Genomic DNA, 57,671 nt, shown 5'->3' with positions numbered 1-57,671 from the left:
GCAAATATGGAATTAAGGGGGATGCGCCATGGAGGTGCTGGTTGTTGGCAACACCGCATATGTTGACGATGACTTTTGTGCCAAGGCGTTCCCCGGGGACCATGTTAAGGTCGTCGCTGCCGCGGAAGCGCGCCGCGATGAATCGTCGCCTCATGCCTCGTGGAATGAGCTCCTCCAGCACTTGGAGCAGGCCTACGAGTTCGACCGCGTGGTCTACCTATCCAATTACCTTACCCCGCATACCGATATCGTGGGCGATATCGAGCTGCTGCGCTCGGTCTTTCGTGCGTGCGCGGGTCGCCGGGTCCAGCTGCTGTATGTAGCGGGGCCCGTGGGTGCCGCGGGTGCCGCCGATACCATGGGGCGAACGGGCAAGGGCATTATCGCGCGCGCAGCCAACGACCTGTGCCGCTACTACGCTGCTCGCGAGGGCGTTCAAACCAAGATCCTGCGCGTGCCGTTCCTGTATACCGCGTCTGCCGCGCTGGATGATCCGTTTTTGGTGCCGCTGTTCGACGCGTGCTCAACCGGATCGGTCGCTTTGCAGGGCGCGGAGGGCGCGCCGTTTCCGCTGCTGTGTGCCGAGGAGCTCGCGGTGCTGGTGCATCGCATCTTTGACAGCTGGGACGCCTCCTTTGAGACGCTCGATGTTGCCGATACCTTCCATCACACGTCAGGTGAGGTGGGCGAGGCCCTCAAGGCGCTGTTCCCAGGGCTCTCAGTTGCCTATGGCGATTCTGCCGGCTATGCCCTGCCCGTCAGCGATATCGTTCGCGTTCGCTATGGCTGGTTTCAGCGCTACGACCCGTTTCGTGATCTTTCGACCATTCATGCTCGCTGGGATGCTGGTCGCGCAGGGAAGATCAACCCCTTGCGCGCTGCCATCGACCGCATCCAGATGCACACGCTGCCTATTAAATGCCTGGAGACGGGCGTTGCCTGGGTCCTGTTCGAGGTGCTGGAGTATTTGTTCTCGCAATCTGCCCAGCTCAACGTGCTCGATTATCGCCTGCTCTACGTCGTGCTCATCGGCACGCTGTATGGCCTGGACTTTGGTCTGGCTGCGGCGCTGCTGGCATCGGTTGGGTTGGCTGTGAGCTACTTTACCCAGTATGGCTATACCTTCCAGGGCCTCTTTTACGAGCCGTCCAACTGGCTGCCGTTTATCGCGTACTTTGTGGTGGGTGCCGTATGCGGCTACGTGCAGCTGCGCAACAACGAGGCCATTAAGGTGGAGCGCGACCAAAACGAGCTCGTGCGTAATCGCAATACGTTCCTCACGCAGCTCTATCACGATGCTATCGAGGACAAGCGCACCTACAAGCGCCAGATTGTGGGGCGTCACGATAGCTTTGGCAAGATCTTTGCCGTGACGCAAGAGCTCGACGTGCTCAACCCGCGCGACATCTACCGCAAGTGCTGTGAGCTCATGGGTGAGATTCTCGAAAACAATTCGGTGACGATCTACCACGTTTCGGGCGGGGCGTTTGCACGTCTGGTGGCGGCGAGTCCCGTGATTGCCGAAGACGCCACGCGCTCGCTCACGCTTGAGCAACTTGCACCCCTTTTGGGCGGCGGGGGTCGTTCGAACCTGTGGGTCAATCGCGAGCTGACGCCGGGGCTTCCCATGTTTGGATATACGATTGAGCGCGACGGGGCGCCCGCCGTGTTGATCTTTGTGCGTCGTGCGGCCGAGAACCAAATGACGCTCTATTACCAAAACCTGTTCCGCATCTTGTGCGGCCTGGTCGAAAGCGCGCTGGGCCGTGCCTTTGACTATGAGGCGGTGGCGCAGGATAAACGCTGCGTCGATGGCACGTGCGTGCTCAAACAGGCGGCCTTTGGACAAGAGCTCGCGGCCGAGCAGGCGCTGTCGGATGGCAAGATGGGCAGCTTTTTGCTCCTGCGCGTGGTGCCGGGCATGGAGCCTGTCGGCGAGCTGGTGGGCGCAATTGGGTCGGCAATCCGCGAGAGCGATGCAGCGGGCCTGGTCGACGGTGACGTGCTTTACCTGCTTATGCGCCAGGCAAAGGCGTGCGACCTCCCCATTATCCGCGAGCGCCTGAGCGCGAAGCGGATTGCGGTGGAGCCCGTCGACGGCGAGGACATCGTGGCGCTTCTGCAGCACATCGCTGACACCGGTGACGGTGAGGGGGATGTCGCTTGATCTCGCTTGTCGTTGCTGCCGTCTTGCTGCTGATTCATGCGCTGGTTTGTCTGGTGTTGTGGACGCTTATGAAGTTGGGCCTGCTGCCGGTGCGCGGGCATATGCTGGCCGTGATGGTGCTCGTGCCGTTGTGGGGACCGCTGCTGGTGGTGCTGCTTATCACGCGTAGCGCCGTGTTTGGCGCGGACCTTAAGGACGCCACGCTAGAGTCGCTGCGCATTAACGACGAGCTGCATCGCAGCATCTTGGTGCACGACCGTGAAGCCGATGCGGGCGTGATCCCGCTCGAGGAGGCGCTCATCGTCAACGACCCGGCAGACCGGCGCCGCCTCATGCTCTCCATGCTTACCGAGGAGCCCGATGCGTACCTGGCGCAGCTGCAGGCGGCTAAGCTGAACGACGACGTTGAAGTGGCGCACTATGCCGCGACGGCGGTGGCGCAGATCTCCAAGGAGTCCGACCTTAAACTGCAGCAGCTGGAGCGTGCCTTTAAGACCGACCCGACTGCGCAAAACCTCAACGAATACTGCGATTTTCTTGGTGAGTATTTAGACTCGGGTTTGGCTGAGGGGCGCGTGGCTCAGATTCAGCGCCAACAGTACGCACGTCTGCTTGCGCGCCGCTGCGAGCGCGAGGACACCTTTGAGCTGCGTATTCGGTATGCGACGGCGCTGGCCGATGTCGGACAGATCGACGAGGCGCAGGCCGTGACCGACCAGCTCGTGCTCGACGCGCCCGAGGAGCAGGAGGTTTGGATGCTTTGCCTGCGCCTGGCCGTGATGCGCCGCGACGGTGACGAGGTCCACCGCGTGATCGATGCGATCGACAAACAGCATGTGTACTTGAGCGCCGCCAACCGCGAGGAGCTGGCTTTTTGGCGCGGCGGGGAGGAGGCCCGATGAGCGTGGTGCAGCGTATCCGCGACCGTGCGGGCCATTTTCGCTGGATGGGACTGCTCGTGGTGTGGGCGGTCTTTATTGCCATGGCCGCCGTGCTGCTGGTGGAGCGTACCGGCGTGCAGTACAGTGCGGGCCAGCATAAGCTGGGGATGCTTGCCGCCAACGATGCGGTGCCGGCCTCCTCGGCAATATTTGGTCAAAAGCCCACGTGCCTGATCATTACCGATTCCGACCAAGCGGACGTCGAGGACGTAAAGGAGCAGTTCGACCAGATTCTGCTCGACATGAAGATTGCGCACCGCGACGTGGACCTTGCCCTGGACGGCGCGGATGCCATTCCCTCGCTGACGTCCTTCGATCGCGTGATTTTGCTCATGCCGTCGCTCGATGGGCTCGGTACGCACCTGAGCGACATTATGAGTTGGGTGAGTGCCGGCGGTTCGCTTATGCTCGCCATGACGCCGGATAACTCGAGCTACCTGCAGGTGATTGCCCCCAAGCTTGGCATTGATTCGGCCGGATACGACTATGTAAAAGCCGAAAGCATTGTGCCGAGCGAGGACTTTATGCTGGGCGGGGGAGATCGCTACGAGCTCTCGGACCCCTTTGATTCGTCGCTTTCGGTTTCGCTGCGCGAGACGGCGCGTGTGTGGGCTAAGACCGGCGATGCGGGCTTGCCGCTCATTTGGTCCAATGACTGCGGTAGCGGACGCACCGTGGTGTGCAATATCGGTGTCTACGACAAGGTCATGCGCGGGTTTTACGCCGCGGCGATCAGCTTGCTCGGCGATGTCACGGCCTACCCGGTCATCAACAGCGCCGTCTTCTATCTGGACGACTTTCCCAGCCCCGTGCCCTCGGGCGACGGCACCTACATCAAGCGCGACTACGGGCTTTCCATCGCCGACTTTTATGCCAAGGTCTGGTGGCCCGATCTGCAAAAGCTCGCGCAAAAATACGGCATTCGCTATACCGGTGTGATGATCGAAAACTACGAGGACGCGGTCAATCGGACCGAGCCCGCGCGCCAGGCCGATACCACGCAGTTTCGCTACTTTGGCGGCATGCTGCTGCAGATGGGCGGAGAGCTGGGCTTTCACGGCTACAACCATCAGCCGCTGGCGCTCTGGGACACCGACTATGGCACGCTGTACGACTACAAGACGTGGAAGAACAAGGAGACGCTTGTTGCATCGCTCAACGAGCTTATCGCCTTTCAGGACGAGGTGCTACCCAACGCGCACGGTTCGGTCTACGTGCCGCCGTCAAATATCCTTTCGGCCCGCGCTCGCAAGATTATTGGCGAGGACGTGCCGCGCATTAAGACCATCGCCAGTACGTATTTTGAGGATGGCACCGACCTGCCGTACGTGCAGGAGTTTAGCGTGGCGAGCGATGGCATCGTGGAGCAGCCGCGTATTGTCTCGGGCGGCATGGTCGACGATTCCTATATGCGCCTGGCTGCCGTGTCCGAGCTCAACATGCACTATGTGAGTACGCACTTTATGCACCCGGACGACTTGCTCGATCCCGATCGCGGCGCCAGGCAAGGCTGGGAGATCTATAGGGGCGGCCTGACCGACTACCTGGACTGGCTTACCAAGTCTGCGCCCGACCTGCGTCGCCAGACCGGCTCGGAATGCTCGGGCGCCATCCAGCGCTTTTCGTCCGTGACGGTGAGCGTGGATACAGATGCGGATGCCTGGACGCTTAACCTGGGCAATTTTCACGACGAGGCGTGGCTCATGTTCCGCGCCAATAACGGCGAGCCGGGTGCAGTCACGGGTGGCGAGATTAAGCATCTGACGGGCGACCTGTACCTGGTCAAAGCTACGGACAAGACGGTGACCATTGCGCGCAAGGAGGGTAGCGACAAATGAGAATCTGCTTGGTACTCGAAGGTTGCTACCCCTATGTGCACGGTGGCGTGTCCACCTGGATGCATGGCTATATACAGGCCATGCCCGAGCACGAGTTTGTGCTGTGGGTGATTGGCGCGCAAGCGGCCGACCGCGGCAAGTTTGTCTACGAGCTGCCCAAAAACGTTGTCGAGGTACACGAGGTGTTTCTGGACGACGCCCTGCGCCTTTCGGGCGAGCAGGAAGAGGCGGACTTTAACGACCGCGAGCGCGAGGCGCTGCGCCGCCTGGTGTCGCTTTCTAATCCGGATTGGGACATGCTGTTCGATATCTTCCAGCGTCGTCGCGTGCATCCGCTCTCGTTTTTGCAGAGCCGAACGTTTATGGATATCTTTCGCGACGTGTGCCTGGCCGAGTACCCCTACACGCCTTTTGCCGACGCATTCCATACCATGCGCTCCATGCTGCTGCCCGTGCTCTACCTGCTGGGCAGCGAGGTGCCGGTGGCCGATGTGTACCACGCCATCTCGACCGGCTACGGCGGCCTGCTCGCCTGCTTGGGTTCAAGCGTTCACCATGCGCCGGTGCTGCTCACCGAGCACGGCATCTACACGCGCGAGCGCGAGGAGGAGATCATTCGCGCCGACTGGGTGGTGCCGTCGTTTAAGGACCGCTGGATTCGCTTTTTCTACCTGCTTTCGGAGGAGATCTACCGTCGCGCTTTTCGCGTGACGAGCCTGTTTCACAATGCCCGCAAGACGCAGATCGATATGGGCTGCGATGCGGATAAATGCCTGGTCATTCCCAATGGCATTCAGTTCGACCGCTTTAAGGACATTCCCTTAAAGCCCGATGACGGCTGGGTTGACATTGGCGCGGTGGTGCGCCTGGCGCCCATCAAGGACGTCAAGACCATGATCTATGCCTTCTTTGAGCTGCACGAGCGCGTCCCTAAGGTGCGCCTGCATATCATGGGCGGCGTGGACGACGAGGAGTACGGCGCCGAGTGCCACGCGCTGGTTGATACCCTGGGCGTGCGCGACCTGATCTTTACCGGCCGCGTCAACGTGGTCGAGTACATGGAAAAGCTGGACTTTACCATTTTGACGAGCATCTCCGAGGGCCAGCCGCTCAGCGTGCTGGAGTCGCTTGCCGCGCGTCGTCCCTGCGTGACGACCGAGGTGGGCTGCTGCCGTGAGCTGCTCGAAGGCGCCCCGGGCGACGACTTTGGCGTGGCGGGATTTGTGACGCCGCCTATGTATCGCAAGGGCTTGGCCGATGCCATGGAGCGCATGTGCGCAAGCCGTGCCCGTCGCATTGAGATGGGGGAGCGCGGCCAGCGTCGCGTTGCCACGTACTTTTTGCACGAGCAGATGCTCGCCAACTATCGCGCGCTGTACGACGAGACGGCGCGTGCGTATGATTTGCCCAGAGAGGGGGAGTAGCCGGTGGCCGGAATCGGTTTTGAGCTTAAACGCCTGTTTAGGCGCAAGGGTCTGTTTGCCACGATGCGCGCCTATGGCTACGCCGGCATTGTGTGCACGGGCCCCATGCTGCTGGGCGTGCTGCTCCAGGTGGGCATCTTGGTGCTGTGCGGTCTGTGGGATGTGGGCCGCGCCAACCAGGATCTGCTGGTGTGCATGGTGACCTATACGCTGCTGGCGTCGCTCACGCTTACAAGCTTTTTCTCCATGCCCGTCACGCGCTTTTTGGCGGACATGCTCTTTGCCGAGCGCGAAGAAGAGGTCTTGCCCTCGTTTTGGGGTTCCAACGCCATCATGCTGGTTACGGGCACGGCGCTCTACGGCGTCTTTTTGCTGTTTTCGGGCGCCACGCTGCTTCAGGGGTTGCTGTGCCTGTGGCTGTTCAACATTATGATCGTCAACTGGAACGGCATGAACTACCTCACGGCCATCAAGGACTACCGTGGCATTCTGTGCAGCTTTGTGGCTGCCATTGGCGTGGCGTGCCTGTGCGCCCTGGCTGCGCTGGCGCTGGGGCTGCCGCCGGTCGAGGGCCTACTGGCGTCAATCGCCCTGGGCTACGGCGTCATGCTCGCCTGGGACGTGGTGCTGCTGTACCGGTATTTTCCACAGAGCGACCGCAGCCCCTGGCTCTTTTTGCGCTGGCTCGATCAGTTTATGCCGCTGGCGCTCACGGGCCTGTTTACCAACCTGGGGCTCTTTGCGCACCTGGTAATTATTTCGGCCGGTCCCATTGGCGTGCAAGTCAAGGGCTTGTTTTATGGCGCGCCCTACCACGATGTACCGGCGCTCATCGCGTTTTTGACGATCCTGGTGACGACCGTCAACTTTGTGGTCTCGGTCGAGGTCAACTTCTATCCGCGCTACCGCGACTACTACAGCCTGTTCAACGACGGCGGCGTAGTGGGTGATATTGTGGTGGCCGAGGAGGAGATGCTCTCCACGCTCAACAGCGAACTGCGCTTTTGCGCGCTCAAGCAGCTGTTTGTGACGGCGGCGGTCATTTCGCTCGAGACCACGGTACTCTCGGCCCTGCCGCTGGGCTTTAACAGTCTTATGCACGGGTATTTTCGCACGCTATGTGTGGGCTATGGCCTGTATGCCGTGGGCAATACGGTGATGCTCATCTTGCTGTACTTTACCGACTACAAAGGGGCCGTGCTGGCCTCGGGCCTGTTTGCCGGTGTGGCGGGGCTGGCGACTGCCGTGTCGCTGCTCTTGCCGCAGCAGTTTTACGGCTTTGGCTTTTTGTTGGGTGCGGCGGTGTTTTTTATCGTGGCGCTGCTGCGACTCGACACCTATACTGCCAACTTGCCGTATCGTATCCTGAGCCAGCAGCCCATGGTGGCGACCGACAAAGAAGGCTGGTTTACCGAGTTGGGCCGCATGCTCGAGCATGTTGAGGGGCGCTATGAGGAACAGCGCATGGAGCGGGAGCCGCATGGCGCGTTTGAACGCACGGTGGTCCGTGTGTATCGCAACCATTGGGGAGGTTCTGATGACCGATAGGATGATGTCTCGCCGTCGCCTGTTTGAGGCGGCTGCCGGTGCGCTGCTGCTTTCGGGCTGCTCGTCTCAGGACGAATCCTCGACCAAAAAGGTCAAAAAGCAGGGCAAGATTAACAAGGCCGAGGCCTCGAATGAGGTCAAGCACCTGCGCGACAAGGACGAGCTCTACGAGGTCTACGACGACTCGGGCATTGTGACCATGTACCTGACGGTCTCGCGCGGCAACAGCTCCGAGAACACCGACCACAGCTGGGCCGAGATCAATACGTACTCGGTGTACGACTATGCCGACATGGGCGCGGCGCGCTATCAGGTTATGGGCCTTTTGCAGGCGGGCGACGAAGACGGCCCAGTTGCCGGCGAGGTTGGCTATGGCGAGGAAGCGCCCAATGCTACCGTGCAAGTGCGCGGTCAGACGTCGAGCCGTTATGCTCAGAAAAATTACAAGGTGGAGCTCAAAAAGGGCAAGGGTACCTGGCGCCAGCAGCGCGCGATTGCGCTTAACAAGCACATGGGCGAGGGCTTGCGCTTCCGTAACAAGATGGCCTACGATCTGATCCGTGGCATTCCCCAGATGATGGGCCTGCGCACGCAGTTTGTGCACCTGTGGGTGTGCGACCAGACCGAAAAGTCCAACGACACCTTTGAGGACTACGGCCTGTTTACACAGGTCGAGCAGCTCAACAAGACGGCGCTTAAGGCACATGGCCTAGATAAGAATGGACACCTGTACAAGTTGAACTTCTTTGAGTTCCGTCGCTATGAGGACATCATTAAGCTTGCCGACGATCCCGATTACAACCAGGCGGCTTTTGAGAGCATGCTCGAGATTAAGGGCGACTCGGACCACACCAAGCTCATCGAGATGCTCGATGCGCTCAACGATGACACTCAAAAGATCGAGGACGTGCTTGCGACCTACTTTGATACCGAGAATCTGGTCTATTGGCTGGCGTTTCAGATCCTGACGGGCAACTGCGATACGCAGAGCCGTAACTGCTATCTGTACAGCCCGCTCAACTCAAATACCTGGTACTTTTTGGCTTGGGATAACGACAGCATGCTGCGTAAGCTTGAGCTGAGCCTGAAGGGGTTCTCGGACTTTGTGAACTGGGAGCGCGGCGTGAGCAACTACTGGGGCAACGTGCTGTTTAACCGCGCGTTGCGCAGTAAGTCGTTCCGCAGCGAACTCGACCGTGCCGTCAAGGACTTGCGCTCGTATTTGACCGAGGAACGTCTGGCCAGGATGATCAAGCACTACCGTGAGGTTACCGAATCCCTGGTCTTTGCCTCGCCCGATATCGACAATCTGCCTGTCACCAAGGACCAATACGAGCAGATCGCCGCGGCGATTCCCTCCGAGATCGAGGAGAACTACAAGAGCTATTGCGAAAGCTATAAAAAGCCCATGCCGTTCTACATTGGCGTGCCGCAGATTGAAAACGGCAAGTTGCGTGTGAACTGGGATGCCGCGTACGACTTTGAGGCGCGCGATATTCGCTATACCGTGGAGCTTGCGCGCGACTACGCCATCAATGACGTGCTTTTTAAGGCCGAAGACGTGCTGCTGCCTGAGGTGACGTGCGAAGCGCCCGATACCGGTCAGTATTTTGTACGCGTGCGTGCCACCAACTCCGACGGCTATACGCAAGATGCGTTTGACTGCTATGTGACCGACGATGGCAAGCAGTACGGCATGAAGTGCTTTTACGTGCAAGACGGCGGTAAGGTCGTGGAGGACACGTATGAGGAGGGCTAGCGCGTTGCTTGAGCGCCTGGCGGCCCCGCCTGCGCGTGCCACGCAGGAGCGTTATCGCCACGAGCTCAAATATCTCATTAACGAGGGCGAGCACTCCGCGCTTGCCTGTCGCATGGCGCCGGTTTTTAAACTGGACAAGCATGCGCGCTCGGGTGGTTACACCATTCGCAGCCTGTACTTTGACGACTACTGCAACTCGGCCTACGAGGAAAAAGACGCCGGTATTCTCATGCGCAAAAAGTATCGCGTGCGCATCTATAACGGCAGCGACAGGGTGATTAAGCTCGAGCGCAAAAAGAAGTACGGCAGTTGGATCTACAAGGAGGACGCGCCGCTCACGCGCGGCGAGTTTGAGCAGATCCTGGCTGGCGACTACGGCTTTTTGCTGAGGAGCCCGCACCAACTCTGCCGCGAGTTCTACATCGAGTGTATCTGCAACATGATGCGCCCGCGGACCATCGTGGACTACGAGCGCGAGCCGTGGGTGATGGATGAGGGCACCGTGCGCATTACGTTTGACATGAACGTGCGTGCCGCGGTGGGTAGCTTTGACATCTTTGACGCGACCTTGCCCGCGCTGCCCGTGCTGGAGCCCGGCAAGCTGGTGATGGAGGTCAAGTTTACCGAGTTTTGTCCGCAGCTGGTGCGCGATATGGTGCCGCCGGGCGCGGCCGAGCTTACGGCGGTTTCCAAGTACTGCCTGTGTTACGAAAAGACCGCCTACCTGCGCGGTTTTAACTACTGGGAATCGGATTTTGAGAACCGAGGGGATATTTAGACCATGAGCACCAGGGACTTTTTTAAGAACTCCGTCTTGGAGGCGTTTGGTCAGGTCGACCCTGCCAAGATCGGCCTGTCACTGCTCGTGGCGCTCGCCATGGGCATCCTGATCTATTACGTGTACAAGCGCTTTTTTACCGGCGTGGTGTATTCGCGTAGCTTTGCCGTGACGCTCGTGGGCATGTGCGTGCTCACCTGCATGGTCACGCTCGCGATCTCGACAAACGTGGTCATCTCGCTCGGTATGGTCGGTGCTCTGTCCATCGTCCGCTACCGTACGGCGGTCAAGGACCCGCTCGACCTGCTGTATCTGTTTTGGTCCATTACCACGGGCATTACGGCGGGAGCCGGCATGTATGCACTCGTGGGGCTCACGGCAGCAGTGATCGTGCTGATGATCGCCGGCTTTGCGAGCCGCCAGGACAAGTCGCGCGTGTACATGATGGTCATTCACTACACGGACCAGACCACTGGCGACGATATCGTGCGCGCGTTTGGGCGCACCAAGTTCACCGTTAAGTCCAAGACTATGCGCGGCGACAAGGTGGAGATGGCCGTCGAGGTGTTCTCTGACGGTGTGGATATGCCCTATGCCGACGCCATCCGTGCCCTCGATGGCGTGGAGGACCTAACGCTCATCCAATACAACGGCGAATACCACGGCTAGAACCCTAGCGAGTAGATTGGGGAAACATCCGCATCGTGGGCTTTTGTTTTGAAGGGACGGTGTCACGTGGACGCACAACAGCTAGAAGAGGCCTGGGCTGCAAGGGCTGGCGCGCGCGAGGCGCGACTGGTTGCAGCCTCGCATGTGCCGGCGGCGCTGTCTCTGTTGGGGATTGTGCGTCCCGGCGATCGCCTGGTGGCCTTTGCGGATGACTTTGCCGAAGCGTTTGCTTGCGGCTTTGAGGGCTGCGATGTCGTGCTGGTGGGCTCGCCGTCCGCCGAGGCGTTTGCTGCTGCGTCCGAGGGCTTTGATGCTTCGCTTGATGCCGAGGGGCCGCACCTGTGGTGGTTCGCCAACTCCATTGGCGCGTTCGGTCTGCGTGTGCCCGATTTGCGCGCTTTAGGCCGCGCCGCGCGTGAGGCCCATGCACTGCTGGTTGTTGACAACACCGTGGCTGACGTCTTTGGCTGCAATCCGCTGAGCTTGGGCGCCGTGCTGTCGCTCGAGGCACTCGACCGCGTGTGTGCCGGTAAGGCCCCGCGTAAGCTCGTTGCCGCTTCGGTGGCGCGATCGCAGCTTAAGCGCCATCGTGTGGATGCCGCGGCTGAGTGCGCGCATGCGTTGTTTGCGGGCTGCGGTGCGTCGGCGCTCGATCTTTCTGCTGAGGAGGCCGACGTGCTGGAGCGCGGGCTTTCCTCGCTTAACGCTCGCATGCAGGCTCACTTCGATCGAGCCCGTGCGCTGGCCGAGTATCTGGCCGCGAACGAGATGGTGCGCAACGTGCGCTATCCCGGGCTGAGCTCGCATCCTGACCATGCGGTTGCAACGGGAATCCTCGAGCATGGCTTTGGCCCGGCAGTTGAGTTTGACCTTATCGAGCGTAGCGCGGGAGAGTTGTTCGACGCTTTGCCGGGGGAGTTTCGCACATCGTTCGCCGGCGGTGCAACGACGCGTCTTTCGGCCCCACGTGGCAAGCAGGGGGACACCATCCGCCTCTTCGCCGGCACCGACGATCCCCTGACGGTAGCCGCCGCCCTCGATAACGCCCTCCGACAGTAGCTAATTTGGGACGGGGCTTTTTTAGCTACCCAATGTCAATTTTTGGCTATGAGTTAAGAATGCTCTGGATGGGTAGCTAAAAAAGCCCCGTCCCAAATTAGCTACTCTTTGATGGTGTCGATCAGGTCGTTGGCCCTTGCGGCTATGACTTCGTTGATCTCTGCCTGCAGCTCCTCGTAGGCCGCTATGGCTCGCTCGCCGGCGGGGGTGAGCGAGCTCCCGCGGGCGCCGTCGCGCTCGATGAGCTTGCACCCCAGCTGCCCCTCGGCCTCGTTCACAATGCGCCATGCCTTGGAATAGGCCATGCCCATGCTCTTGGCGGCACGGTTGATCGAGTGTTCGCGGGCGATACCCTGCAGCAGCAAGACGCAGCCGTGGCCGAACACGCCCGGCAGATCTTTGTCGCACGACTGAATGACCAGTTTTGCCGTCGTCTTGTACTCCATGCGCTCCACGTCTCTCCGCTAAAGTGTCTGCTGGGCAAACGCAAAGCCTGTGTTAAGCCCTCGTGTGCTCTTCTTAAATCATGCATTGTAGCAGTTAAAGTGCGTTAAGATACTTGCCCAGTATTGGGCGCCCAAGGTTGGGCTGGGTCCTACGAGGCCTGCAGCCGACCGGTCGCATGGAAAAAGGAGAAACATGGCTACGTTCTTTCCCGGTGAGTCCCACACGTTTTCGGAGTATCTGCTGGTCCCTGGTTATTCGTCCTCGCAGTGCATCCCCAACAACGTCTCTCTTAAGACGCCGCTAACCCGCTTTAAGCGCGGCGAGAAGCCGGCAATCACCCTGAACATCCCCATGGTTTCCGCCATCATGCAGTCCGTCTCGGGCGTCGACATGGGTGTCGCGCTCGCTACCGAGGGTGGCCTGTCCTTCATTTACGGTTCCCAGACCCCCGAGTCCGAGGCCGCCATGGTCAAGGCCGTCAAGGATCACAAGGCCGGCTTCGTTCAGTCCGATTCTACGCTGACCCCCGACATGACCATGGAGCAGGTCATCGAGCTCAAGGAAAAGACCGGTCACTCCACCATGCCGGTCACCGACGACGGCACTCCCAAGGGCAAACTCTTGGGTATCGTTACCAGCCGTGACTATCGCCCCAGCCGCGATGACCACCAAAAGAAGGTCTCCGAGTTCATGACCCCGCGTGAGCAGCTCATCGTGGGCGACAAGAACATCAGCCTCAAGGTTGCCAACGACGTCATCTGGGACAACAAGCTCAACGCCCTGCCCATCGTCGACGACAACGATCACCTCATGGGCATCGTCTTCCGCAAGGACTACGACAGCCACAAGACCAACCCCAACGAGCTGCTCGACGGCGATAAGCGCTACATGGTCGGCGCCGGCATCAACACCCGCGACTATGCCGAGCGCGTGCCGCTGCTCATCGAGGCCGGCGCCGATGTCCTGTGCATCGACTCTTCCGAGGGCTTCAGCGAGTGGCAGAAGCGCACCATCGAGTGGATCCGCGCCAACTACGGCGAGGATGTTAAGGTCGGTGCCGGCAACGTCGTTGACGCCGAGGGCTTCCGCTTTTTGGCCGACTGCGGTGCCGACTTTATCAAGGTCGGTATCGGCGGCGGTTCCATCTGCATTACCCGCGAGACCAAGGGTATCGGCCGTGGCCAGGCCACCGCGCTGATCGACGTCTGCCGCGCTCGCGACGAGTACTACGAGGAGACCGGCGTCTACGTGCCCGTGTGCTCCGACGGCGGTATCGTCTACGACTACCACATGACGCTCGCCCTTGCCATGGGTGCCGACTTTATGATGCTGGGCCGCTACTTTGCCCGCTTTGACGAGAGCCCGACCGAGCGCGTCAACGTCAACGGTCAGTACATGAAGGAGTACTGGGGCGAGGGTTCTGCGCGTGCCCGCAACTGGCAGCGCTACGACCTGGGCGGCGCCGCAAAGCTCAGCTTTGTCGAGGGCGTAGACTCCTACGTTCCCTACGCCGGCTCCCTTAAGGACGGCGTGGGCGGCACGCTCTACAAGATCAAGTCCACGATGTGCAACTGCGGTGCCCTCTCGATCCCCGAGCTCCAGGAAAAGGCACGCCTGACCCTGGTGAGCTCGACCTCGATCGTCGAAGGCGGCGCCCACGACGTAGTCGTCAAGGATTCGCAGCAGTCTGTGTCTTATCGATAGGATAAGAGCCGCATATAAAGGTTGAGTTCCAACCACGTTATTAAGATAAAGCGAGATGCCTGCAAGTCGCAGGCATCTCGCTTGTCGTATTTGCTATCATCAGTCAAGTTAACCTTAGGGTCGGTCGGCTTGGCTTTGTTCGCTACAAGTTCCGCACGCAAAGAAGAGCACTTAATGTGCTCTTCGTCTTGCGCAGGACTGTCCGCAGTAGCGAATAAAGCCAAGCCGACCGACCCCAGCTAAGATTAAAGGAGCTGATATGTGCGATTGCACAGATCATAAGGACGAGATCCCTGCCTACGACGCGCAGGCCATTGAGTCCAAGTGGATGAAGGCCTGGGAGGATTCCAACCTCTTTGCCGTCGACACCGACGCCAGCAAGCCCAAGAAGTACGTGCTCGAGATGTTCCCGTATCCTTCGGGCGACCTGCATATGGGCCACGCGCGCAACTATACCATCGGCGATGCCATGGCCCGTCAGGCCCGTATGCGCGGCTTTGACGTGCTGCATCCCATTGGCTTTGACGCCTTTGGCCTGCCCGCCGAGAACGCCGCCATCAAGCACAACACGCAGGCTGCCGCCTGGACGTATAAGAACATGGACCAGGCGCTCGCCACGATGAAGCGCATGGGCTTCTCCTACGATCTGGATCGCATGGTCAAGACCTGCAGCCCCGACTACTACCGCTGGGGTCAGTGGATCTTTGAGAAGATGTGGGAAAAGGGCCTGGTCTACCGCAAGAAGAACCCGGTCAACTGGTGCCCCAACTGCAAGACCGTTCTGGCCAACGAGCAGGTTACCGAGGGCAAGTGCTGGCGCTGCGGCACCGAGCCCGAGAAGCGCGACCTTGAGCAGTGGTACTACAAGATTACCGAGTACTCCCAGGAGCTGCTCGACGATCTGGAGAAGCTCCCCGGCTGGCCCGAGCGCGTTAAGCAGATGCAGGCCAACTGGATCGGCCGCTCCGAGGGCGCCGAGGTCGACTTTACCCTGTGTGATGCCAACGGCGATCCCATCGAGGGCGACGAGGGCAAGATCACCGTCTTCACCACGCGTGCCGACACGCTCTTTGGCGTCTCCTTCTTTGTCCTGGCTCCCGAGTACGCTCGTCTGCACGAGCTCGTCGAGGGCACGGAGTACGAGGAGGCCGTGACCAAGATCGTCGAGGACTCCAAGCATATCTCTGCCGTCGAGCGTGCCCAGGGCACCCTCGAGAAGCACGGTGCCTTTACGGGCCGCTACGTGGTTAACCCCGTCAACGGCGAGAAGGTTCCTGTGTGGGTTGCCGACTATGTCGTTGCCGATTACGGCACCGGCGCCGTCATGGCCGTTCCCTGCGGCGACCAGCGCGACTTTGAGTTTGCCCGCAAGTACGACCTCCCGATCGTCCCGATCATCCTGGACGATGACGACCGCGCTGCCGTCGAGGCCAGTGGCGAGACCATCGATACCTTCCATGCCGAGACCGTCGACTGGGATTGCGCCCACGCTGCCGAGGGCACGCTCGTCCAGTCCGGCAAGTACACCGGCATGCGCGGCGGTAAGCACTCCGAGGGCGAGGCTGCCATCGTGGCCGACCTCGAGGCCATGGGCTGCGGTCGTCGCAAGGTCGAGTTCCGCCTGCGCGACTGGCTCATCAGCCGTCAGCGCTATTGGGGCAACCCCATCCCGGCCATCCATTGCGAGCACTGCGGCATTGTGCCCGTGCCCGAGGACCAGCTGCCGGTGACGCTGCCCGAGAACCTGGACCTGGGCGCCGGCGAGACCCTCGCCGAGTGCAAGGACTTCTACGAGACCACCTGCCCGGTCTGCGGCCGCCCGGCCAAGCGCGAGACCGATACCATGGACACCTTCACCTGCTCCAGCTGGTATTACCTGCGTTATACCGACCCGCACAACACCGAGCTGCCCTTCTCCCGCGAGGCGGCAGACCGTTGGATGCCCGTCGATAACTACATCGGCGGCATCGAGCACGCCATTTTGCACCTGCTCTACAGCCGCTTCTTTACCAAGGCGCTGCGCGACCTGGGTCTGCTCAGCGTGGACGAGCCCTTTACCAACCTGCTGTGCCAGGGCATGGTCAAGGACGAGAACGGCGACACCATGTCCAAGTCCAAGGGCAACGTCGTGCCTCCGAGCTCGGTTATCGAGCCCTACGGCGCCGACACCATGCGTCTGGCGATCCTGTTTATCGCCCCGCCCGAGAAGGACTTTGACTGGGATCCCAAGGCCGTCGAGGGTGCCAACCGCTTTATCAAGCGCGCCTGGCGTATCGTGTGGCAGCTTGTCCAGTCGGGTGATGCCAACGTTGCCTTCGACAAGTCCGTGCTCGACGAGACCGCGATGAAGCTCTATCGCGAGCGTCACCGCACCATCGCCAAGTGCACTGAGGACTTCGATCGCGGCCAGTTTAACACCGCGATCTCGGCCGTCATGGAGCTCGTCAACGCGGCGAGCGCCTACCTCAACGCCACCGAGGGCACATCGCGCGACAAGGCACTGTGCTACGGCGTGGCCAAGGACATCGTGAGCGTCCTTGCCCCCATCTGCCCGTTCTGGGCCGACGAGCTGTGGCACGAGGCACTCGGCTGCGAGGGCAACGCCTACACCGCCGCCTGGCCCGAGTTTGACCTGGCCGAGTCCATCGAGGACACGGTGCAGATCGTCGTCCAGGTGCTCGGTAAGGTCCGCGGCCGCATCGATGTGGCCCGCGATGCCTCCAACGAGGAGATGCAGGCTGCCGCCGAGGCCGCTGTTGCCAAGTGGCTCGAGGGCAAGACGGTCGTCAAGGCCATCTGCGTGCCCGGCAAGCTGGTCAACCTGGTGGTTAAGTAAACCTCGCGCATATAGTTGATGCACAATAGACGAGGGACGATCCGGCTGGGTCGTCCCTCTTTTTGGATATGGATACTTGCGACTACATCCAATTATCTATTTCTTGTGGAGAACCTGTGCTCACGCTGACCTGCGGGTTTGTGCTATGGTTGCACGTTTTCGCAGGTATTGGTATAGTTTGCTTGCAAATGAAGTTGTAATTGAAAGAAGTGGGGTTTCGGCCCCGCTTCTTTTTTGTATGGATGGAGGTGCCGCAATGGTCAAGACCAAGACCGAGCAGGCGATCATCGACGCGCTCGAGGTCGTCGCTCCCCAGCACGATGTCGATATTGTCGACGTTGAGCTCGTGGGTGCCACCAAGGCCCCCTGCGTGCGTGTGCGTATCGAGGGTGCCGAGGGTCAGAGCCTGTCGCTCAACGACGTCACGGCCAACACCAAGTGGGTCGGCGACGTGATTGAGGAGCTCGACCCCATCTCTTCGAGCTATACGCTCGAGGTGTCGAGCGCGGGTATGGCGCGCCCGCTGCGCCGTCCGCGTGACTTTGCCCGCTTTGTGGGCGAGGACTGCGAGCTTTCCTCCACCGCCACCGAGGGCCGTCGCAAGTACTCCGGCAAGATTGCTGCCGCGACCGAGACCAACGTAACCCTCGAGCTCGAGGACGGCGAGTCTGTCACCCTCGATTATTCCGATGTTAAAAAGTGTAAGTTGAAGCCCGTCTATGACTTCAAGCCCGCGAAGGAAGGAAACTAACATGGCAGCATCCGACATGATGTCCGCCCTGATGGAGCTTTGCCAGGAGAAGCACATCGACCAGCTCTACCTGATCGACCGTCTGGAGCAGTCGCTCGCCAAGAGCTATGCCGAGATCCTGCATCTTGAGTGGGGCGCCAAGGTGACCATCGACCGCACCACCGGCAAGATCTATGTCTACCGCCTGGAGCCGATCGACGATTCCATGGACGAGGAGGGCAACTTCACCGAGTTCGAGGAGATCGACGTCACCCCCAAGAACACCAGCCGCATCGCCGCCCAGCACGCCAAGGCCGAGATCAACGCCATCGTGCGCAACTCCGCCCGCGAGCAGATCTACGAGGAGTTCTCCGGCCGTATCGGCGACCTCATCAGCGGTACCGTACTGCAGTCCACACCCGACTTTACGATCGTCAAGATCCGCGAAGGCGTCGAGGCCGAGCTTCCGCACTTTGATCAGCGCCGCTACGAGAACGAGCGCAACGAGCGCCCCATGGGCGAGCGCTATCTGCACAACCAGCACATCAAGGCCGTGATCATTGACGTTCGCGACCCCAACTCCACGCTTCCGCCGGTTCGCGGCGAGCACAGCCGTCCGCCGATCGTTATCTCGCGTACCCACCCCGAGCTCATGCGTCGTCTGTTTGAGCAGGAGGTGCCCGAGATCTATGAGGGCACCGTCCAGATCAAGTCGATCGCCCGCGAGCCCGGCCAGCGCTCCAAGGTCGCCGTCCACTCGCTCGACGACCGCCTGGATCCCGTGGGCGCCTGCGTCGGCCCCAAGGGCAGCCGTGTGCGCGCCGTCGTGGGTGAGCTGCGCGGTGAGCGCGTCGACGTCATCCTGTGGGATGCCGATCCGGCCGTCTACGTCGCCAACGCCCTGTCGCCCGCCAAGGTCACTCGCGTCCTTATCGACGAGGAGAAGGCCTATGCCGGCGTCATCGTGCCCGACGACCAGCTTTCGCTCGCCATTGGCAAGGAGGGCCAGAACGCCCGCCTGGCCGCACGCCTGACCGGCTGGCACATCGACATTAAGTCCGAGACCCTTGCCGCCGACATCCTCAAGAACGTTCCCGTTCACGAGGAGCCTGCCGCCGACCTGATCGGTGACGAGGAGGATGACGACGCCCGTCGTTGCGAGTACGTGTCCGAGGACGGCATCCAGTGCCGCAACCAGGCCCGTCCCGGTTCCCGTTTCTGCGGTGTCCACGACACCGACGCCTTCGATGATGCGGAGGACCTGATCTAGCGCGCGGTTGCGCTGGACAGGTTCCGGCGCACATCCCACGCTCGTTCAGTCTCTAGGCACCCAAGGTGCCAGAAAGGGTAGGTGAAGTCATATGGCAAAAGTCCGTGTGTCCACCCTGGCCAAAGAGTTCGGCATGACCTCCAAGGAACTGATGGGTCACCTCGCCGAAATGAAGATTCCCGCTAAGTCTGCTTCCTCCGCCCTGGAGGACGCTTATGTTGCCATGGTCCGCAAGCAGCTTGCCTCGGTGATCGAGGCCCGCGCCCAGGAAGTCGAGGCCGCCAAGCAGGCCGAGGAGGAGGCTGCCGCCGCCGAGGAGGCAGCGCGTGCCGCCGAGGCCGAGCGCGAGCGCATCGCCGCCGAGAAGGCACGCGAGGAGGAGCGCCGCCAGTTTGCCGCCGCCCAGGCCGCCGAGGAGGCAGCCCGTGCCGAGGCTGAGGCCAAGAAGAAGGCCGAGCAGGAGCGCCTTGCCTGCGAAAAGGAGGAGGCTGCTCGCGAGGCCCAGCGCCGCGCCGTTCCCGCTTCCGACTCCGGTTCGCGCTTCCGTTCGCTGCTCGATCAGATCGCCGCACAGGAGACCGTGCTCAAGGAGAAGAAGGACGCCGAGGACAAGGCCAAGGCCGAGCGCGGCAACCGTCGCGGCGGCAACAGCGATCGTCGTGGCGGCCGTCGCAACGACCGCAACGCCTCCGAGAGCCGCCCACACAGCCATCGCACCAATGCCAGCAACAATGTCGCTGCCGGCATGGATTTCCCCAACCCCGATAAGCAGGGCAAGGGCAAGAAGCGCAAGGGTGGTCACAACAGCGAAGAGGACCACTACAGCCGCATGGCGCGCGAGGCCGAGGAGTACAGCCGCGAGAAGGTTCTCGAGGAGGCCCGTGCCGCCGTCGAGGAGGCCTCTCGCGAGTCCACCGGTCGCCGCAAGAAGCGCAAGGAGAAGCGCGAGCGCGAGGCCGCTAGGGCTCAGGAGGAGCGCAAGATTGAGGAGGCGCTGGCCCAGGGCGTGAACCCCGAGGAGCTCGACGCCATCAAGGTCTCCCAGGGCGTTACCGTCCAGGAGCTTGCCGAGGCGCTCGACGTTCCGGCCAACGACATCATCAAGCGCCTGTTCCTGCTGGGCACCCCGCTCACCATGACGCAGTCCATGTCCGACGACCTTGTCGAGCTCGTTGCCGACGACTTGGGCCGTCAGATCAGGATCATCACCCCCGAGGAGGAGAACACCTTCTCGTTCTACGACGATCCCGCCGACCTTAAGCCCCGCGCCCCGGTCGTCACCGTCATGGGTCACGTCGACCACGGCAAGACGAGCCTGCTCGACGCCATCCGCCACACCGGCGTCGCTGCCGGCGAGGCTGGCGGCATTACCCAGGCCATCGGCGCTTCGCAGGTCATGATCAACGACCGCAAGATCACCTTCATCGATACCCCGGGCCACGCTACCTTTACGGCCATGCGTGCCCGTGGCGCCAAGGTGACCGACATCGTCATCCTGATCGTCGCCGCCGACGACGGCGTCATGCCCCAGACGGTCGAGTCGATCAACCACGCCAAGGCCGCCGGCGTTCCCATCGTCGTCGCCGTCAACAAGATCGATAAGCCCGGCGCCAACCCCGACCGTGTGCGCCAGGAACTCACCGAGTACGGCGTCATCCCCGAGGAGTGGGGCGGACAGAACATGTTCGTCAACATCTCGGCCAAACAGAAGATCGGTATCGACGACCTTCTGGAGACCGTGCTGCTCCAGGCCGACGTGCTCGAGCTCAAGGCCAACCCCGATACCTTCGCCTCGGGCAACGTCCTCGAGGCCAAGCTCGACAAGGGCCGCGGCTCGGTCGCTACCGTGCTCGTGACCCGCGGTACCCTGCACGTGGGCGATACGCTGGTCGCCGGCCTCACCTATGGCCGCGTTCGCGCCATGCTCGACCCCAAGGGCCGCGCCGTCACCGAGGCCGGTCCCTCCGACGCCGTCGAGATCCTGGGCCTGCAGTCCGTCCCCAACGCCGGCGACGAGTTCCGCGTGTTCGAGGACGAGCGCGAGGCGCGCGCCCTGGCCGATGAGCGCTCGCTCAAGGCCCGTATCGAGGAGCAGAGCCGCGTGAAGCACGTCACGCTCGAGAACCTCTTCGAGACCATCGCCGACGCCGAGGTCAAGGAGCTCAACCTGATCATCAAGGCCGACGTCCAGGGCTCCATCGAGGCCCTTCAGGACTCGCTCGACAAGATGGATCAGTCCGAGGTCCGCATCAACACGATCCACTCCGCGGTCGGTGCCATCAACGAGACCGACGTCGTCCTGGCCGACGCCTCCAACGCCATCATCATTGGCTTTGGCGTGCGTCCCGACGGTAAGGCCCGCTCCGCTGCCGAGCGCGAGGGCGTCGAGATTCGTTGCTACGACGTTATCTACAAGTGCCTCGAGGAGCTCGACGCTGCCCGTATCGGCATGCTCAAGCCCACCGAGGTCGAGGTCTCCACGGGTACCGCGACCGTCCTGGACACCTTTAAGGTGCCCAAAGTCGGTATCGCCGCCGGTGTCCGCGTCGAGGAGGGCGAGATCGCCGCGACCGATTCCGTGCGCCTGGTGCGCGACGGCATCGTTGTCTTTAACGGTAAGATCGCCTCGATGCGCCACTACAAGGACGAGGCCAAGAGCCTCAAGAGCGGTTCCGAGGGCGGCATTGGCCTGGAGAACTTCCAGGACATCAAGCCCGGCGACCAGATCGAGGGTTACCGTATCGACCAGGTTGCCCGTACCGAGTAGGGGGTAGCGCTATGAAGCAAACGCAGGCAACCCGCCGTCTGGGCGAGCAGCTTCGCGAGAAGCTCGGTTATATCCTTCTCTTTGAGGTTTCCGATCCGCGTCTCGACCTGGTCACCCTGACCGCGGTCGAGGTCGCGGTGGACCGTTCGTTCGCGCGCGTGTACGTGTCGTGCGATGCGAGCCGCTACGATGAGGTCATGGAGGCGCTCGCCAGCGCCAAGGGCCGCATTCGCAGCCTGTTGGCTCGCTCGCTCGACTGGCGCGTCACGCCCGAGCTCGATTTTCGCATCGATCGCTCGACCGATGAGGCCGAGCGCATTACGCGTGCGCTGGAGAATGTCCCGGCCACGCTGGCGATCGAAAAGGACGAGGACGGCTATCCCATAGCGGATGCCGCCCAGGAGGCAGCTTTAGATGACTAATTCCGCCGACCTCGTCTCGTGCGAGTCTGCAGATATTAAACGACGCATCCTCGAGCTTATCGAGGGTGCGTCCTCCATTGCGATCTCGGGTCATACCTCTCCCGACGGCGATGCCCTGGGCTCCGTGTTGGGCTTGGGTCTCTCGCTCATGAAGGCGTTCCCCGACAAGGACATCGCGCTGCTGCTCGCAGACGACGATCCCGTTCCGCGTATTTACCGCTTTATGGAAGGCGCCGATCGTCTGGTGCCGGCTTCGAGCTTTACGGGCGATCCCGACCTGTTTATCTCGGTGGATGTGCCGGTTGTCGAGCGTCTGAACAACTCGGCCGACGTGCTCCGCCGCTCCAAACATGTGGTGTGCTTTGACCACCATCCGGCGCGCGAGGAGTTTGCCGAGGTAAGCCTGAGGCGTGTCGATGCTGCGGCGTGCGCCATGATCATCGACCACTTTTTGGATGATTGCGGCATTGTCGTTCGCGATCGCATCGCCACCTGTCTGCTCTGTGGCCTGGTTACCGATACCGGTCGTTTTCAGTATCAGAATGCCGATGCCGCTGCGTTCCATGCGGCTTCGCGCCTGGTGGCGCACGGTGCCGACCCGGCGCGTGTCGCGCTCGAGGTCTATCAGAGCATGCGCGTCGAGTTCTTGCACCTCAAGTCCATCGTCATGGGCCGCATCAAGACGGTCGCGCACGGGCGCGTGGCGTATAGCTACGCGTACGAAAGCGACCTTAAGGAATGTGGCGTCACTTCGGATGAGTGCGACGGCTTGGTCGATGTGGTGCGCTCGGTGATGGGTGTCGAGGTCTGCCTGTTCCTTAAGGGCATCGAGGGCGATACCAAGGTGCGCGGAAACCTGCGCTCCAAGGGCGACATGGATGTCTCCGAGATTGCGGCCAACTTTGGCGGAGGCGGACATCACGCTGCCGCCGGCTTTACCAATAACGGAACGATTTTCGAGACGCTCACCGCGGCACTTCCCATGCTGGCCGAGCTGGTGGGGGAGGATCCCGCTTCGGTGACCGTCGAGCTTTAACTTTTTGGATGGTACATGGCTCGTCGTACGCCTTCTCAATTGAATATGCTGCTCGCCGTCGATAAACCGGTGGGCTGCACGTCCCACGACGTGGTTTCGCAATGCCGGCGCGCCCTCCATGAGCGGCGCGTCGGTCATGCCGGCACGCTCGACCCCATGGCGTCGGGTGTCATGGTGGTGGGCGTGGGCCAAGCTACGCGTCTGCTGGGCATGCTTACCCTCGATACCAAAAGTTACGTCGCCGATATCTCGTTTGGCGCCGAGACCAATACCGACGATGCGGAAGGCGAGGCCATCCGTACGGTTGCCATTGCACCCGAGCTGCGCGATCCGGCCTATGCCCGTGAGCGCTTGAGCGCCATGCTGGGCCCTCAGATGCAGGTTCCGCCGGCGTTTTCGGCTATTTCGGTCAACGGCGTGCGCGCCTATAAGTCTGCACGTGAGGGCAATGCCGTTGAGTTGCCTGCGCGCCCGGTCGAGGTATATTCTGCCGACCTGATCGCCGTGAGTGGCGAGGGCGATTCCTGCATTTGGACCGTTGCCTTCTCGGTGAGCAAGGGCACCTATATCCGTGCGCTCGCTCGCGACCTGGGTCGCGCCTGCGATAGTGCCGCGCATATTTTCGCGCTGCGCCGTACCGCTTCTGGCATTGTCTCCATCGGTGCCTGCCATGCGGTCGAGGACCTTTCTGCCGAGTCCGCTGCCGGCTTTGCCTTGGACCCCATTGCGGCCCTCGGCGCCACGCGTGTCGACTTGCCGGGCAATCTTGCCGACGATCTGCTGTGCGGACGTCGTATTCCTATTGATCGCGCGCTTGCCGGCTTCGATGTGTCGAAGGCACCGTTTGCGCTGGTGCTCGATGGCGGGCTCAAGGCTTTGGCGCGTATCGAGGATGGTCGCTTTGTGATGGAGCACGTCTTTCCGCAGGCGATCGGCGGTGTTCGATGATGCTGGACCCTCGCGAGCTCGCGCGCACATTTTTTGTGGGCGCGGCGGCGGAGGCCCGCATCGTTTTGGCTGATGCTTTTGATGACTGCGAGTCTATGGGTGCCGCCTCGATTGCCATCGGCGTGTTCGATGGCGTGCATAGGGGACATCGTGAGCTGATCGACGCGGTCATTCGCGATGCGCGCGTCCACGGCTGCAAAGCGGTTGTCGTAACGTTTGACCCTGATCCAGATGTTGTGGTGAGCCCTGCGCCCGCTCAAAAATTGATGACGACGGCCGACCGTCTGCATGCCCTGGCTCAGACTGGGGTCGATGCCGTGGTGGCTGTTCCCTTTACGCCTGCGGTAGCGTCGCTCGACCACGTGGGCTTTCTTGAGCTGTTGGCGCATGTTGTCGACATTCGCTCCATTCGCGTTGGCAGCGATTTTAGGCTGGGCCGCGGCGGTGCCTCGGGCGTTGCCGAGATGCAGGCATGGGGCGCTGAGCGCGGTGTTGACGTGTATGGGCACAATTTGCTGTGCGAGGCCGGCGAGGCTATCTGTGCCACCCGCATTCGACGTGAGCTGAGCTTGGGCCACGTTGAGCTGGCAGCCGATCTACTCGGCCGTCCCTATATGGTGCGCGGCGGCGTGATTCGCGGTCGCCACGAGGGCTCCGATATGGGATTTCCGACGGCAAACCTGCTGGTGCCAAACGGAATTCAGCTGCCTGCCGATGGCGTCTACGAGGGCCTTGTGCTGGTCGACGATACCGTGTGGCCTGCTGCCGTCAACGTGGGCCTGCCGCCGACGTATGCCGACGATGCCGCCTCGGCGCATCTCGAGGCCAACTTGATCGGGTATGCGGGCGACCTGTATGGACGTTCGGTTTCGTTGGCGTTTACGCGTTGGCTGCGTCCTTCGCGCGTGTTCGATTCGCTGGACGAGCTTATCGCGACCGTCGAGGGTAATATTGACGATATCCGTTATAACTTGGGTGAGCAGGGGGTGGGCATCCGTGATTAGCGATGAGGAGAAAGACCAGGTGCGCGCTGCGTCCGACCTGGTTGCCATTGTGCAGGAAACGGTTGAGCTCAAGCCCCGCGGCCATGAGTTTTGGGGTTGCTGCCCCTTCCATGGCGAAAAGACCCCATCGTTTCACATTATCCCCGCTACGCAGGTGTGGCACTGCTTTGGCTGTGGCGAGGGCGGCGACGTCTTCACCTACATCATGAAGCGCGAGAACCTGAGCTTTCCCGAGTCGATTCGCTACCTGGCCGATCGTGCCGGCATTGAGCTGCACGATACCGGCGCGCAGCGCGATCGCGGCACCAAGCGCGCCCGCATCTATGACCTGTGCGCCGAGACGGCCCAGTTCTATCACACCATGCTCATGCGCGGTAAGGACAGCCGTCCGCGTGAGTACTTTGCCAGCCGCGGTATGGGTGGCGACGTCTGCCGTCGCTACTGCCTGGGCTTTGCGCCGGGTCGCAATATGTTGGTGGCCCATCTGTCGCAGAAGGGCTTTACCCCGCAGGAGATGATCGACGCCAACGTGGCCGTGAGCCGCGGGCGCGGACAGCTCGCCGATCGTTTTTACGACCGCGTGATGTTTCCCATCTTTGACGAACAGGGTCATAACATCGCCTTTGGCGGTCGTATTATGGGCGACGGCCAACCCAAGTACCTCAACACCGCCGAGACGAGTGTGTTTCATAAAAAGAGAAACCTCTACGGCTTTAACTGGGCCAAGGAGTTTATCGTCGCGCAGGATACCGCCATCGTGGTGGAGGGATATACCGACTGCATCGCCTGCTGGGAGGCGGGGATCAAAAACGTCGTCGCCACGCTGGGCACGGCGCTGACGGAACATCACGTAAAGACGCTCACCCGTTTTGCCAAGCGCATCGTGTATATGTTCGATGGTGACGCCGCCGGTCAAAAGGCCGCGCGCCGCGCGATTCAGTTTATCGAGCAGGACTCGATGGACCTGCGCTGCGTGGTGCTTCCCGACGGCAACGACCCTATGGAGTTCATCTCCGCGCATGGTGGCGAGGCACTGCAGGCGCGTATCGCCGCCGCCGAGCCCCTCATGGACTTTGTGTACCGCTCACTGCAGGAGTCGAGCGACATTACCACGCCGGGCGGTCGCGCCAAGGCGCTCGAGGATGCGCTGACGCTCATCTATCCGCTGCGCGATAGCTACATGATCGATACGTACTTTATCCAGATAGCCGACCTTCTGGGCCTGGATTTGGAGACGGTACGCTCGAGCTCGGGCCGTGTGTTTCGCGATGTCGCCAAGCGCGAGGACGCCGAGCGTCGTCGCGAGCAGAACTACGAGCGCCAGCGGGCACAGGCCGAGCGCGCAGGCAGCGCGGGCGGTCGGGTGTCCGGTCCGCAGGGGGCATCTCGCGGCGCCTGGGCGTCGGGGACGACGCCGCCGGTATCCGCACCGGTCGAGGAGGAACCGTACGACTATGTGCCGCTCGAGGCCTACGGGGCCGCGCCGGTCGAGGTCGTCGACGATATGCCGCCGATCGATGTGCCTGCTGGCATGGACGCGGCGCCCGCGGGGTCTGCTTCGACCGCTTCCGTTCCGGCGACGCCGATTGTGCTGACCGATCTGGAGCGGAAGTCTCTGGCGGGGGAGCGCGAGCTGTTGACGATGCTCACCAGCTACCCCGACCTATTCCGCACGTACGCCGATCGCATCTGCTCGATTGAGTGGGTAGACCCCCGTCACGAGTCCATCGCGTGGGCCGTGCTCGCGACGCCGCCGGGCACCGACCCCGCGGCGTGCATGGACGCCGCGCGCGCGGTGTGTCCCGAGGCGGCTTCGCTCGTCAGCGCCGGGCGCATCTCGGCGACGAGCAAGCACCCCACCGAGACGAACATCGTCTTTATGCTCGATACGCTTGAGCTTTACACCATCAAGCGCCGTATGCGGGCTGCCCAGGCCAAGCTGCGCCAGGACCGGTCGCTCGACGATGACGCGCGCCGTGTATTGACCATGCAGGCCGCGCAGGATTCTTTGCGCCAGCGCGAGCTCCAGAAGTCGATTGGCGGCGTGGCCGATCCGTTCCGGTTGATTGGTTTGGAGGCCGCGGGTCCCGATCAGGCCTAGATGTTGTGGTCAATCGGCATGTTATCTGCTATATCCAGTCTGAATTTTGGGTATAGACGTGTAAGTGTGTGCTAAAGTAATGTGTCCTGTGGACTACGAAGGGAGAATCTGTGCCAAATAAGACTGAGAGCACGGGTACTGGGCTGGAATCCTACGTTGCTAAGCTCATGGGCAACGGCTCAAACAGGACTTCGGTAACCGAGGACGAGATCCAGGTCGTCCTGAAGGATATCGATGTTTCTGACGAGCAGCTCAACGCGGTCTATTCCGCGCTGCGCAACAGCGGCATCCAGATTATCTCCGCGAGCGGAAACGACGACGCCCCCATGGACGTCGACGATGACGATAACGATACCGATACCGACGATTTCGATGACGACGAGGAGCACGATTCCGGCTCGCTCGACGATCATGAGCTTAAGATGGCCCGTCAGGCCGATGCCGAGATGGGTTCTTGCAAGAGCAAAAAGAAGCGCACCGTCCGCACGTCCCGTTCGCGTTCTCGCGTGCGTGGCATCGATGCCTCCACGGTGATGCTGACCGGTGACCCGGTTCGTATGTACCTTAAGGAGATCGGCAAGGTCGACCTGCTGACCGCCTCCGAAGAGGTCGATCTGGCCATGAAGATCGAGGCCGGTCTCGAGGCCACCGAGAAGCTCGAGGCCGCCGAGGCGGGCGAGATCGAGCTCACTCGCGCCGAGATGCGTCGTCTGACTCGTATCGAGAACGTGGGCCTCGAGGCCAAGCAGGCGCTCATCAGCGCCAACCTCCGTCTGGTCGTCTCCATCGCCAAGCGCTACGTCGGTCGCGGCATGCTGTTCCTGGATCTGATCCAGGAGGGCAACCTCGGTCTGATCCGCGCCGTCGAGAAGTTCGACTACCAGAAGGGCTTCAAGTTTTCCACGTACGCCACGTGGTGGATCCGTCAGGCCATCACGCGCGCTATCGCCGACCAGGCCCGTACCATCCGTATTCCCGTACACATGGTCGAGACCATCAACAAGCTTGTCCGCGTGCAGCGCCAGCTCCTCCAGGATCTGGGTCGCGACCCGACCCCCGAGGAGATCGGTGCCGAGATGGACATGAGTGCCGACCGCGTCCGCGAGATTCAGAAGATCTCGCAGGAGCCCGTGTCGCTCGAGACTCCTATCGGCGAGGAAGAGGATTCCCAGCTGGGCGACTTTATCGAGGACTCCCAGGCCATCGTTCCGCCCGATGCCGCCAGCTTCTCCATGCTGCAGGAGCAGCTCACCCAGGTGCTCGACTCGCTTGCCGATCGTGAGCGCAAGGTTATTGAGCTGCGCTTTGGACTTGTCGACGGACATCCCCGCACGCTCGAGGAAGTCGGCCGCGAGTTTGGCGTCACGCGCGAGCGCATCCGCCAGATCGAGTCCAAGACCCTGGCCAAGCTCCGCCACCCCAGCCGCTCCAGCAAGCTCAAAGACTATATCGAAAGCTAGTCATGCAAGAAGCGCCCTCAAGCACATCCGCTTGAGGGCGCTTTCATGTAACAAGGGCCGGCAGTTGGGGCACGGGTAGTCTTTTTGGGACGGGGCTTTTTTAGCTACCCAATCTGGGGCCTTTAAAGCTTGAGCCGCTCATTGAGATTGGGTAGCTAAAAAAGCCCCGTCCCAAAAAGACTACCCTGGGCGTCAGGTTGATTAGTCGTTGGGGACGTTCTTGAATGACTAGTCGTTTAAGAACGTCCCCAATGACTGGGTCGGAAAATTTCTTAAAAAAGTTCTTGCCCTGAGCTGATTCGTCCGTATAATAAACTTCGTTGCTTGAGAGCATGCACCTATTCCTCGGTAGCTCAATGGTAGAGCACGCGGCTGTTAACCGCGCTGTTGTAGGTTCGAGTCCTACCCGGGGAGCCAGAATTTCTCAGCCCAATCTGCTGGGCTTTAAATTCCTCGGTAGCTCAATGGTAGAGCACGCGGCTGTTAACCGCGCTGTTGTAGGTTCGAGTCCTACCCGGGGAGCCAGATTGTAAAACCCGTCGCTTTTGCGGCGGGTTTTTTTCATGCCGCGATTGCTTAACGCAAACGTTGCCATATCAACATTTCGTGTCGAGGATGTAATCCCGCGACCCACCACCTCAACATGGCGCGGTCGTTGTAGAATATTGCAATGATTGCTCCCACGACATGGTGCCGCGAGCACCAGATAAGGAGATTCTTGTGTCTGAGACCATTAACGGCAGCCTGAGCGTCTCGAACGACGTTATTGCCGATATTGCCGGTTATGCCGCGATGACGTGCTATGGCGTCGTCGGTATGGCCGAGCAGCTCCAGGGCGCCGAGAGCGTGCGCCTGCTTGCCGGTCAGCGCCTCCGCAAGGGCGTGCTTGTCTCCGCCGACGAGAACGGCCTTACGGTCGACCTTCACGTCGTGCTCGAGAACGGCGTCAACATGAAGTCCGTCTGCCACAATCTTTCGAGCTCCGTTGCCTTCACCCTGCAGGAGATCGCCCAGATCGATCCCGCCAGCCTTAAGATCGGCATTCACATCGACGCGCTCAAGAGCCGTCTGAACTAGCATCCGAAAACGGAGATTCAAATACTCATGATTGTAAAGACCATTCGCACCTGTTTTCCGATCGCTGCGGCTGCCGTTTCCGACAAGGCCGAGGAGATCAATAAACTCAACGTCTTTCCCGTGCCCGACGGCGACACCGGCACCAACATGTCGCTCACGCTCGCCTCGGTGACCAAGGAGCTTTCCGCCCTTCCCGCCGATGCCGATATGGAGGCCGTCGCCGGCGCCATCACCCACGGCTCCCTCATGGGCGCCCGCGGCAACTCCGGCGTTATCACCTCGCAGATCCTGCGCGGCGTGGCCGAGGGTCTCGTCTCTGCCGATGAGCCCATCACGTCTGCCGACATCGCGCATGCTTTCCGTCGCGCCGTCAAGGTCGCCTTCCAGGCCGTCCGCAAGCCCATCGAGGGCACGATTCTTACGGTCCTGCGCGACGTCTCGACCAAGGCCGACGAGTGCGAGAAGAAGAAGTTCTCGGCCGAGGACGCGCTCGACGCCATCGTCGTCGAGGCCTACCAGTCTGTGGCTCGCACGCCCGACCTGCTGCCCGTTCTGAAGGAGAACGGCGTGGTCGACTCCGGCGCCTTTGGCTTTGCCATCTTCCTGGAAAACTTCGTTGCCGCTGCTCTGGGCCGCAGCACCGTTGTCGAGGATTTCTCCACCACGTTTGATTCCGCTGGCTCTGCCCGCGATGCGGCCCTCGGTCGCGTCGAGATCGAGGCCAACGACGACTGGGAGGGCTCGGAGTTCTGCTACTGCAACGAGTTCCTCTTTAAGGCCGACGCCCCGTTTGACGAGGACGAGTGCCTTAAGTTCCTGGGTTCCATGGGCGACTGCGAGCTGCTCGTGGGCGCCTACCCCGACTACAAGATCCACGTGCACTCCAACACCCCCAACCTGGTGCTCGAGCACATGCTGCAGCTTGGCCAGATCTACGAGGTCTTTATCCACAACATGGAGATGGAGGCCCACGACCGTACCGCCAAGATCCACGAGGACCAGCAAAAGGCCGCCGAGCCCGCCAAGGCGCTGGGTTTTGTCGCCGTTGCCGCCGGTTCCGGTGAGGCCGACATCCTCAAGTCCCTCGGCGTCGACGTTGTCGTTTCGGGTGGCCAGACCATGAACCCCTCGACCGCCGACCTGCTGGGCGCGGTGGACCAGGTCAACGCGACTTCGGTCATCATCCTGCCCAATAACGGCAATATCCGTATGGCTGCCGAGGCTGCTGCTTCTGCCTGCACCGACAAAAAGGTCGCCGTGGTTCCCACCAAGACCGTTCCGCAGGCGTTCTCCGCTCTGTTCGCGGTGCTGCCCGATTCCGAGCTCGAGGACGCCGTCGCCGCCATGGTCGATGCCATCAGCGAGGTTCGCGATGGCGAGGTCACCCGTGCCGTGCGCGATTCCAGCGCCTCTGACGGCTCGCCGATTCACTCCGGTGACGTCATGGGTATCATTGCCGGCTCCATCGACGTGGTCGGCTCCGATGTGAAGCAGGTCACGCTCGACTGCATCAACCGCATGCAGGAGGAAGAGGAGGGCGACGCGCTGACGATTCTGGCCGGCGAGGAGCTGTCCGATGAGGCCTTCCAGGAGATCGTCGACGCCATCGAGGAGGCTCAGCCCGACCTGGAGATTGACGCCCATCGTGGCGAGCAGCCGCTCTATCCCGTGATCTTCTCGATCGAGTAGGCATCTGCCCATGTCCGAGCTGTGCTCCGTGCCGCGCGTCTCGGAGCGCTTTGCCCAGAGCAATGCGCTCGACGAGGATATCGCGCGACTCAAATATGTTTCGGGTAAACGTGAGGAGGCCCTTCGCCGTCTGGGAATTAGGACGGTGGGGGACCTCCTTCTCCATATCCCTCATCGGTATCTGGACTTTACACGCTCCTGGTCCATCGAGATGGCGCCTATCGGTACGGTGTGCACGATCGTCGCCACGGTCGATCGTATCGTTCAAAAGCAGCCCCGCCCGCGTATGCAGGTTACCGAGGTCTCGCTTGTGGACGAGACGGGCGTGCTGCAAGTCGCTTTTTTCCGCCAGCCCTGGATTGCCCAGCAGCTCAAGCAGGGCGACCGCCTGGCCGTGATGGGTAAGGTCGAATTTGCCTACGGCTTTAAGCAGATGGCCTCGCCGCATTTCGAAAAGCTCGAGGACGGGCGTGCCGCGGGCACCATCCTTCCGGTTCACTATGTGAGCGACGGTGTGAGCCAGGCTTGGATGCGCCGTATCGTGAGCGGCGCGCTCGAGATTGTCGGCAATCCCTTCGACCCGATTCCCGCGCCCCTGCGCGCCAAGCGACGCCTTATGAGCAGCGCCCGTGCGCTGCGTTCGATTCACTTTCCCTCAAGTATGGCCGAGCGCGATATCGCGCGCGCACGGCTTGCCTATGAGGAATGCCTCTATCTTCAGCTGGCGCTTCGTCTGCGCAACGACGGCGGTATGGTCGAGGTGGTTCCCTACACCCATACCGCGGGTGGTCATTTGACGGCGCTTAGGCGGGCCCTGCCGTTTTCGCTGAGCGACGAGCAGGAGGCCGCGTTCCAAGACATCCTGCATGACATGTGCGATGGCGACCACGTGATGAACCGCTTGCTGCTGGGCGATGTCGGTACCGGCAAGACCGCCGTCGCCGCCTGCGCGCTGGCAGTCGCGGCCGATTCGGGTACCCAGTCCTGTGTCATGGCACCCACGGGCGTGCTGGCGCGTCAATATGCCGATAAGACCGGTCCTTTGCTCTCGCAGGCCGGTATGTCCTGGGCGCTCCTGACGGGTGCTACCCCGGCCGCCGAGCGCGAGCGCATCCATGCACAGCTGCAGTCTGGTGAGCTCGATGTGCTCTTTGGTACCCATGCGGTCCTTTCGGATAACGTAACGTTTAAACATCTTTCACTCGTCGTTATCGACGAGCAGCACCGGTTTGGCGTGGGGCAGCGCAATGCCCTGCGTGCCAAAGGCCCAGGTGCGGACTTACTCGTTATGACGGCCACGCCTATTCCGCGCACACTGGCGCTCTCGGTCTATGGCGACCTGGACACGTCCATCATTCGTCATCGCCCCGTTCCCGGGGCCGGCGTCTCGACGCGCGTGCTCACCGAGTCGAGCCGCGACCTGGCCTACGGTGCCATTCGCGAGGCGCATGCCCAAGGACAGCAGGCTTACGTTATCTGCCCGCTTGTGGAGCCGAGTGACTCCGCGGACGATTTGGAAGACGTTCCCGGTATTGCTCGCGACGATGAAGGTCGCGTGACGGTGCCCGTGCCGTTGCACGACACCGCGACCGAGCTCGACCGCCTGCGTCTGGCATTGCCGGGGCTTTCCGTCGAGCGTCTTCACGGCCGCATGCCGGCGGGGGAGAAGGACCGCGTGATCGACGCCTTTAAGCGCGGCGAGATCGACGTGCTCGTCTCGACTACGGTGGTCGAGGTGGGCGTCGACGTGCCCAACGCCACCGTCATGGTTATCGAGAACGGCGAGCGCTTTGGCTTGGCGGCCCTGCATCAGCTTAGAGGCCGCGTGGGCCGCGGCAGCGTGTCGGGCACGTGCCTGGTCATGACGCATTCCAAGGGCAATGGCGGTGTGTCTGCTGCGCAAGACCGCCTGCGGGCGCTCGAAAAGACCGCTGACGGTTTTGCACTTGCGCAGATGGACCTGCGTTTGCGCCACGAGGGCGAAATCTTGGGTTATCGCCAACATGGCGGTGTGACCCTGCGTTTTGTGGACCTGGACGCCGACGAGGATCTTATCGAATGGGCCCATTTGGACGCGGTCGAGCTCTTGCGGTATGCTTGCAACCTTGACTCCGTGGCGACGCGTCCCTTGCGCGATGCGGTCGCCACGCGCTATCGACATATCTTCAAGGAGGTCAGCGGAGGATGAGAATCATCGGCGGTGAATGGCGCGGCCGCAAGATCGAAGAGCCGCGTGGGCGCGATGTCACCCGTCCCACGACCGACCGCGTGCGCGAGGCATGTGCGTCCATGGTCATGTCGGCATTCGATTTCGATCTGGACGAGGTCCGCGTGCTGGATGCCTTTGGCGGCTCCGGTGCCCTGGGAATCGAGATGCTCTCGCGCGGCGCTCGCTCGCTCATCACGTTCGAGATCGATCGCAATGCCGCCCGACTGATCAATAAGAATATCGAGTCGCTGTGTCGCGACCGCTCGCGTTGGCGCGTCGTTACCGGCGATGTGTTGGCGAGCGCCTCGCGCGGCCGTGTTCCGGGCGGCCCCTTTGATCTGGTCCTGCTCGATCCACCCTATGCCTTTGGTGCCGAGCCGGTCGAGAAGCTGCTGCGCAATCTTGCCCAGCAGGGCTTGCTGGCACCAGGGGCCTTTGCCCTGTTTGAGCATGCCGCAAGCGACGCGGGCGCTCATCCGGCTGGTTTTGAGACCGTGCGAGAGAAACGCTACGGCATTACCTCGGTTGACTTGCTGCGCTGGGTGGCCGCGGACGAGTGCGACCATGCTCATGACAGCGATATTGACGAGGACGTGCCTTTGGAGGATACCCATGAATGACACTATCAACCGCGTGATCGTTCCGGGTACTTTTGACCCCATCACGTTTGGTCACATCGATGTGATCCGCCGCGCCCGCCGCATTTTTCCCAGCGTGATTGTCGCCGTGGCGGAGTCGCAGGGCAAAAACGGCGTGGGCACCACCTTTATGCTCGATGAGCGCGTGGCGTTGGCCCGCGAGGCCCTGGGCGATATTGACGGTGTCGAGGTACTGCCCTTTACCGGCCTGTTGGTCGATTTTGCCCGTGAGCAGGGTGCGGGTGCTGTGGTCAAGGGCCTGCGCGCCATGACCGACTTTGAGTACGAGCTGCAGCAGGCGGACCTCAACTATCGCCTGGACAACGAGCTTGAGTCCATTTTTGTCATGAGTGCGCCGCAGTACGGCTATATCTCGAGCTCGGTGGTCCGTCAGATCGCATCGCTCGGAAGCGATGTGTCGACGTTTGTGCCGCCCAATGTGGTCGAAGCGCTTAAACATCGCTTTTCGTGACGTTTCATATTGCCTGATGGCATGTGGTAAACTAACACGATGACATGTTACCTATGAAAGGAGACCGGATGCCGGGCGAGAATTTTCCTGGCGACAGGATCGTGAGCCTTGTCGAGGAGCTCGAGGGGCTCATCGAAGAGGCTAAGACGCCGTTCGGCAAGAATGCCCAGATGAAGGTTATCGATGCCGACGTCTTCTTTAACATCCTTGACGAGATCCGTATGAGCTATCCCGAGGAGTGGCAGAAGTCCCGTCGCATCCTCAAGGAACGCGACGAGCTTATGGCTTCCGCCGCCGCTCAGGCCGATTCCATCATTGCCGATGCTCAGCAGCAGGCACTCACCATTGCCGGTGAGCAGGAGATCGTCCGCTTGGCGCAGCAGCAGGCCGACGATATCCGTGATCGTGCCCAGCAGTACGAGCGCGAGACGCGCTATGCGGCCGAGGATTATGCCGAGCAGGTCTTTACGCACCTCGAGGAGAACCTCAAGAGCCTGACCGGCACCGTTACCCGTTGCCGTCAGCAGCTCAACGAGGGTGCCGCCCAGCAGAACGGTCAGTGGTAATGGCTGAGTTCCCGAGCGTTACCGTCGATCTTTCCGAGCAGCTCGAGTTTCCCGGAGACTCGTATCCGCTGACCGGCAAGGTCGATGTCGCCACCTACACGGTGGGCGAGAAGGAGTACCAGCTGCAGGACGGCATTGCTTACGACGTGGTTTTTACCAATGCGGGCACCGGTGTTCTGCTCTCCGGCATGGTTCGAGCGCACGTCACCGGCGAATGCGACCGCTGCCTTGAGCTCGCCTCGTTTGATATCGCCGGCGAGATCGAGGAGTTCTACCTCTTTGAGGAGCCCGAGGATCCCGAGGCCTACGAGGACGGTTACGAGCTTTTGGGCGAGGACCGCATTGTCGATCTGGGGGAGCCCATTAACGACGCCGTTGTCATGGACACGCCGTTTGTGGTGCTCTGCAAGCCCGATTGCCGCGGCCTGTGCCCCACCTGCGGCATCAATCTCAACGTCGAGCAATGCGATTGCGCCGCCCAGGCCGAGGCCGAATGGGCCGCTGCCACGGAAAATCCATTTGCAGCATTGAAGAATCTCAATCTTGATGAGTAAAAATGTGGTAGTATCGCTACTTGCGCGTAATCGCCACACTGGATAGTTCATAAGGAAGGTCACTATGCCCGTACCTAAACAAAAGCAGGGTCGTATCCGTACCCATACCCGTCGTTCCGCCAACATGAAGATCTCGGCTGCGGCTCAGTCCACGTGCCCCCGTTGCGGCGCTGTCAAGCTCCCGCACCACGTGTGCCCCAGCTGCGGTTTCTACAAGGACCGCGAGGTTATCGTTACCGAGTAACTGTATACTCTGGATACGATGCCGTTCCAACTGGAACCACAATGGCCGGCTCAATGAGTCGGCCATTTTTGTATAAGGAGCACTTGAAATGAGTAACGTTCGCGTTTGTGTAGACGTTGTGGGCGGAGACGAGAAGCCCCAAGTTGTCCTCGACGGTATTGAGGCCGCACTTGCCGCCGATCCCGATATCGAGGTCATTGCTGTTGGCCCCGCCGATATCGTCAACCCCTTTGCCGCGGCGCACGCGCGCGTGGAGGCTCTGGAGGCCCCCGATGTCATCGCCATGGACGACGATCCCATCCGCGCCGTGATGACCAAGCGTAAGTCTTCAATCGTGCTTGCCTGCCGTGCTATTAAGAAGGGCAACGCGGACGCGTTTTTCTCCGCGGGGTCGACCGGCGCCATGACGGCTGCCGCCACCGCCTACGTGACGCCGTTTAGATATTTGGTAGAGGGTAAGAAGCAGCCGGTGCGTCCATGTCTCACCAATGCGCTGCCCAACCGCGCCGGTGGCCTTACGGTACTGTGTGACATGGGGGCCAACCCCGATGTCGAGGTCGACGACATGGTTCGCTTTGCCCAGATGGGTGCAGCCTATGCCCGCGTGGTCCTGGGCATCGAACATCCGCGTGTGGGCCTGCTTGGCAACGGCACCGAGGACGAGAAGGGTTCTAACTTTACCAAGGCGTGCTTCCCGGCTATGAAAGCCGCGGTCCCCGGTTTTGTGGGCAACTGCGAAGGCACCGATCTTACGTCGGGCAATTTTGACGTTGTGGTCGCCGACGGCATGTCGGGCAATATTGCGCTCAAGGCAACCGAGGGCGCTGCCAAGTTTTTGCTGCAAGAGCTCAAGGGCGCCTTTATGTCTTCGCTCGGTACCAAGATCGCCGCGCTGCTCATCAAAAAGCAGATGCGCCAGATGAAAGCCAAGCTCTCGGGCGATGCCAAGGGCGGCGCGATCCTGCTGGGCCTTCGCGGCGTCGTTTTGATTGGCCATGGCGCCACGTCGGCCGAAGCCGTTAAAAACGGTACGCTCGCCGCGGCTCAGGCCGTTCGAGCCGGGCTTATCGAAAGCATTGCCAATTCCATGGAAGGTATCGTTTAGCAAGAGCTCCGTTACGTGGCTCAAGCTATGCATCGTGGGGTAGAATCGGAGCCGTGCTGCAATGCGGCTTCCGCCCGCGCGACACATTGTATTCCACGACTTATGAGAGGATGCGCTATGGATCGCTCCGAAATCTTTGACAAGATCGCCGAGATCGCTGCCGACGTGCTGGGCGTTGACGTTTCCGAGATCAGTGATGAGACGACTTTTGACGACCTCGATGCCAATTCGCTCGAGCGCCTGCAGCTGGTGACGGCCATCGAGGACGAGTTTGACCTCGAGATCGATGACGAGACCCTGTTGTCGCTCACCTCCGTTGCCGACGCTGTCGACGCTATCGAAAACGCCAGGGAGGCCTAGGTCTTGGCTTTATCTCAACGACTCACGCGCGCTCAGGAAATCCTGGGCCATGAGTTTAATAACAAGGTGCTGCTACGCGCGGCGCTCACCCACCCCTCGGCAGTAGAGGGGCAGCCGGTCTCTGCCAGCTATGAGCGGCTTGAGTTTTTGGGTGACTCCATTCTGGGCGCCGTGGTTGCCCGTTCGCTCTTTGAGTCTTATCCCGAGTTCGATGAAGGCAAGCTCACGCGTCTGAAGGTATCGCTTGTTTCGGGTGCCACGCTGTCCGAGGTTTCGCACGAGCTGGGCATCGACGACATCATCATCTTTGGCGCCTCCGAGACCGGTACCGGCGCGCGCGGCCTTAACTCGGCGCTCGAGAACGTCTATGAGTCGCTCGTGGGTGCGTTGTACCTCGATGCCGGCTGGGATGCGGCGGCGGAGTTCATCCATCGCACGCTTAAGCCCCATTTGGCCTCCGAGCGTGCCGAGCACCCCGCGAACCCCAAGTCGTTCTTGCAGGAGTGCGTGCAGGCAGACGGTCACGAGCCCCCGGCATACAAGCTGGTAGGCTCCGAGGGCCCGGCACATGCGCCCACCTTTACCGCCGTGGTGCTTGTCGACGGTATCCGTCAGGGCCGCGGCACCGGCGCCTCTAAGAAAGAGGCCGAGGGAGCCGCTGCACTCGAGGCGCTCGACCGCATGGGTTACACCACCAACGGTGTGATTCTCAACAAGAAGCCCGTTTAAGCGAGGAACCGTGTATCTCAAGTCCCTTACGCTCAAAGGGTTCAAGTCGTTTGCCGACCGCGCCCATATGACGTTTGAGCCGGGCCTGACCGTCATCGTCGGTCCTAACGGCTCGGGAAAATCGAATATCTCCGATTCGATTCTGTGGGTACTGGGCGAGCAGAGCGCCAAGCAGCTGCGCGGCCAGGCCATGGAGGACGTCATCTTCTCGGGCTCGTCGGCGCGCAAGCCGGTGGGCGTTGCCGAGGTCACGCTGGTGCTCGATAACTCGGACCATGTGCTGCCTGTCGACTTTGATGAGGTTGCCATCACCCGCCGCATGTATCGTTCGGGCGAGAGCGAATACCTCATCAACTCGAGTCCGTGCCGCCTGATGGATATCCAGGACATTTTGCACGATTCGGGCTTGGGTAAGGATACGCATTCCATTATCAGCCAGGGCAAGCTCGATGCCATTTTGCAGAGCCGTCCCGAGGAGCGCCGCGTCCTTATCGAGGAGGCTGCCGGCATTTCCAAGCACAAGCGCCGTAAGGAGCGTGCGCTCAAAAAGATTAAGTCGATGGACGAGCACCTTACTCGTGCCCGCGACATCAATAAGGAGATTGCCCGTCAGCTGCGACCGTTGGAGCGTCAGGTCGATCGCGCGCGCAAGTACAAAGAGCTGTCCTCGCGCGCGAACGAGCTTACGCAGATGCTGGCCGTTGACGAGCTTCGTTCGCTGCAGTCGCAGTGGAACGATCTGGAGAGCCGTTCCAAAGAGGGTGCCGCCGAGCTGGAGCTTGCGCAGTACCGCTTGGGCGAAAAGGAGCGCGAGCTCGAGAAGCTCCAGGTGATGCTCGAGGAAAAGGGCCTGTTTGTGGGTGACTTGGGCGAGCAGCGCCGTCATATGCAAGATGTGGTCGGCCGTATTAACTCCGATATGCGCCTGCTCGAGGAAAAGGGCCACAATATGGTGTCGCGCCTGTCCGATATGCGCGGCCAGATTTCGAGCTCCGAGCATCAGCGTCGTCGCGTGGTCGAGGAGCTCGAGGATGCACGTGCCCAGCTAGAGGAAGTGACCGGTGCGCACATGCAGGCCCAGGACGACGTTGACGCCGCCGGCCCTGCCGCCGCCGAGCTCCACGAGCGCCGTGTTGCGCTCGACAATCAGATTTCGCAGCTTACGCGCGAGCAACGCGATGTGCAGCGCGTGGCCGACAAGGCTGCGCTCGAGCTTGCCAAGGTGAAAGACTCGCTGAGCAATGCCGAGGTCGAGGACAACATGTACGCCTCGCGCCTGGAGCAGATTGACGAGCAGCTCGAGGAGGTCACGGCCTCGCTCGAGAGCCGTCGCGACCGCGCCGAGGAGCTCGACGGCGCGCTCGATCAGGCTCGCCAAGCCCAGGCCGATGCGCGCCAGGCCACCGAGGTCGCCCGTGCGGCGTTGAAGGACTTGCGCGCCCGTGAGAGCGAGTCGCGCAACAAGCTGTCCGAGGTGCGTTCTGAGCTTGCGAGCCAAAAGAAGCTCGATGCCCGTATGGCCGATAGCTCGCCGTTGGTGAGCCGTCTGGTAGGGGCATTGGGCGATGACGTAACGGGCCGTCTGGGCGACGTGCTCGAGGCGCCGCGTGAGCTTGAGGGCCTGGTCGAGCAGCTGCTTGCCGGCGATATCGATGCCCTGTTGTTTGATGACGCCGCCACGCTTGAGCGTGCCGGTCGTGCGGCTTTGGACCAAAAGAAGGCCTCGGGCGAGGCACTGCTGGTGGCGCGTGGTGTGAGCGGCTCTGCTGCTGCCGAGGGCGCTGCCGGTTCGCGTCTGGTTGATCGCCTGTCCGTGCGTGCCGGTTATGGCCCGATTGTCGAGGCACTGCTCGGCGGCTATTACGTGGTCGATGACTTGCCTTGTGCGCTGGCGGCACCAGTCGTTGACGGTGTGACTTATGTGACGCCCGATGGCGCTCGCGTGAGCTTTGGTGGCCTGGTGCGCGTGGGGCTCGATGCCGGCGAGGCCTCGGGTGCCCTGGAGCGGAAGCGCCGCATTCGCGAGCTCGAAGGCCTGGAGCCCGATTTGGCTGCCGTTTTTGAGCATGTGTCGAACCAGGTTACCGAGGCCAATGCGGCCGTCGAGGAGGCGCGTGCCGCCGAGGGTGATGCCGCCGGCGAGATCGCCCGTCTTGAGGGTGAGCGCCGCTCGCTGCTCTCCGAGATTGGCCGCCTGGAGCAAAGCGCCAACAACGCCGAGGTCGAGCGTGCGCGCATCTCCAAGCGCCGCGAGCAGGCGGCCGAGGCCGTTCGCGCCGCGCGCCCGCGCGTTGACGAGCTCACCCGTTCGCGCGACGAGGCCCGCGCGCAGGCAAGCGACCTGGGTCTCCAGATTGCCGAAGCCAACGACGAGCTCGATCGCGTGCGCCGTGACGATTCCGAGGCAGCCGGTAAGCTCGCCGATGCCAAGGTGCGCCTGGCCCAGACGAGCGAGCGCCTGCGTTCGCTGAAGGGCCGCGTGCCCGATCTGGAGCATCGCCTGGAGGGCATTGACCGCCGTATCCGCGGAACACGTCAGGCTTCGCGCTCGCTCGAGCTGCTGCGCCTGCGTGTCGATCCCATGCACGAGCGCTATTCGGCCCTGCTGGAGCGTGCATCTGATTGGGCTGCGCGCCTGCGTGACCAGGCCTCACTCGAGGAGGCAGACTCGGCTTCGCTCAAGAAAACCATCGAGGATGCCAAGGCCGAGGTCTCCCGCGCCAAGGAGCGGGTCGATGCCGCCACGGCGACACAAAACGAGTTCAAGGTCGCGCGCGGCAAGCTCGAGGTGCAGGTAGAGGCGGCCATCAAGGCCATTACCGCCGATGGCACCACCGTGCTTGAGGAAGCGCTCGTGCTTCCTGCTCCCACCGATCGCGACGCCGCCGAGCGCGAGCTCAACCAGCTCGTGCGCCAGATCAACAACCTGGGCCCTGTGAACCAGGTTGCCATGGAGGAATACGAGCAGCTCAAGCGCCGCGCCGATTACATCGAGGAGCAGCTGGCCGATCTGGAGAGCGCGCGCAAGGCGCTCACCAAGATTACCGTGGCCATCGACCGCAAGATGCGCAAAGCCTTCCTGGTGACTTTCGAAAAGGTCGATGCGAACTTCCGCGAGATCTTCGCCATGCTGTTCCCGGGTGGCCAGGCGCATCTGGAGATGACCGACCCTGAGCATCCGGCCGAGACGGGCATCGAGGTCGTGGCGCAGCCGCGCGGCAAGCGCATCACCAAGATGATGCTCATGTCGGGCGGCGAGAAGAGCCTGACGGCGCTCGCCCTGCTCTTTGCCGTGTATCGCACGCGTACGGTGCCGTTCTATGTGCTGGACGAGGTCGAGGCGGCGCTCGATGACGCCAACCTGTCCAAGCTCATCGGCGCGCTTGACGTGCTGCGTTCCGATACGCAGCTCTTGGTTATCTCGCATCAGCGCCGTACTATGGAGGACGCTGACGTCCTCTACGGCGTCTCGATGCAAGCTGACGGCGTCAGTCGCGTCGTCTCGCAAAAACTCGATCGCGAAACCGGAAAGGTCGTGAATGCATAATGGGATTCTTCGATGCTCTCTCGCGCGGACTTGAGCGCAGCCGCGAGGCCCTCAACGAGGTCTTTTACTTTGGCGGCGAGGTCGACGAGGATTTTTGGGAGGACCTAGAGGACACCCTCGTCATGGGTGACATGGGTGCCGAGGTCGCCATCCAGGTCTCCGACGACCTGCGCGATGCCGCGGCCAAGAAGAACCTCAAGACCGCCCCGCAACTACGTCGGGCCCTGGCAGAGCAGCTCGAGCAGCATTTTGTACCCGTCGAGCGCGATCCGTTCGCCGACACGCCGAGCTGCGTGCTGTTTGTGGGCATCAACGGTGCCGGCAAGACCACTACGGTCGGCAAGATCGCGAGCGCCATGGCCGCCCGCGGCAAGAACGTCGTGATCGGCTCGGCCGATACCTTCCGCGCTGCCGCCATCGAACAGCTCGATGTGTGGGGCCAGCGCGCCGGCGTCCCCGTCATAAAGCGCGACCGCGGCTCAGACCCGGCAAGCGTTTGCTACGACGTGCTCGACGAGGCCGATAAGCGCGGCAGCGACCTGGTGCTCATCGACACCGCCGGTCGTCTGCACACGAGCCCCGAGCTCATGCGCGAGCTTGCCAAGGTGGTCAACGTGACGCGTAAGCGCGCCGCCAATATGGCCGCCGGCCCCATGCCCGTCTCGGTCGTCCTCGTGATCGATGCCGCGACGGGCCAAAACGGCCTGAACCAGGCGCTCGAGTTTAATGAGGCGCTGGGTCTGGACGGTATTATCATGACTAAGCTCGACGGCACGGCAAAGGGCGGTATCGCCATGGCCGTGGCCGAGAAGCTCAAGCTCCCGATCCTGCGCGTGGGCGTGGGCGAGCAGGTCGATGACCTGCAGGAGTTTAATGCCAAAGATTTCTGCCGCGCCCTGGTGGGCGAGTCCAACTAAGGAGTGACCAGTGTTTGATTCTCTGAGCGATCGCCTCAACGACACATTTGACCGCCTGCGCGGTAAGGGCAAGCTGACCGAGGCCGATATCACCTCGGCCATGCGCGACATTCGCATGGCGCTGCTCGAGGCCGACGTCAACTTTAAGGTCGTCAAGGAGTTTGTCGCCAAGACCAAGGAGCGCTGCATGACCGCCGAGGTCATGGAATCGCTGACGCCGGCGCAAAACGTCGTCAAGATCGTGCTCGACGAGCTCACCGAGATGCTCGGCTCCACCGAGAGCAAGCTCGTCTTTAGCAACCGCATTCCCAACGTCATTATGCTCGTGGGCCTGCAGGGCTCCGGTAAGACCACGGCGGCTGTAAAGCTGGCATACCTGCTCAAGAAGCAGGGCCGCTCGCCGCTGCTCGCCGCGTGCGACGTCTACCGTCCCGCCGCTGCCGACCAGCTGGCCACGCTTGGTGGAGAGATCGGCGTGCCGGTCTTCCGCGGTGACGGCGAGCACCCGGTCGATATTGCCAAGGGCGCCATCCAGGAGGCCGTCGACCACCTGCGCGATGTGGTCATCGTCGATACCGCCGGTCGTCTGCAGATCGACGAGCAGATGATGCAGGAGGCCGTGGACATCAAGAAGGCCGTCAAGCCCGATCAGGTGCTGATGGTCGTCGATGCCATGACCGGCCAGGATATCGTCAACGTTGTCTCGACCTTCGCCGAGCGCACCGACTTTGACGGCGTGATCATCTCCAAGCTCGACGGCGATGCCCGTGGCGGCGGCGCGCTTTCGGTGCGCCAGGTGACCGGCAAGCCCATCAAGTTCGTGAGCATGGGCGAGAAGCCCGATTCGCTGGAGCCGTTCTATCCCGATCGCATGGCCAAGCGCATCTTGGGCATGGGCGACGTCGTCGGCATTATCGAGAAAGCCCAGGAGGCAGCCGATGCCGAGCAGCTCGAGGCTGCCGAGCGCATGCTGCGCGAGGGCTTTACCATGAACGACATGCTCGACCAGATGAAGGCCGTCAAGAAGATGGGCGGTATGAAGGGCATTCTGGGCATGCTTCCCGGCGGCCAGCGCGCGCTCAACCAGATGGGCGGCAACCTGGATGAGGGCATCTTCGACAAGAACGAGGCCATCATCATGTCGATGACCAAGGAGGAGCGCCTGCGTCCTTCCATCATCAACGGCCAGCGTCGCGCCCGCATCGCCAAGGGTGCCGGCGTGACCCCCACCGAGGTCAATAGCCTTATGAAGCAGTGGGGCGAGATGAACAAGATGATGGGCCGCATGCGCTCGATGGCCAACCAGGCGCAAGCCGGCGGCAAGAAGGGCAAGAAGGGTAAAAAAGGCAAAAAGATGCGCATGCCCAATATTCCCGGTCTGGATGCCATGGGCCTGGGCGGCATGGGCGGCCTGGGTGGCCTGGGTGGCATGGGAACAGGTGGTCCCAAGTCCGATATGGACCTGCTGCGCCAGATGGAAGCGCAGATGCGTAATAAAAAGTAACGACTGGTTGAGTCGAGTATGGCGAAGGCCGCCTGGATGGTACTCCAGGCGGCCTTCGCCGTTCGTTCGCAGGTTTTCTCACGCGCGGAAGCGTGTTGGCGTTGAGGTGCTTGCCACTAGTGGCAGCCACAGCCCTCGTGCCCATCATGGTCGTGGTGGCCGTGGCAGCCGCAGGACTCGCCATGCTCGTGGGCGTGCTCGTGCTCGTGCCCATGGCAGTCGCAGGTGGCCTCGCCGGTCTGCGCGAGCGTGCCGGCAATGAGGGCCTCGACGCAGGCGTCGCAGCTGCCCTGGGCGCCCGCATAGACCGTGATGCCTGCCTGGGTGAGCGCGTTGATGGCGCCGCCGCCGATACCGCCGCAGATGAGCGTATCGACGCCACCGTTGGCGAGCAGACCCGCTAGGGCGCCGTGACCAGTGCCGCCGGTGCCTACGACCTGCTCGTTGAGCACCTTGCCATCCTGGATGTCATAGATTTTGAACTGCTCGGTGCGGCCAAAGTGCATAAAGATGTTGCCGTTGTCGTACGTCGTTGCCACCCTCATGGTGCCGACCTCCTTTGCTGGCCATATGGCCGTCGTCGTAGGTGTGGGGGAGTATGCGATATTGCCGCCCTCGATACTAAGTGCTCGCCCGTTGACCAGCGCGTTTGCCACCTTGCGATGCGCGCGGCTGCAGATGGCCGCCACGGTGGCACGGGCGATGCCCATTTGCTGGGCGACGGCCTCCTGATTGAGGCCTTCCAGGTCGCAAAGCCGTAGGACTTCGAGCTCATCGACCGTCATGTCGATGGCGTCTCCGCTGGCAAGGCCGTCAGGGGTAAAGCCGCGATATTCGGGAATGATCCCAACACGGCGCAATTTTTCGCGTCTTCCTGCCATACACTCTCCAAATCTGACATATGTCAACAATAGGATAGCGCGTATACGAAACCGCTCAAGCTATTTTTGGCATATGTCAAAAAAGCTAAAGGTGCAGCATTTGCGAATGCGGCGCCGTACTGCCGTGCATTGCGTGTGCCGCCCCAAGTGTGCAATTCGATGCTGCGCGCCTGGGCTACAATAAAAATCGCTTATAGGCGACTGACAGGAGGGTCAATGAGCAAAGCTGATCAACAGTTTGTAGCCATGTGCCGCGATATTCTGGACCATGGCACCACTACCGAGGGCCAAAAGGTTCGTCCGGTGTGGGAGGACGGCACCCCTGCCTATACTATTAAAAACTTTGGTGTCACGGCACGCTACGACCTGCGTGAGGAGTTTCCGGCGCTTACCCTGCGTCGTACGGCCCTCAAATCTGCCATGGACGAGATTCTATGGATCTATCAAAAGAAGTCCAATAACGTGCATGACCTCAACAGCCATATTTGGGATGAGTGGGCCGACGAGACCGGCTCCATCGGCAAGGCCTATGGGTACCAGATTGGGCAGAAGAGCCATTATGCCGAGGGTGACTTTGACCAGATGGACCGCGTGCTGTACGACCTTAAGCACACGCCGTACAGCCGTCGCATCATGACCAACACGTATGTGTTTAGCGACCTGTCCGAGATGCACCTGTATCCGTGCGCCTACAGCGTGACCTATAACGTCACGCAGCGCCCGCAGGACGATAAGCCAACACTCAACATGATTCTCAACCAGCGCAGCCAGGACATTTTGGCCGCGAACAACTGGAATGTGTGCCAGTACGCCATTTTGCTGATGATGGTCGCGCAGTCGGTCGATATGATCGCTGGCGAGTTGCTGCATGTGATCGCCGATGCCCATATTTACGACCGTCATGTCGATACCGTCCGCGAGCTTATCGAGCGTCCGCAGTTTGCGGCTCCTAAGGTAACGCTCAACCCCGATGTGCATGATTTCTACGCGTTTACGACCGACGACTTGATCGTTGAGGGCTATGAGCACGGCCCGCAGGTCAAGAACATCCCCATTGCGGTGTAGGTGACGCGCATGACGTGTAAGCTTTCTGCCATTGTCGCCGTGTGCGATGACTGGGGCATTGGGTGCGAGGGCGACATGGTCGTGTCCAACCGTGCCGACATGCGCCATTTTGTGGCGTGCACCAAAGGTTGCCCGGTCATTATGGGACGCAAGACCCTGCTGAGTTTTCCCGGCGGGCGTCCGCTCAAGAACCGTCGCAACATTGTGCTCACCCGCGACGAGGGCTTTGCCCCCGAGGGCGTCGACGTGGTGCATAGCGTTGACGAGGCCTTGGCCGCCGTGGCCGATGAACCTGTTGCGTGGGTGATCGGTGGCGGCGAGGTGTATCGGCAATTTCTGCCGTACTGCGTGGAGGCCGAGGTCACGCACAACCATTGCACCCATGCCGTGGACACGTATTTTCCCAATTTGGATGTCGATCCTGCGTGGGAAGTTGCGCGGCGCGACGGGGTTGCCACGATTGCCGCGGGCGAGGGTGACGAAGGCCTCGATTATGAGTTCGTGACATATCGTCGTGTTGAGGCTTAAATCGTCTGGCGTGAACGGTATCACCGGGTTGATTGAATGCATGGGGCGGCGCTTAGCGTCGCCTCGTTTGGTATAGATGTGCTGTAAAGAAGGGTACGGGCTGGCTGCTATGACTGATGCCGTTGAGGTGCTGCGAATCGATTCCCTTAATGATGAGCGGCTCGACGCCTACGTGCGACTGACGGAGCGCGAGCTGCGCTGCGTGCTGGAGCCGCAAAAGGGCATCTTTATCGCCGAGAGCGCCAAGGTCATCGAGCGCGCGGTGCGTGCCGGATACGAGCCGGTGAGCTTTCTTTTGGGTGAGCGCTGGCTCGATCAGATGATGCCGCTGTTCGAGCGTCTGGTTGTACGCGAGGGCGCAGGTCCGGTTCCTGTGTTCGTGGCCTCCATGGAGCTCATGGAGCAGTTGACGGGCTTTAACGTGACGCGCGGTGCGCTCGCGGCGTTCCGTCGCCCGCGTCAGATTCCGGTTGATGAGTTCTTGGGCGGCGTCGTCGAGGTGGCGGGTGAGCGCCCGGTGCGCGTGTGCGTGCTCGAGGGTATTGTCGACCATACTAATGTGGGTGCGATTTTCCGCTCGGCGGCAGCGTTGAATGTCGATGGCATTTTGGTAAGCCCCACTTGCTGTGACCCGCTGTACCGCCGCTCGGCCCGCGTGAGCATGGGCACGGTGTTTCAGGTGCCGTGGACGCGCATTGGCAGCGAGGCGCGCGTATGGCCGCATGATGGGCTGGCGGCGCTGCACGATGCCGGCTTTTCGTGTGCCGCCATGGCATTGACGGATGATTCGGTGTCGTTGGACGATCCCGCGTTGCGGGAGATTGACCGGTTGGCGATCTTTATGGGCACCGAGGGCGCCGGCCTGGGCGCCAAGACCATCGCGGGCTGTGACCGGGCTGTGCGTATTCCGATGGCGCACGGGGTCGATTCGCTCAACGTGGCCGCGGCGAGTGCTGTCGCTTTTTGGCAGTTGTGTCCGCACGTGAGCAACGAGTATCACTACCAGCCGGGACTGTATCACTAGGCAGATATTTTGCACTGGGCTCTGATTCCGTGTGTTTCGGTTGACGCCGGTCGGTGCTAAGCTGGTGCTGGCTTTGGTCATAAAATTGACGTTTTGTTGTTTGACGTACGCTGGTGGGGAGGGCGTGTGGCTAAGAAATCTACGGCTATCGATGTAACACAGGGTGTTATTTGGCAGCAGTTGCTTTCGCTGTGCGTTCCCATCTTTTTTAGTTCGTTTTTTCAGCAGGCCTACACGCTTATCGGTACCTATATCGTCGGTCAGTTTGGCGGCAAGCTCGCGTTGGGCGGCATCCAGGCCACGATGGTGCTCACGGAGCTCTGCATCGGTTTTTGCGTCGGTGTTGGCGCCGGCTGTGCTGTTATTACGGGTCAGTATTTTGGCCAGCACGATGATGAGCGACTGAGTCGTTCGGTCCATACGGCCATGACGCTCGCTCTGGTGGGCGGTATCGTCGTCTCGATTCTGGGCATAGTGTTCGTTGAGCCCATGCTGGTGCTTATGAATACGCCGCATGAACTATTGGCCGAGGGTGTGGCCTATGCTCGTTGCTATTTTGCCGCCATGGTTGCGGCGCTGCTGCTCAATATGGGAACGGCACTGCTGCGCGCCGTGGGCGACACGCGTGGACCTGCCGTGATCATCGCTTCCGGCTGCCTCGTTAACGTGGTGCTGGATGTCATCTTCGTTGCCGTGCTGCATATGGAGGCTCTGGGCTGCGGCATCGCGGTGGCGCTGACCATTTGCTCCAACGCCACGATGATCGTGATTCGCATGATGCACGCACCGGGTGCGTGGCGGCTTTCACTGTCCAAACTCGGCATTGATCCTGGTATTTGCAAGAGCATGATCTCGTGTGGTCTGCCGCTTGGCTTTCAGTCTGCTGCGTATTCGATTTCCAACGTCTTGATTCAGGTGTCGGTCAACTCGTTTGGTGCCGATGTCACCACGGCTTGGGGTCTTTCGGGCCGCTTAGATGGCATTGTCTGGATGGTTACCGAGGCGCTTGGCGTGTCGATCACCACGTTCTCGGCACAGAACTTTGGCGCGCGCAACTACGAGCGCATGCGCAAGGGCTACCATACGTCGCTCGTGCTGTCGTTTATGCTCATTGGTGGCCTGTCTGCCGTGCTGCTGGTGTTCTCGGGTCCTCTGTCGCGTCTGTTTGTCGACGATGCTTCGATTTCGGCGTACACCACGACCATCATCCATTTTATTGCGCCGTTCTATGCGATTTTCTCGATTATCGAAAACGCGTCGGGCTCCATTCGCGGTGCCGGCGTGAGCTTGCAGCCCATGATTCTCACGATTTTCGGCACCGTCGTGCTCAGGGTGATCTGGGTGTTTGCGATCATGCCTTTCGATCCGTCGCTTGAGCTCCTGCTGCTGGTTTACCCCGTAACCTGGCTCATCACGGCCACGATGTTCACTATCTACCACCACAGCGGCAACTGGCTAGGCCGCGCTACTGCCTAATGATCCGTATGAGACAAAGGAAAACGGATCATTGCTCTCCGTGGTGATGTCGATGATTCGTTTTCCTCCGTCCCCTTTGGATCAATTAGTATTCGATGCCTTGACGGGCTAGGAGGCCTTCGTCGAAGTAGTGTTTGACGGGGCGCATTTCGGTTACGAGGTCGGCAAGGTCGGCGAGGGGCAGCAAGCCGCGGCCAGTGAGCACGAGCTCCGTGGTGGTTGGTTTCATCGCGATCAACGCTTCGACATCTTCACGCGTCACAAAGCCCCGTCGCATGGCTTCTCCCAGCTCATCCAAGATCAGCACGTCGACTTGGCTAATCTGCTCGCGCGCCAGCTCCATGATCTGTGCGGCACAGGCTTCGGGCGTGTTGCGGTCGGCTTGTACGATGCAAAGCCCCAATCGAGGAGCTGCGTCATGTTCGGCGCAGTGCAGCTTCTTGGCAAACTGAAGCATGAGCACGTTAAGTCCATAGCCCGTGGCGCGCAGCGCGAGCCCCAGCGCAGCCGTCGTCTTGCCCTTGCCGTCGCCCGTATAGATTTGAACCTTGCCGACTTCCAGTGATGCCATCTCTGTCCTTTCGTGCCCGGTGTCGGTTTATCGCCGGCCGGGTTGGGTATTCTAGTTAGCATTATCAACCCCAGTAGATGGAGTTCAAGCAGATGGAGATGGATGACAACAAACGTAGACGGAATATGATCCTCTACGTGCTCATCGCCTTCGTCGTCTACCTCGTGCTCTCGACCGTTCTGTTCCCCAACATCGGTCACACGCAGCAGATTACGAAGACCGATTACTCGACGTTTGTCAAAGCGCTCGACAAGAAGAGCGTCGATAAGGTCGAGTACAACACGGACGATTACTCGATTTATTACACCAAGAAGGGCGAGGACGAGAACATCGCCTACAAGACGACCGGTGTGCCGAATGATGCGGGCTTTACCGATCGCGTGCTTGAATCTGGCGCCTCGCTTGAGTCGGTCGTTCCCGATAAGAACTCGGGTCTGATGACTTACTACCTGCTCACCCTCATTCTTCCCATGGCGATTTTCTTCCTGATCGGCTGGTGGCTCAACCGCCGCATGAAGAAGGCCATGGGTGATGACGGCCCGTCGATGAACTTTGGCGGCGGCGGTTTTGGCGGCGGTGGACTGGGCAAGTCCGGCGCGCGTGTGATTGCCTCCAAGGACGTGGGCGTGACCTTTAAGGATGTTGCTGGTCAGGAAGAGGCCAAGGAGTCCCTCAAGGAGGTCGTCGACTTTCTGGAGAAGCCGCAGCGCTACGAGGAGATTGGCGCCAAGCTGCCGCGCGGTGCCCTCCTTGTCGGCCCTCCGGGTACCGGTAAAACCCTGCTTGCCAAGGCTGTGGCCGGCGAGGCGGGTGTGCCGTTCTTTAGTATTTCGGGCTCTGAGTTTGTTGAGATGTTCGTCGGCCGCGGCGCCGCCAAGGTTCGCGATTTGTTTAAGCAGGCCAAGGAAAAGGCCCCGTGCATCGTCTTTATCGATGAGATCGATACCATCGGCAAGAAGCGCGACGGCGGCGGCTTTAGTGGCAACGACGAGCGCGAGCAGACGCTCAACCAGCTGCTGACCGAGATGGACGGCTTCGATAACCACAAGGGTATCGTCGTCCTCGCTGCCACCAACCGTCCCGACAGCCTTGACCCGGCCCTGTTGCGCCCCGGTCGTTTTGACCGCCGCATTCCCGTTGAGCTGCCCGACCTGACCGGCCGTAAGAACATTCTTGAGCTGCACGCCAAGAGCGTGAAGACGCAGCCACCGATCGACCTGACCGCGATTGCCCGCGCCACGCCCGGTGCCTCGGGCGCCGACCTGGCCAACATCATCAACGAGGGCGCCCTGCGTGCCGTCCGCGAGGGTCGCAAGCGCGCCACGCAGGACGACTTTGAGGAGTCGGTGGAGGTCGTCATCGCCGGTCAGCAGCGCAAGTCCACGGTGCTGTCCGACCACGAGAAGCAGGTCGTTTCTTATCACGAGATCGGTCATGCCATCGTTGCCGCTCGCCAGAAGGGCTCTGCGCCGGTCACGAAGATCACCATCGTGCCGCGCACGAGCGGTGCCCTGGGCTACACCATGCAGGTCGAGGAGGACGAGCGCTTCCTGACCACGCGCCAGGAGATCCTGGACAAGCTCGCCGTCTATTGCGGTGGCCGTGCTGCCGAGGAGCTCATCTTTGGCGAGATGACGACCGGCGCCGCCAACGATATCGAGCAGGCCACCAAGCTCGCCCGTAACATGGTGACGCGCTTTGGTATGTCCGATGAGTTTGGCATGATGGCGCTCGGTACCGTGCAGAACGCGTACCTTAACCAGGATACGTCGCTCACCTGCGCCCCCGGTACGGCCGAGCGCGTGGACGCGATTGTCGCCAAGCTGATCGAGGATGCGCACGACCGCGCCCTGCAGATCTTGAAGGAGAACAAGTTTAAGCTCCACGAGCTGGCTCGTTATCTGTACAAGAAGGAGACGATCACGGGCGAGGAGTTTATGAATCTCCTCACGCGTGAGAATCCGCTGATGCCAAAGCAGCAGTAATACTAGTTGCGCAGTGCTTTCGCCCCATTTGAGTGTCCACCTCAAATGGGGCGTTTTGCTTGGGAAGAGTTGTATATGAAGATCGTGGTAAGTGCCTGCTTGATGGGCGAGAGCTGCAAGTATAACGGGCTCGATAATTACCATCGCGAGCTGGTCGAGGCCTGCGAGCGCACGGGAACCGAGGTGCTCCTCGTGTGCCCTGAGGTTTTTGGCGGCCTGCCCACACCGCGCAAGCCGTCCGAAATTGTGAACGGCGAAGTCCGTACCTGCGAGGGCGTGTCCGTTGACAGGGAATTTCGCTTGGGTGCTGAGCGTGCACTCGATATGTGCGAGCAGGCGGGCGGGCCGTCCGAGATCGCCGCGTGCATCTTACAGGACCGTAGTCCCTCGTGCGGTGCAGGTCGCGTCTACGATGGCACCTTTAGCGGCACGCTCACCGCGGGCAACGGTGTCTTCGTCGACCTGCTCCTGCGCCACGGGTACCGTGTGATTCCCGCAAGTGAATTTGACCCGAGCATGTTGGAATAGCAAAAGAATGGGGGCGGCCATCGAGTAGATGGTCGCCCCCTTTACTGGCAAGCTAAACAATTTCAACAGATGTTCAATGGCGTTTGCCCAGATAAAACCTGCCAAAATAAACCTGTCCCTTTTTGGTAGGTTAGGCGAGGAGCGTGTGGCCGTAGGCGTTGGCTGCCTTGATGGCGGCGGCGAACTTCTCGTCGGTGAAGGGCTCGGGGTTACCCTGCTTCCACTCGTTGGTGGCGTGCGCGTACTCGCACAGGGCAGGGATATCGGCCTCGGAAAGCCCGACCTGCTCAAGCGTCACGGGCAGGCCCATCTGCTTGTTAAAGGCGGCATAGCGCTCAAGGTTCTCGGTGTCGCCCGTGTAGGCGAACAGCACGAGCACGCCCAGGCTTACGACCTCGCCGTGCAGGTAGGTGCCCTCACGCGGAATGCTGCAAGTGGCGTTGTAGAACGCGTGTGCCACGCTCGAGTTGTAGTAGTAATCGTTCTGGTTGGTCAGGTTCGAGACATATCCCGTGTTGACCACGATGTCGAGCGCGATCTGCTTGACGGCCTCGCTCGACAGGTCCTGGCGCACGTCCTCAAGACCCTGGACGCCATAGGTAAACAGCGGCTCGGAGCAGGTGTGGGCGAGTGCCAGGCCAAGACCGGCGGTGTGCTCCAAATTTCCGGCGCTCGTGGCGTACTCGACCTCGGGCTGCTTGGACAGGGCATCGCCTACGCCGGCCCAGAAGTACTCTGCCGGTGCCTCGGCGATGATCTTGGGGTTGATGAAGATGTGCGCGGGGCGGTTGGGGTACGAATAGCCCTCGAGCGAGCCGTCGTCGTTGTAGACAACGGCAATGGCGGTCGCGGCGGAGCAGTTGGAGCAGATCGTCGGCACCGTAAAGACGATCTTCTTGAGCTCGATAGCCGCCGTCTTGACGGTGTCGAGTGCCTTGCCGCCACCACAGGCTATGAGCACGTCTGCCTGCTGGCAGGCGGGGGAGTTTACGACCTTGGCGATATTGGCGCGTGTGCTGTTGGTGCCGTAGACGCGCGTCTCCAGAACCTCGACGCCGGTGCCTGCCAGCGCGGCTTCGATACCGGGAAGTGCTGCAGCCAGTGCTCGCTTGCCACCGATGATTGCGACCTTGGTCGCACCGTATTCGGCCAGCGCGCTGGGCAGCTCGTCGAAGCAGTCCTCGCCGACGGTATAGTCGCTCATTCCGATCGTGCGCATAGCAACCTTCTTTCGTTCGATAAAGTGCTTTCAGGTATTTTGCTCCTAGAGAAGGTCCACAGCCGCGAGAAATTTCGAACGTATAAAACCAGTGTTGAGGGTTTTTCGTCGGCGCGGAACGTGCTAGCATACTCCGCATAAGCGTTGATGGGGACGAGTAGTCGGCCGTCCGCATGCTACAGAGAGCGGGTAGCGCTGAGAACCCGTGCATGCGACCGATGAAAATCACCCCGGAGCTGCGGTCCCAACGGACGTGCCGCGCAGGCACGTCTTAGTAGATATCGCCGAGATGGTCGTCGATACAGGCCAGCCGAGTAACGGATGCGAGCGCGCGGCGACGCGGGCGAGGGCATCTAAGCTGGGTGGTTAAGCGAAGAGCTTTTACGGGCAGACTGCCTGTCTTGTGGCGCTTCGTCCCAGCTTGCAGGGACGGGCGCTTTTTTGGTGCCCAGAGGGCGTGCGCGCCCATGACAAGAAAGGGGTACCGTGGCAAACGAGTACAAGCAGACGATGAATCTGCCCAAGACCGGTTTTCCCATGCGTGCCGGTCTTTCCAAGTCCGAGCCCAAGCGACTCAAGGACTGGCAGGACAACAAGGTCTACGAGCAAGTTCTAAAGAAGAACAAGGGTCACAAGAAGTTCGTGCTGCACGACGGCCCTCCGTATGCCAACGGCCCGATCCACATCGGCCACGCCATGAACAAGATCTCTAAGGACATGATCAACCGTTACTGGATGATGCAGGGCTACGAGGTTCCCTATGTCCCCGGTTGGGACTGCCACGGTCAGCCGATTGAGCACAAGGTCGAGGAGAAGCTCGGCACCGAGAAGTTCAACCAGACCTCCACGGCTAAGATCCGCGAGCTTTGCAATAAGTTCGCTGTCGAGAACATCGAGCTGCAGAAGGCCGGCTTCCGTCGCCTGGGCGTGCTTGGCGACTGGGACAACCCGTATCTGACGCTCTATCACCAGCATGACGCCGCCGACATCGAGGTCTTCAAGGCCATGTTCGACAAGGGCATGATCTATCGCGGTCATAAGCCCGTCCACTGGTGCAAGCACTGCCACACCGCGCTGGCCGAGGCCGAGATCGAGTACTCCGACGAGACGAGCCCGTCCATCTTCGTGCGCTTTGAGATGACCACTAAGCCTGCCGGTCTCGAGAACTTCGACGGCCCGGTTGACTTCATCATCTGGACGACCACGCCGTGGACCATCCCCTCCGACCAGGCCGTTTCCCTTAAGCCCGGCGCCGCCTATGTTGCCGTTGAGCACGATGGCCGTGCCGAGGTTATGCTCGAGGACCTGGCTCCCAAGTGCTGTGAGGAGTTTGGCTGGGAGTACACCCCGGTCATGGTCGACGGTAAGCCCTATGTGGTTCCCGCTGAGACCTTCCACCACATCCACTACAAGCAGCCGATCTTTGACGGTGTCGAGGGCGTGGCACTGCTGGCCGATTACGTCGGCGTCGATGACGGTACCGGTATCGTCCACAACTCGCCCGGCCACGGCGTCGACGACTACTTCGCCTGCCTCAAGGAGGGCATCACCGATATCTGCATGCCGGTCGATGACGACGGTAAGTTCTACACCGGCGAGGAGTTTGGTACCGGTGGCCCCTTCAGCGGTATGGATACCGACGAGGCCAATCCGCACATCATCGAGTTCCTGCGCGAGCGCGGCACCCTGGTCCTCGAGAAGAAGATCACGCACAGCTATCCGCACTGCTGGCGCTGCAAGCACCCGGTGCTCTTCCGTGCTACCGACCAGTGGTTTGTCTCGATGGACAAGACCGGTTTGCGCGAGCAGGCTGGCAAAGAGATCCGCGAGAACGTCAAGTGGTATCCGGCTCACGCGGCCAACCGCATCGGTGCCATGGTCGAGCAGCGTCCCGACTGGTGCATCAGCCGTCAGCGCAACTGGGGCGTGCCTATCCCCAGCTACACCTGCGCCGACTGCGGCGAGAAGGTCATGAACGACGCCACGCTCGACGCCGTCATCAAGCTCTTCCACGAGAAGGGCTCCGACGCCTGGTTCACCGACGCTCCCGAGAGCTACCTGGGCGAGGCCTGCGTCTGCCCCAAGTGCGGCGGCCATCACCTCAAGGCCGATAAGGACATCCTCGACGTGTGGTGGGACTCCGGCGTGTCCTGGAAGGCCGTCTGCGAGTATCGCCCCGAGCTTGAGTACCCGGCGGATGTGTACCTCGAGGGCTCCGACCAGCACCGCGGCTGGTTCCAGAGCTCGTTGCTCACCTCGGTGGGTGCCAACGGCCACGCTCCGTACAAGGCGGTCGTCTCGCAGGGCTTCACGCTCGATGGTCAGGGCCGCAAGATGTCCAAGTCGCTCGGCAACGTCATCGACCCCAACAAGGTCTGCGACGAGATGGGTGCCGATATCATCCGCCTGTGGGTCGCCTCGGTCGATACCAGCTCCGACGTCTCCATCGACCACGAGATCCTTGCTCGTACGTCCGATGCCTACCGTCGTTTCCGCAACACGCTGCGCTTCCTGCTCTCCGAGCTCGAGGGTCAGTTTGAGCCCGAGACCGACGGCGTCGCCTTTGCCGACCTGCTGCCGCTCGACAAGCTCATGGTTGCCCGTCTGACCCAGGTCCAGGCCGAGGTCGACGACGCCTACGCCAGCTACGAGTTCCCGCGCGCCTACCGTGCGCTCTACGACTTTGTGGTTACCGAGCTTTCCAACGTGTACCTCGACGCCCTGAAGGACCGTCTGTACTGCGACAAGCCCGGCTCGCTCGAGCGCCGCAGCGCCCAGACCGTGCTGGCCGAGCTCTTCTCGATGCTCATGCGCGACCTGCAGCCGATCCTGTCCTACACGGTCGACGAGGCCATGGCCTATGCGCCCGCCGGCTGCGTCGATCACCAGAAGTACGCCGCGCTGCTCGATTGGTACAAGTCGCCCATCACGGTCGACGAGGCCAATGAGTTCGAGGGCGTGCTCGAGGCCTCGCTCGAGCTCCGTAGCGCTGTGACCAAGGCCCTTGAGGATGCCCGCTCCGCCGGCACCTTCACCAAGAGCCAGCAGGTCCGCGTCAAGGCGGTCGTTCCCGCCGAGATGTATGCGCTGCTGACCGGCGACAAGGCCGTCGATCTGGCCGAGTTCTACATCGTCTCCGATGTTGAGCTAACCCAGGGCGAGGAGCTTTCCGTTGCTATTGAGGCCGCCGAGGGCGAGTGCTGCGACCGTTGCTGGAACTATCGCACCACCGTCGGCGAGTACAACGGTCACGCGCATATCTGCGAGCGCTGCGCGAATGCCTTGTAGTTACGCGGTTTTACCAAACCGCGTAACAGGTTGACGCTGCAAACCCGCCAGAGCGGCAATCTGCCTTTCAGCTTCGGCGGCATGACCAGAAGGTCTATGCCGCCTTGCTTCAAGGCACCTTGCTCGCTCTGGCGGGCTTTCGCTCATATGACCCAATCCGCTGTCAAGAGCCACAATGGCCCCGCCGACCGCTTGCAATCGGTCGGCGGGGCCTGCCGTTGAACCCGTCCCGGTCCGCCCCCGGCATGTCATCGACGCCTTCGGCTCAGTCTCATATCCGCGGATACCGTTCTGTCGGCCCGCACTCCATTCCTTCGGCGGGGTTCCCCAAGTCTGTCGAGGCGCATGCGGAGGGCTCCGCGCGCACAGCGAAATAGGGGGTATCCCCGAGGGCCGCCCGGCTCGCCGGGACGGGGGCTATGTCTATTCCGCGCCCTCCCGGCACATCATGCCGAGGGCCCAGAGCCACCTCACGAGCTCGGCCGCGGTGGCCGCGTTGGCCTTCGCCGCGGGCATGCCGCGGGCGAGCATCTCCTCGCGCCGCCGCAGGAGCCGCTCGGACCCCTTCCTCCCGTGCATCCTTATCT

45 protein-coding genes and 2 tRNA genes are annotated in these 57,671 nt (G+C 61.3%); 43 read left to right on the top strand and 4 right to left on the bottom strand.

All coding sequences use genetic code 11. The annotated features are described in order from the left end of the window. The first annotated feature begins 28 nt into the window (after positions 1-28). The 9 genes from ACTQXM_RS03220 (at position 29) to ACTQXM_RS03180 (ending at position 12,183) form a co-directional block, all read left to right on the top strand. Entirely contained in the window at positions 29-2,167 is a 2,139-nt protein-coding gene (locus ACTQXM_RS03220; RefSeq protein WP_441536946.1) for a DUF4118 domain-containing protein, read from the top strand. After that, positions 2,164-3,069 carry a hypothetical protein gene (locus tag ACTQXM_RS03215; RefSeq protein WP_441536947.1) on the top strand — a complete coding sequence of 302 codons (906 nt, stop codon included), beginning with the start codon at positions 2,164-2,166 and terminating at the stop codon, positions 3,067-3,069. Before ACTQXM_RS03220 ends, ACTQXM_RS03215 begins: the two co-directional genes overlap by 4 nt. Further along, positions 3,066-4,946, top strand: coding sequence for a DUF2194 domain-containing protein (locus ACTQXM_RS03210; protein WP_441536948.1), 1,881 nt, complete (start codon positions 3,066-3,068; stop codon positions 4,944-4,946). Before ACTQXM_RS03215 ends, ACTQXM_RS03210 begins: the two co-directional genes overlap by 4 nt. Continuing rightward, positions 4,943-6,370 (top strand): GT4 family glycosyltransferase PelF, encoded by a 1,428-nt coding sequence (gene pelF, locus ACTQXM_RS03205; protein WP_441536949.1) that lies wholly within the window; start codon positions 4,943-4,945, stop codon positions 6,368-6,370. The genes ACTQXM_RS03210 and pelF overlap by 4 nt, the downstream gene beginning before the upstream one ends. 3 nt (positions 6,371-6,373) lie before the next feature. Beyond that, positions 6,374-7,918 (top strand): exopolysaccharide Pel transporter PelG, encoded by a 1,545-nt coding sequence (pelG, locus tag ACTQXM_RS03200; protein ID WP_441536950.1) that lies wholly within the window; start codon positions 6,374-6,376, stop codon positions 7,916-7,918. After that, positions 7,908-9,677, top strand: coding sequence for a CotH kinase family protein (locus ACTQXM_RS03195; RefSeq protein ID WP_441536951.1), 1,770 nt, complete (start codon positions 7,908-7,910; stop codon positions 9,675-9,677). Before pelG ends, ACTQXM_RS03195 begins: the two co-directional genes overlap by 11 nt. Then, on the top strand, positions 9,664-10,455 hold the full coding sequence (locus ACTQXM_RS03190) for a polyphosphate polymerase domain-containing protein (RefSeq protein WP_441048824.1): 792 nt from the start codon (positions 9,664-9,666) through the stop codon (positions 10,453-10,455). The genes ACTQXM_RS03195 and ACTQXM_RS03190 overlap by 14 nt, the downstream gene beginning before the upstream one ends. A gap of 3 nt (positions 10,456-10,458) precedes the next feature. Then, positions 10,459-11,124, top strand: coding sequence for a DUF4956 domain-containing protein (locus ACTQXM_RS03185; protein WP_441048823.1), 666 nt, complete (start codon positions 10,459-10,461; stop codon positions 11,122-11,124). 66 nt (positions 11,125-11,190) lie between these two features. Continuing rightward, positions 11,191-12,183 carry a PLP-dependent transferase gene (locus tag ACTQXM_RS03180; RefSeq protein WP_441536952.1) on the top strand — a complete coding sequence of 331 codons (993 nt, stop codon included), beginning with the start codon at positions 11,191-11,193 and terminating at the stop codon, positions 12,181-12,183. Between the two features lie 101 nt (positions 12,184-12,284). Here ACTQXM_RS03180 and ACTQXM_RS03175 read toward each other — a convergent pair whose 3' ends face one another. After that, positions 12,285-12,629 (bottom strand): winged helix-turn-helix domain-containing protein, encoded by a 345-nt coding sequence (locus ACTQXM_RS03175; RefSeq protein ID WP_427719637.1) that lies wholly within the window; start codon positions 12,627-12,629, stop codon positions 12,285-12,287. A gap of 193 nt (positions 12,630-12,822) precedes the next feature. Between ACTQXM_RS03175 and ACTQXM_RS03170 the strand changes: the two genes are divergently transcribed. The 27 genes from ACTQXM_RS03170 (at position 12,823) to ffh (ending at position 44,519) form a co-directional block, all read left to right on the top strand. Further along, positions 12,823-14,334 (top strand): IMP dehydrogenase, encoded by a 1,512-nt coding sequence (locus tag ACTQXM_RS03170; RefSeq protein WP_427794684.1) that lies wholly within the window; start codon positions 12,823-12,825, stop codon positions 14,332-14,334. Positions 14,335-14,593: 259 nt separating this feature from the next. Next, positions 14,594-17,170: a leucine--tRNA ligase gene (gene leuS, locus ACTQXM_RS03165; protein WP_441536953.1), complete on the top strand. Its 2,577-nt coding sequence runs from the start codon at positions 14,594-14,596 to the stop codon at positions 17,168-17,170. A 256-nt stretch (positions 17,171-17,426) separates the two neighbouring features. Continuing rightward, positions 17,427-17,921: a ribosome maturation factor RimP gene (gene rimP, locus ACTQXM_RS03160; RefSeq protein ID WP_441536954.1), complete on the top strand. Its 495-nt coding sequence runs from the start codon at positions 17,427-17,429 to the stop codon at positions 17,919-17,921. Between the two features lies 1 nt (position 17,922). Next, on the top strand, positions 17,923-19,170 hold the full coding sequence (gene nusA / locus ACTQXM_RS03155) for a transcription termination factor NusA (RefSeq protein ID WP_154515419.1): 1,248 nt from the start codon (positions 17,923-17,925) through the stop codon (positions 19,168-19,170). A 91-nt stretch (positions 19,171-19,261) separates the two neighbouring features. Next, positions 19,262-21,937: a translation initiation factor IF-2 gene (gene infB / locus ACTQXM_RS03150; RefSeq protein ID WP_441536955.1), complete on the top strand. Its 2,676-nt coding sequence runs from the start codon at positions 19,262-19,264 to the stop codon at positions 21,935-21,937. Positions 21,938-21,948: 11 nt separating this feature from the next. Next, a complete protein-coding gene (rbfA, locus tag ACTQXM_RS03145) occupies positions 21,949-22,359 on the top strand; it encodes a 30S ribosome-binding factor RbfA (protein WP_006234038.1) in 411 nt (136 codons plus the stop codon). Continuing rightward, positions 22,352-23,395 carry a DHH family phosphoesterase gene (locus ACTQXM_RS03140; protein ID WP_427728745.1) on the top strand — a complete coding sequence of 348 codons (1,044 nt, stop codon included), beginning with the start codon at positions 22,352-22,354 and terminating at the stop codon, positions 23,393-23,395. Before rbfA ends, ACTQXM_RS03140 begins: the two co-directional genes overlap by 8 nt. Positions 23,396-23,410: 15 nt before the next feature. Beyond that, positions 23,411-24,343 carry a tRNA pseudouridine(55) synthase TruB gene (truB, locus tag ACTQXM_RS03135; protein ID WP_441536956.1) on the top strand — a complete coding sequence of 311 codons (933 nt, stop codon included), beginning with the start codon at positions 23,411-23,413 and terminating at the stop codon, positions 24,341-24,343. Next, entirely contained in the window at positions 24,340-25,347 is a 1,008-nt protein-coding gene (gene ribF / locus ACTQXM_RS03130; protein WP_441536957.1) for a riboflavin biosynthesis protein RibF, read from the top strand. Before truB ends, ribF begins: the two co-directional genes overlap by 4 nt. After that, positions 25,340-27,448: a DNA primase gene (gene dnaG / locus ACTQXM_RS03125; protein ID WP_441536958.1), complete on the top strand. Its 2,109-nt coding sequence runs from the start codon at positions 25,340-25,342 to the stop codon at positions 27,446-27,448. The genes ribF and dnaG overlap by 8 nt, the downstream gene beginning before the upstream one ends. Positions 27,449-27,558: 110 nt before the next feature. Beyond that, entirely contained in the window at positions 27,559-28,908 is a 1,350-nt protein-coding gene (rpoD, locus tag ACTQXM_RS03120) for an RNA polymerase sigma factor RpoD (RefSeq protein WP_441536959.1), read from the top strand. A 342-nt stretch (positions 28,909-29,250) separates the two neighbouring features. Continuing rightward, positions 29,251-29,325 (top strand) — tRNA-Asn (locus ACTQXM_RS03115). Positions 29,326-29,358: 33 nt separating this feature from the next. Further along, a tRNA-Asn gene (locus ACTQXM_RS03110) sits at positions 29,359-29,433 on the top strand. A 162-nt stretch (positions 29,434-29,595) separates the two neighbouring features. Beyond that, entirely contained in the window at positions 29,596-29,985 is a 390-nt protein-coding gene (locus ACTQXM_RS03105; RefSeq protein ID WP_187361832.1) for an Asp23/Gls24 family envelope stress response protein, read from the top strand. Between the two features lie 27 nt (positions 29,986-30,012). Beyond that, complete coding sequence (locus ACTQXM_RS03100) at positions 30,013-31,674, top strand: DAK2 domain-containing protein (RefSeq protein WP_441536960.1); 1,662 nt, start codon at positions 30,013-30,015, stop codon at positions 31,672-31,674. A 10-nt stretch (positions 31,675-31,684) separates the two neighbouring features. Beyond that, positions 31,685-33,862 (top strand): ATP-dependent DNA helicase RecG, encoded by a 2,178-nt coding sequence (gene recG / locus ACTQXM_RS03095; protein WP_427794676.1) that lies wholly within the window; start codon positions 31,685-31,687, stop codon positions 33,860-33,862. Continuing rightward, entirely contained in the window at positions 33,859-34,503 is a 645-nt protein-coding gene (gene rsmD / locus ACTQXM_RS03090) for a 16S rRNA (guanine(966)-N(2))-methyltransferase RsmD (protein WP_441536961.1), read from the top strand. The genes recG and rsmD overlap by 4 nt, the downstream gene beginning before the upstream one ends. Beyond that, entirely contained in the window at positions 34,496-34,993 is a 498-nt protein-coding gene (coaD, locus tag ACTQXM_RS03085) for a pantetheine-phosphate adenylyltransferase (protein WP_154515440.1), read from the top strand. Before rsmD ends, coaD begins: the two co-directional genes overlap by 8 nt. Positions 34,994-35,061: 68 nt before the next feature. Further along, positions 35,062-35,559, top strand: coding sequence for an ATPase (locus ACTQXM_RS03080; RefSeq protein ID WP_154515443.1), 498 nt, complete (start codon positions 35,062-35,064; stop codon positions 35,557-35,559). After that, complete coding sequence (locus ACTQXM_RS03075) at positions 35,559-36,113, top strand: YceD family protein (RefSeq protein WP_441041153.1); 555 nt, start codon at positions 35,559-35,561, stop codon at positions 36,111-36,113. Before ACTQXM_RS03080 ends, ACTQXM_RS03075 begins: the two co-directional genes overlap by 1 nt. Positions 36,114-36,177: 64 nt before the next feature. Then, positions 36,178-36,357 carry a 50S ribosomal protein L32 gene (rpmF, locus tag ACTQXM_RS03070; protein ID WP_022094017.1) on the top strand — a complete coding sequence of 60 codons (180 nt, stop codon included), beginning with the start codon at positions 36,178-36,180 and terminating at the stop codon, positions 36,355-36,357. An 88-nt stretch (positions 36,358-36,445) separates the two neighbouring features. Next, positions 36,446-37,462, top strand: a complete 1,017-nt coding sequence (gene plsX / locus ACTQXM_RS03065; protein WP_154515449.1) for a phosphate acyltransferase PlsX — start codon at positions 36,446-36,448, stop codon at positions 37,460-37,462. 117 nt (positions 37,463-37,579) lie between these two features. Then, positions 37,580-37,822 carry an acyl carrier protein gene (locus tag ACTQXM_RS03060; protein ID WP_441536962.1) on the top strand — a complete coding sequence of 81 codons (243 nt, stop codon included), beginning with the start codon at positions 37,580-37,582 and terminating at the stop codon, positions 37,820-37,822. A gap of 3 nt (positions 37,823-37,825) precedes the next feature. Beyond that, positions 37,826-38,551, top strand: coding sequence for a ribonuclease III (gene rnc / locus ACTQXM_RS03055; protein ID WP_154515455.1), 726 nt, complete (start codon positions 37,826-37,828; stop codon positions 38,549-38,551). A gap of 10 nt (positions 38,552-38,561) precedes the next feature. Next, positions 38,562-42,098, top strand: coding sequence for a chromosome segregation protein SMC (gene smc / locus ACTQXM_RS03050; RefSeq protein WP_441536963.1), 3,537 nt, complete (start codon positions 38,562-38,564; stop codon positions 42,096-42,098). Then, entirely contained in the window at positions 42,098-43,015 is a 918-nt protein-coding gene (gene ftsY / locus ACTQXM_RS03045) for a signal recognition particle-docking protein FtsY (protein ID WP_271807278.1), read from the top strand. Before smc ends, ftsY begins: the two co-directional genes overlap by 1 nt. A 10-nt stretch (positions 43,016-43,025) precedes the next feature. After that, positions 43,026-44,519, top strand: coding sequence for a signal recognition particle protein (gene ffh / locus ACTQXM_RS03040; RefSeq protein ID WP_427747339.1), 1,494 nt, complete (start codon positions 43,026-43,028; stop codon positions 44,517-44,519). A 116-nt stretch (positions 44,520-44,635) separates the two neighbouring features. On the opposite strand, the gene ACTQXM_RS03035 is transcribed toward ffh, so the two are convergent. Further along, a complete protein-coding gene (locus tag ACTQXM_RS03035) occupies positions 44,636-45,400 on the bottom strand; it encodes a NifB/NifX family molybdenum-iron cluster-binding protein (RefSeq protein ID WP_441536964.1) in 765 nt (254 codons plus the stop codon). 216 nt (positions 45,401-45,616) lie between these two features. Between ACTQXM_RS03035 and thyA the strand changes: the two genes are divergently transcribed. The 4 genes from thyA (at position 45,617) to ACTQXM_RS03015 (ending at position 49,493) form a co-directional block, all read left to right on the top strand. Then, positions 45,617-46,465 carry a thymidylate synthase gene (gene thyA, locus ACTQXM_RS03030; RefSeq protein WP_441536965.1) on the top strand — a complete coding sequence of 283 codons (849 nt, stop codon included), beginning with the start codon at positions 45,617-45,619 and terminating at the stop codon, positions 46,463-46,465. A gap of 9 nt (positions 46,466-46,474) precedes the next feature. After that, entirely contained in the window at positions 46,475-46,993 is a 519-nt protein-coding gene (locus ACTQXM_RS03025; RefSeq protein ID WP_441536966.1) for a dihydrofolate reductase, read from the top strand. A 109-nt stretch (positions 46,994-47,102) separates the two neighbouring features. After that, the gene (locus ACTQXM_RS03020; RefSeq protein WP_427719619.1) at positions 47,103-48,017 is read left to right on the top strand and encodes a TrmH family RNA methyltransferase; all 915 of its coding nucleotides are present in this window, start codon (positions 47,103-47,105) and stop codon (positions 48,015-48,017) included. A 126-nt stretch (positions 48,018-48,143) separates the two neighbouring features. Continuing rightward, entirely contained in the window at positions 48,144-49,493 is a 1,350-nt protein-coding gene (locus ACTQXM_RS03015; protein WP_370450570.1) for an MATE family efflux transporter, read from the top strand. A gap of 85 nt (positions 49,494-49,578) precedes the next feature. Here the strand turns inward: ACTQXM_RS03015 and ACTQXM_RS03010 are convergent, their stop codons facing one another. Beyond that, entirely contained in the window at positions 49,579-50,064 is a 486-nt protein-coding gene (locus ACTQXM_RS03010) for a cob(I)yrinic acid a,c-diamide adenosyltransferase (protein ID WP_441536967.1), read from the bottom strand. Between the two features lie 92 nt (positions 50,065-50,156). On the opposite strand from ACTQXM_RS03010, the gene ftsH reads away from it, so the two are divergent. Together ftsH and ACTQXM_RS03000 are read left to right on the top strand one after the other, a co-directional pair. After that, a complete protein-coding gene (gene ftsH / locus ACTQXM_RS03005) occupies positions 50,157-52,049 on the top strand; it encodes an ATP-dependent zinc metalloprotease FtsH (RefSeq protein ID WP_195838531.1) in 1,893 nt (630 codons plus the stop codon). 75 nt (positions 52,050-52,124) lie between these two features. After that, a complete protein-coding gene (locus ACTQXM_RS03000; RefSeq protein ID WP_441536968.1) occupies positions 52,125-52,577 on the top strand; it encodes a DUF523 domain-containing protein in 453 nt (150 codons plus the stop codon). A gap of 130 nt (positions 52,578-52,707) precedes the next feature. Here the strand turns inward: ACTQXM_RS03000 and ACTQXM_RS02995 are convergent, their stop codons facing one another. Further along, positions 52,708-53,796 carry an iron-containing alcohol dehydrogenase family protein gene (locus ACTQXM_RS02995; RefSeq protein WP_441536969.1) on the bottom strand — a complete coding sequence of 363 codons (1,089 nt, stop codon included), beginning with the start codon at positions 53,794-53,796 and terminating at the stop codon, positions 52,708-52,710. Positions 53,797-54,306: 510 nt separating this feature from the next. Here ACTQXM_RS02995 and ileS point away from each other — a divergent pair. Beyond that, positions 54,307-57,084, top strand: a complete 2,778-nt coding sequence (ileS, locus tag ACTQXM_RS02990) for an isoleucine--tRNA ligase (protein ID WP_441536971.1) — start codon at positions 54,307-54,309, stop codon at positions 57,082-57,084. Positions 57,085-57,671 lie beyond the last annotated feature (587 nt).

Source organism: Collinsella sp. LCP19S3_D3 (assembly GCF_052121455.1).
GTDB lineage: Bacteria > Actinomycetota > Coriobacteriia > Coriobacteriales > Coriobacteriaceae > Collinsella.
This window is presented reverse-complemented; position numbering and strand designations above follow the sequence as displayed.

Excerpts from the sequence above, each read along its gene's own strand:
- ACTQXM_RS03220 (WP_441536946.1), top strand. The coding sequence starts at position 29 with ATGGAGGTGCTGGTTGTTGGCAACACCGCATATGTTGACGATGACTTT.
- ACTQXM_RS03210 (WP_441536948.1), top strand. The coding sequence starts at position 3,066 with ATGAGCGTGGTGCAGCGTATCCGCGACCGTGCGGGCCATTTTCGCTGG.
- pelF (WP_441536949.1), top strand. The coding sequence starts at position 4,943 with ATGAGAATCTGCTTGGTACTCGAAGGTTGCTACCCCTATGTGCACGGT.
- ACTQXM_RS03195 (WP_441536951.1), top strand. The coding sequence starts at position 7,908 with ATGACCGATAGGATGATGTCTCGCCGTCGCCTGTTTGAGGCGGCTGCC.
- ACTQXM_RS03190 (WP_441048824.1), top strand. The coding sequence starts at position 9,664 with ATGAGGAGGGCTAGCGCGTTGCTTGAGCGCCTGGCGGCCCCGCCTGCG.
- ACTQXM_RS03185 (WP_441048823.1), top strand. The coding sequence starts at position 10,459 with ATGAGCACCAGGGACTTTTTTAAGAACTCCGTCTTGGAGGCGTTTGGT.
- ACTQXM_RS03175 (WP_427719637.1), bottom strand. The coding sequence starts at position 12,629 with ATGGAGTACAAGACGACGGCAAAACTGGTCATTCAGTCGTGCGACAAA.
- ACTQXM_RS03170 (WP_427794684.1), top strand. The coding sequence starts at position 12,823 with ATGGCTACGTTCTTTCCCGGTGAGTCCCACACGTTTTCGGAGTATCTG.
- leuS (WP_441536953.1), top strand. The coding sequence starts at position 14,594 with ATGTGCGATTGCACAGATCATAAGGACGAGATCCCTGCCTACGACGCG.
- rimP (WP_441536954.1), top strand. The coding sequence starts at position 17,427 with ATGGTCAAGACCAAGACCGAGCAGGCGATCATCGACGCGCTCGAGGTC.
- nusA (WP_154515419.1), top strand. The coding sequence starts at position 17,923 with ATGGCAGCATCCGACATGATGTCCGCCCTGATGGAGCTTTGCCAGGAG.
- infB (WP_441536955.1), top strand. The coding sequence starts at position 19,262 with ATGGCAAAAGTCCGTGTGTCCACCCTGGCCAAAGAGTTCGGCATGACC.
- rbfA (WP_006234038.1), top strand. The coding sequence starts at position 21,949 with ATGAAGCAAACGCAGGCAACCCGCCGTCTGGGCGAGCAGCTTCGCGAG.
- ACTQXM_RS03140 (WP_427728745.1), top strand. The coding sequence starts at position 22,352 with ATGACTAATTCCGCCGACCTCGTCTCGTGCGAGTCTGCAGATATTAAA.
- truB (WP_441536956.1), top strand. The coding sequence starts at position 23,411 with ATGGCTCGTCGTACGCCTTCTCAATTGAATATGCTGCTCGCCGTCGAT.
- ribF (WP_441536957.1), top strand. The coding sequence starts at position 24,340 with ATGATGCTGGACCCTCGCGAGCTCGCGCGCACATTTTTTGTGGGCGCG.
- ACTQXM_RS03105 (WP_187361832.1), top strand. The coding sequence starts at position 29,596 with ATGGTGCCGCGAGCACCAGATAAGGAGATTCTTGTGTCTGAGACCATT.
- ACTQXM_RS03100 (WP_441536960.1), top strand. The coding sequence starts at position 30,013 with ATGATTGTAAAGACCATTCGCACCTGTTTTCCGATCGCTGCGGCTGCC.
- recG (WP_427794676.1), top strand. The coding sequence starts at position 31,685 with ATGTCCGAGCTGTGCTCCGTGCCGCGCGTCTCGGAGCGCTTTGCCCAG.
- rsmD (WP_441536961.1), top strand. The coding sequence starts at position 33,859 with ATGAGAATCATCGGCGGTGAATGGCGCGGCCGCAAGATCGAAGAGCCG.
- coaD (WP_154515440.1), top strand. The coding sequence starts at position 34,496 with ATGAATGACACTATCAACCGCGTGATCGTTCCGGGTACTTTTGACCCC.
- ACTQXM_RS03080 (WP_154515443.1), top strand. The coding sequence starts at position 35,062 with ATGCCGGGCGAGAATTTTCCTGGCGACAGGATCGTGAGCCTTGTCGAG.
- ACTQXM_RS03075 (WP_441041153.1), top strand. The coding sequence starts at position 35,559 with ATGGCTGAGTTCCCGAGCGTTACCGTCGATCTTTCCGAGCAGCTCGAG.
- rpmF (WP_022094017.1), top strand. The coding sequence starts at position 36,178 with ATGCCCGTACCTAAACAAAAGCAGGGTCGTATCCGTACCCATACCCGT.
- plsX (WP_154515449.1), top strand. The coding sequence starts at position 36,446 with ATGAGTAACGTTCGCGTTTGTGTAGACGTTGTGGGCGGAGACGAGAAG.
- ACTQXM_RS03060 (WP_441536962.1), top strand. The coding sequence starts at position 37,580 with ATGGATCGCTCCGAAATCTTTGACAAGATCGCCGAGATCGCTGCCGAC.
- ftsY (WP_271807278.1), top strand. The coding sequence starts at position 42,098 with ATGGGATTCTTCGATGCTCTCTCGCGCGGACTTGAGCGCAGCCGCGAG.
- ACTQXM_RS03035 (WP_441536964.1), bottom strand. The coding sequence starts at position 45,400 with ATGGCAGGAAGACGCGAAAAATTGCGCCGTGTTGGGATCATTCCCGAA.
- thyA (WP_441536965.1), top strand. The coding sequence starts at position 45,617 with ATGAGCAAAGCTGATCAACAGTTTGTAGCCATGTGCCGCGATATTCTG.
- ACTQXM_RS03025 (WP_441536966.1), top strand. The coding sequence starts at position 46,475 with ATGACGTGTAAGCTTTCTGCCATTGTCGCCGTGTGCGATGACTGGGGC.
- ACTQXM_RS03020 (WP_427719619.1), top strand. The coding sequence starts at position 47,103 with ATGACTGATGCCGTTGAGGTGCTGCGAATCGATTCCCTTAATGATGAG.
- ACTQXM_RS03010 (WP_441536967.1), bottom strand. The coding sequence starts at position 50,064 with ATGGCATCACTGGAAGTCGGCAAGGTTCAAATCTATACGGGCGACGGC.
- ftsH (WP_195838531.1), top strand. The coding sequence starts at position 50,157 with ATGGAGATGGATGACAACAAACGTAGACGGAATATGATCCTCTACGTG.
- ACTQXM_RS03000 (WP_441536968.1), top strand. The coding sequence starts at position 52,125 with ATGAAGATCGTGGTAAGTGCCTGCTTGATGGGCGAGAGCTGCAAGTAT.
- ACTQXM_RS02995 (WP_441536969.1), bottom strand. The coding sequence starts at position 53,796 with ATGCGCACGATCGGAATGAGCGACTATACCGTCGGCGAGGACTGCTTC.
- ileS (WP_441536971.1), top strand. The coding sequence starts at position 54,307 with ATGAATCTGCCCAAGACCGGTTTTCCCATGCGTGCCGGTCTTTCCAAG.